Origin of the sequence: Flavobacterium beibuense F44-8 (genome assembly GCF_000769915.1) — a bacterium.
Classification (GTDB): Bacteria; Bacteroidota; Bacteroidia; order Flavobacteriales; family Flavobacteriaceae; genus Flavobacterium; species Flavobacterium beibuense.
This window is the reverse complement of sequence record NZ_JRLV01000004.1, coordinates 230686-288356: the sequence shown is the minus strand read 5'-3', so window position 1 is coordinate 288356 and position 57671 is coordinate 230686. Positions and strand designations below refer to the sequence as shown.

The following is a 57671-nucleotide window of genomic DNA, read 5'->3' as shown; positions in this document are numbered from 1 at the left end:
AGTTAATATCCGGGTTAGCTACGTCATTATCCTGGTTAGGATCGATATCCTGATATACACCATAAATAGCATTAAGGATAGGGAATCCTGTATTTGGAATTGTTTGGTTAAATGAATAAGGACAGTATCCTTCAGCATCAGTTGTGTCGAAAGAGACTACACCGTTAGAACCAACAATAACTTCAGAATAGATTTCCCCAAAGAAACAGAATTCAAAAGGAAGTTCTACTACAGGAGACCATACATCATCTGTACCAACTGATACCGGAGTACCTCCTGTGAACGGGAATGGCGGAGCATAATCAATAGACTCTATTTCATAAGAAGTAGTCTCACCAGTAAGCATATAATTAGCGCTTAATGGCACACAGTTGTCTTCATCAGGACAAACTATATACTCTGAACCCGGTAAAATAATATCCTGCTCAGGATCAAATACCTCAACATTAGCACATCCCGGCGGATTGAATATTGAGAATAGTTGCGGACCAGACCATAAACTGGAATCACCTTCTCCACAAATAGCTCTTACATAGAACTCATAGTATTCTCCCGAAACTATATCGTTAGCTATGTATGAAGGATCATCAGTAACAATTACAGATGTAGTAGGTTCATCACCAGGAGTACCAGATCCCATAGCCTGAATTACAACTTCCCATTGTGTTTCAGAACCTGTAGGTGTCCATGAAAGATTGATATATGAAGCTCCCTGTACTGCTTCAGCTATCAAATCTACTGGCTGAGGACAGGTTACAACTTTAAATAGTACATTATCAATAGCAGCCGGTGGCTGTACTTCGGTAAATGTATTGTTTCTCCATTCAAACACTAATCTAACTGTTTGCCCTGCATAAGCAGTCGCATTAAAGATTTGTGTTTCAGTAGTCCATTCAGTATTCTGACTGTATTCACCACCTATTTGCTGTCCATCAGCATTTGTTATCTGAGTACCCGGTTGAGGAGTAAAGGCAACTGGTACTAACCATACTCTGAAATAATCCCCTTCAAAATCATCTCCAGCAGATTTCCAGTCAAATGAAAGTTGAGCATCTGCTATAGTTGCAGGAACATCAATATCTCTAAATGCATGTACTGTAGAACCTTCGCTGGCAGTATAGGCATTTGTTACACCCCCATCATTTGTAATATACAGTGATTTATCAGGACTGTTACTTACAGCCGTTCCAACAGTCCAAACATTAGGCTGCTCCATGTTTAGAAGAGTCCAGTTTGTTTCATTAGCATCAAAGTCATCTTCAAGGTCCATTTGTGCAGGTATTTGTGGTAATACAAATACTGCTGGCCCTATCCATAAACTTGTATCTCCTGCTCCACAGTTACTTCTTACCCATACATAGTGTACCGCACCAGGAGTAAGGTTGCTTACTGTTGCATTTGTGTCAGGCACATTGTCCGTTGGGGTTGTATCATCATCAGGAGCTACATCAGATGTACTAACATAGTAATCATATGAAGACGGAGTTGTTATAGGTGCTTCCCACGCAATGTCTGCCGTTGTTTGCGTTAAATTATCTACAATTAAATTATCAGGAGCCGGACATGTAATAAGAGAAAGGTTAACATTATCTACAGCTGCCGGAGGGTTGTCTCCAAAAAAACCATCGTTTCTCCACTCAAACACCAGTCGGATGGTTGTTCCTTCATAATCTGTAGCTGGTACAACAAAAGCTTCAGACATCCATGAAGTATTCTGATTATAATTGCCGCCTATCTGATCTCCATTACCACCGTTAATCTGAGTACCTGTTACCGGATTAAAAGTAACCGGAACAATCCATACTCTCATATAATCATAAGTACTCTCTCCTTGTCCTTTCCAATCAAACGTAAGATATAAGTCTTCTGCACCTGCAGGAATTTCAATATCTCTGTATGCATGAACAATTGATTCTTCATCATTAGTGTAGGCGTTTGTCACACCTCCGTCATTGGTAATATAAAGAGAGCTTCCCGAACCATTACTTGTAGCAGTACCCACTATCCATTGGTTAGGTTGTGTACCGTTATTTAATGTCCAGTTTATTGTTCCTTCAAAATCATCACTAAAATCAAGCTGCGCCGGAATTTGCAACGTATTTATTATTACAGGTCCAACCCATAAACTTGTACTTCCGCTACCACAGTTACTTCTTACCCAGAAGTGATACATTGTAGACGGAGTTAAATTGTTTAAGGTTACATCTTCGGCAGATACGTTACCTGTAGGAGTTGTAGTATCGGCAGGAGCTGTATTATCTTCACTTATATAGTAGTCAAACGTAGGAGTTGAAGATGTTGGTCCGTCCCAGTCAAAAGTAGCACCGTTTAAAGTTTCACTACCAGCTGTTAGATTTGTTGGAATTGGACAATCAACAAACTCAAAATTAACGTTATCTATAGCAGCAGGTGGATTTTCACCTCCACCGCCATCGTTTCTCCACTCAAATACAAGTCTCATTACCTGACCTGCGTAAGCAGAAGCATTAATATAATACTCTTCGGTAGTAAAGGTAGCATTCTGATTATGGTTACCCCCTATTTGTACACCGTTAGTATTATTAATTAAAGTACCCTGTACAGGATTGAATGTAGCAGGTACTAACCATACTCTTAAGTAATCGAAAGTACTTTCACCATCTGCTCTCCAGTCAAAAGATAATGTTAATGCATCTATCGCTGCCGGCATTTGAATATCTCTATAGGCGTGAACAACCGTATTAGTTGAATTTGTATAGGCGTTAGAAACTCCGTCATCATTAGTGATATAAAGTGATTGAGTACCACCATTGTTTACAGCGTTACCTATAATCCATTTATTAACTGAGGTACCATTGCTTAATGTCCAGCCTGATACTGTTTCAAAATCATCACTATAATCCAGGTTACCCGGTATTTGTGTAGTTGTAAAAGCAAAAGGTCCTGCCCAGGCACTAAAAGTACCATCGTTACAATCTGCTCTTACATAGTATTCATAGTTAGTTGAAGGAGCAAACGGAGTACCGTCTGTTTTTGCAGTAGCATCAAAGTTAACGTTTGTAGCTACTGTAGTACCGGCACCAGCAGGAATGCCTGCACCGTTGTCCTGAATTACCATTTCCCATGATGTAGCACCATTTGCATCCCATGAAAGATCTGCAGATGCATCATCAACATTTGTTGCCGTTAAGTTTGTAGGCGGCGCACAGTTAACAACCTGTACTGTTAAAGTATACGGTGTTGACTGAGGAGATGCCCATGTAGATATTACAATATAGTATGTAATACCTGCTGTAACGTTTACTATTGGCATAGAGATAGGGTTTGTACCGTTACCAGTTCCACCGTTAATACAGTTAACACCTATATCGTCACAGCTTTGATAAACAAAAACTCCTGCAAAGCTCCCTAAATCAGTTGCATCAATACTAATTACACCGTCTGTTGGTGCTGTATATGCATAAACAACATCGTCACCGTTAAGGTAAAAATTAGTTGTTCCACAGCCTGAAGCACCGGGAGAACCACTGTAGTCATCTCCATAGCCCGCTGTATTATCTGTAGTAGAGTACGGTAAAGAAGTAATCTCTATAGGTGCAGCACAGGTTGCTCCAAGTGCCACGGTACTAAAGTTAAGCGGATTGGTCCAGTCACTTACATTACCGTCAGTATCACAAACCGAACGCACATAAACTTTGTAAACAGTACTTGATTCAAGTCCTGTTGCCTGATATGGCAATGTACCTGTATATGGTACACCAACACCTGTAGGCGCTTCATCTATAGGAACTATCTCTATTTCCCATGCTGTAGCACCATTAGCATCCCAGTTAAGATCTACACTGTCTAACCCAGGGTTAGTAAATGTTAGGTTAGTAGGAGCCAAACATTGCTGTACAACACTTACGTTGTCTACCAGCCAGTGATCACCTCCACCGCTGTTTCCTCCAGATCTTACAAAGGCAACATAAACATCCTCTCCTACTGCATCAGCTGGCAGGTTTACAGTTGTAAGTTGATAAGCACTAGCACTGATTTCGTCATCATTCCACTCTTCAAGCAAAGTATAATCTGCCAAAGTTGACGGATCTGATGAAGTAGAAATCATCACTTTTAAAACTGTTCCTTGCGATCCTGGCTGTACCGTTCTCGAATAAAAACGCAACTGCGGGTTAGCAGGTGCGGTAAACTGTGGTGTTACCAACCAGTCTTCAGGTGTACCCGAAGGTACGCTTTGCGCAGCGATGTAAGCGGCATAATCGCCTTCAAAAGGAGGCTGAATAGGACTTCCTAATGGGCTTTGTACCCAAGTGGTAGTCGTACCAGTACCTACACCGTTGTCATAAATTCCCCAATCTGTTGGGGGCCATGTCTCAAAACCTTCCATTGCCAATTGTCCAAAACTGGCAATAGAAAATAATGACATGAAAATCATGAAAGTAAATTTTCTCATAGAATTATGTTAGTTTTGGTAGAATTAAGGAATCAAAATTAAAAAAATATAACATTTTAGTAACTTTTTGTTTTCATTTAACGTTTTCATTAAATTATCCTCGATTTTTTTACAAAATCAACTTTCATATATTTTGTATTTTTGCACTCTTTAAATAACATTTATGCTGGAGAAAGAAGAAATTAAGTTTGAAAAAACTGTAATTGTTGGAATTATAACCCAAAATCAGACGGAAGAGAAGCTATCTGAGTACCTTGATGAGCTAGAATTTTTAACCTTTACAGCCGGAGGTGAGGTGATAAAGCGTTTTTCACAAAAAATGGAGAAACCTAACCCTAAAACCTTTTTGGGTACCGGAAAAATGGATGAAATTCATCATTTCATTAAAGAAAAAGATATTTCGACCGTGATTTTTGATGATGAATTATCGCCTGCTCAACAAAAAAATATAACAAAGATTTTTGGTGAATGTAAGGTGCTTGACAGAACAAATCTTATACTCGATATTTTTGCCCAAAGGGCACAAACCTCATATGCCCGTACACAGGTAGAGTTAGCACAATGCCAATACCTGTTACCAAGACTGTCAGGAATGTGGACACACCTTGAAAGACAAAGGGGTGGTATTGGTATGCGTGGTCCCGGTGAAACTGAAATTGAGACCGACCGTCGTATTGTTAGGGACAGGATTGCCCTTTTAAAAGACAAAATCAAAACCATTGACAAACAAATGTCTGTGCAGCGAAGCAATCGCGGGGCTTTAGTTAGGGTTGCTCTTGTAGGATATACCAACGTAGGTAAGTCTACCCTTATGAATACCATAAGTAAAAGTGAGGTGTTTGTAGAGAACAAGCTGTTTGCTACACTTGATACTACAGTAAGAAAGGTTGTAATTAAAAACCTTCCGTTCCTTTTATCAGACACTGTTGGTTTTATCAGAAAACTACCTACTCAGCTGGTTGAATCGTTTAAAAGTACACTGGACGAAGTTCGTGAAGCCGACCTGCTTTTACATGTTGTAGATATTTCGCATCCTGACTTTGAAGATCACATTGCATCGGTTAACCAAATCTTACAGGATATTGACAGTATTGACAAGCCTACTATAATGGTTTTCAATAAAATTGACGCTTATAAACCTCTTGTAATTGATGAAGATGATTTGATGACAGAAAGGACATCGAAGCATTATAGCCTGGAAGAGTGGAAAGCTACCTGGATGAGCAATGTTGGAGAGAAAAATGCACTTTTCATCTCGGCAACTAACAAAGAAAATTTCGAAGAATTTAGGGAAAAAGTCTATGAGGCTGTTAGAGAAATACACATAACACGTTTTCCTTATAACAATTTCCTTTATCCTGATTATAAGGAAAATCATTCTGAGGAAAAAGAATAAAGAAAATCCGGCCTTTACAGCGCCGGATTTTTGTTTTTATGTTATGCCTTTTCTAATTAAAATCCGTAATTAACGGCTACACCAAACACCTGACGTATCTGGAAACCTCTATAGGCATTATCGTCATAAATTGTTTGGAACGACAGGTTAGTGGTTAAGTAACGGTTTATTTTCATTACTATGTTAAGCTGATAGTCCAAATCGACATTTTGAGGATCTTCAAGGTAGTTGGAATACAGGTTAAGTATGTTTTCAAACGATACGTTTTCCCACACCTCAACCTTATAGTAAGCCGATGCATTGAAACCCAGCTCATAGCGCATTGACTTACCCTCGTCCACACCAAAATAAGCAGCATCGGGCAGGGTAAAGTTCTTATCTACAAAAGTAATTTTTGAAGTAGCAGGAGACAGGTTTATCTTAAAGTTATCGTCCTTTTTATACAACATACCCGGACCAAAAAGCAAGTAACCCGGAGACATAAAGTTAGTATATTCGTCTCTTATCTCTGCACCGTTTTCATCGGTTCCGTATTTGTATCCTTTTGCAAACTGGGTTTTAAAGTTTAAAAAGGCTGAATAGTACCATCTTTCGGTTGCCTGTTTACCTAATACCGAATTGATTTCTATCTTATCATCGGTTTTCTTGGTAAATGAGCTGTTTTTAGTTCTTACAAGACCGTAGGCACCAATAAACTTATTATCCCACGTCCACGGGCCTTTTTTGTAGTTTATATCGTAGTTTATACCTACACTCCCCGATATGTTGTTTTCACCACCGGCAATCCAGTTGTCAAAAGTTGACTGGTTAAACAATAAGGATGCGTTCCCTTTTTTCGTCCATGGGCCAATGGTATCGTTATCGGCCGCCACGGCATTCTGATCCTGTGCCTTAGCCGTTATAAAACCAAATAACGCTACTGCAAATAGTACTTTTTTCATAATAACTGTGTTGGGGTTTTACACAAATATATATAAATAGCAGTAAAACCGTACAGTTAACAAAAAGTTAAACCTTAGGCTTTTTGTATAAAGGTACTGATGAACAGGCCTCTCCAAACATAATGCTTCTGGCTACAGGCATTAATTTTTGCATGGCTAACATATAAGCCTCTTCGGGTACCGGCTTGTGTGAACATCCCTTAATGATTACAGGTTTTCCTTCATAAGAAGAATAGTCTAATCCGTTAAGGATATCGTTATATATCTTCACATCAAGCTGATGTAGTTCTCCCTGCATTACACTTTTAGCAAAAGGCTGTAAGTATGAAGTAATAAGCATATAGGCCCATGCGGGTACAATGGCATCTTCACTGCAGTATATTGCCACATACTTATCCTGATACTGTTCCCAGTTATGGTCTTTTAGCGCCTCACGAAAATCTTTTTCCTTAAGCACCAGTCCCTGCCAAAGCCATTGCGTAATATCTATAGCTATACGTTCTTCTTTCGGGTAATAATCTTCAAGGTCAAAAACCTGTAGGGCACTGTTTGCTACCCTGTTTACTATTTCTTCTTGTTCCATTATATATACATTAGAGGTTGTCATCCTGACAAAGGAAGGATCTCTAAATACAACCTGAGGTTCTTTATTTCGTTTCCCTTCATTCAGAATGACAAACTGTGCTCAATGCAACTGATGACTTAACACTTCTTTAAAGCATACCAAGCTCCAGCTTAGCCTCTTCGCTCATAAGGTCGCGTGTCCAGGGCGGATCAAAAGTAATCTCAACCTCAGCAGCTTTTACACCTTCAATTTTGGTAATTTTTTCTTCTACTTCCTGCGGAAGGCTTTCTGCCACAGGGCAGTTTGGTGATGTAAGGGTCATAAGGATTTTTACCTCATGATCTGTATTCACCATTACATCATATATCAGTCCCAGTTCGTAAATATCAACCGGAATTTCAGGGTCATAAATAGTTTTTAAAACCTTTACAATTTCTTCCCCCAGCTGTGCAGTATCAATTTGCTGTTCCATAGTATTTTAGTTTTTAGCCTGGAATGCCAGGGCATACATTTTAATCTGTTTAATCATAGAAACCAGTCCGTTTGCTCTGGTAGGCGATAAATGTTCTTTAAGTCCTATCTCATCGATAAAAGACATATTGGCCTCCAGTATATCGGCTGCTTTCTGGTTAGAGAATACCCTTATAAGTATTGCTATAATACCTTTGGTAAGTATAGCATCACTATCGGCAGTAAAAACAATATTATCGTCCTTTTGCTCGCCATGAAGCCAAACTTTGCTTTGGCATCCTTTTATGATATTCTCCTCGGTTTTATATTGCTCATCAATCAGCGGAAGCGAGTTACCTAAATCAATTACATACTGGTAACGCTCTTCCCAATCATCAAACATTGAAAATTCGTCTACTATCTCTTCCTGAATCTCTCTGATATCCATTTTGTTTTATTTCTTTTTAAAATCAGATGCTGCCATAATTTTTTCTACAACATCTTTTATTTCCTGTGGCGGATTACCATGATCAAAGCTTTTGCTCTGGTAGGTTTTATCTCCGCGTATTACTTTTAGGTTTGCTATTGGTGCTGCATCTACCTGATGCTTTACACTTGGTGCCTTAATTTCGTTAAGTCCTTCAAGGTTTACACCCTCAAGCGATTTTAAAAGGCTGTTCCACTCACCGTTTTTAAGTCCTGCTGTAACCACATCCTTCAGGTCTCTGTCTTTAATGGTAATAACCGTATCCTGCTTTACAATTACCTTTTTGTAACTGCCCCTGGTTATGGCTTCATATTCAAACGAAATCTTGTCGCTTTCCTTTTTAAGTGCCGATGCACACCCTACGGCAAAAAGTGCCAATAGTACAATTGCTGCAAACTTTTTCATACAATACTTTTTACGGTAAAAGTAGGTATTTTAAAATTTAACCCAACATTGTTTGCGCTTTCTTAACAGCAGTAACAAGAGCGTCTATTTCTTCTTTGGTATTGTAAAAAGCAAACGAAGCCCTTACGGTTCCCGGTATTTTAAAGAAATCCATAACCGGTTGTGTACAATGGTGACCCGTTCTCACGGCAATACCCATTTTATCTACAATAGCACCAATATCATACGGGTGAATGTTACCCACATTAAACGATATTACCGATGTTTTTTCGTTAGCCGTACCAATAATTTTAAGACCTTCAATTTCCAGTAGCTTTTCGGTGCCATAAACCAGTAGTTCATGCTCATAAGCAGCTATATTATCAAGCCCTATTGAGTTAAGGTAATCTATAGCCGTACCAAGTACAATACCACCTTCAATATTTGGCGTACCTGCTTCAAATTTATGAGGTAAATCGGCATAGGTAGTTTTTTCAAAGCTTACCTCTTTTATCATTTCACCACCACCCTGATAAGGAGGTAGTTTATTAAGCCATTCCTCTTTACCATACAGTATACCGCTACCTGTTGGACCACATGCTTTATGTCCTGATAAGGCATAAAAATCGCAATTAAGCTCCTGTACGTCAATTTTTAAGTGTGGAGCTGCCTGAGCTCCGTCAATAAGTATCGCTGCGCCTACAGCATGTGCCTTATCAATAATATGTTTTACCGGGTTAATGGTTCCCAGTGAGTTACTAATGTGGTTAACGGCAACCAGTTTGGTTTTATCGGAAAGGCGTTTTTCAAACTCCTCAATGATAAGCTCACCATTTTCATTCATAGGAATAACAACAAGCTTACCACCTACTCTTTCACAAAGCATTTGCCACGGCACTATATTGCTATGATGTTCCATTGCCGAAACCATTACCTCATCGCCTGCCTTTACAAATGCCGCAAAACCGTTTGCCACAAGGTTAATACCATGAGTGGTACCTGCTGTAAACAGCACTTCGTAGCTGTGCTTGGCATTAATGTGCTTTTGGATTTTTTGCCTTGAAATCTCGTAGGCATCGGTTGCCAACTGGCTAAGGGTATGTACACCCCTGTGTATGTTGGAGTTTATCTCTCCATAGTATTTTGAAATTGCATCTATAACCACCTGTGGTTTTTGTGATGTTGCCGCATTATCAAAATATACCAGCGGTTTACCGTTTACGGTTTGGTTAAGTATCGGGAAATCAGCCCTTACAGCTTTTATATCAAACATTTTTCTTCTCCTCTATTTTTTGCCAACTAATGGCTTTACAACAAATTGGGTACAAATTTACGTCTTGTTTCTGTAATAACAGAATAAATGGCACAGTTTTAAAATATCACTTAATAGATTTTAGCTATCAAACTGCGCCTTAAGTAAACTTCCCGTGAAGCTATTTTATTTTAACGTTCTTATTTTTTTTCATTCTAAATAAAAATAATACATTTGCGTTAATTTAGATTCATTAAAAACAATATCATTATCCAAATGAAAAAAATAAGCCTTCTAACCTTACTTACAATCGCTTTATTTACAGTTATTTCATGTAAAAAAGAAACCACTAATAACAACGAAACGACAACAGAACAGGAAGCTGTGGCTCCTGTAGAAGGACAACGCATCGTATCGCTAAACGGAGCCGTAACCGAAATAATAGCTGCCCTGGGTCATGAAAGTGAACTGGTTGGTGTAGATGTTACCAGTGCCTATCCCGAATCGGTTAAAACTACTGCTAAGGATTTAGGACATGTTAGAAGCCTTTCGGTAGAAACCATAATGGAACTTCAACCTACCCTGATACTGGGAACTAGTACAGACATAGGCCCGGAACTGGCAGAAAAGCTAAAAACTGCCGGTATAGAAACCCAAATTTACACTCAGGAAATAAGCCCGGCAGGCACTAAGAAACTAATTGAAGAAGTAGCAAACACACTTAACAATGACAACTACAAATCCCTACAGGATAAAATAGATACAGATCTTGCTAAAGTGCAAAACTTAGAAACCAAACCTAAGGTATTATTTATTTATGCCCGTGGGGCAAATATGCTAATGGTAAGCGGAACTAATACACCTGTAGATAAAGTAATTACACTTGCCGGTGCTACTAATGCGGTTACCGGATTTGAAGAGTACAAGCCCCTAACGCCTGAAGCCCTTTTACAGGGTAATCCTGATATTATACTAATGTTTGACTCGGGTGTTGGAAGCCTTGGAGGTCCACAGGGTGTGTTTAAATTACCGGGTATGGACAAAACCAATGCCGGTAAAAACAAAAAGATAATCATCATGGACGGTGCTCTTTTAAGTGGTTTCGGGCCACGTCTTGGAGAAGCTGCAGTACAATTAAACAGTCAGCTGGCCGAAAATGCAAAATAAGCTCTCGTTATATATTACCTCCGGAATACTACTGCTGGTTACACTGGCAGTAGTTTCCCTTTATATGGGAGTATATGCATTTGAAAAACACTCGGTGGCAGAGTTATTTTCGGGCATACTGTCGGGAGACAGTTCAATATCACAAAGTGACCGCTTTGTACTTTTAAACCTTCGTTTGCCACGCATTACAATGGCAGTGCTTATAGGCAGTGCTTTGGCAGTATCGGGCACGTGCCTGCAGGGTATGTTTAAAAATCCCCTTGCCACACCCGATCTTATCGGGATAACATCGGGTGCATCATTGTTTGCCGCACTTACCATCGTTTTGGGAAGTTCGTTTAAGCAATACATCCCCGAAGTTTTCCATTTCTCATTGCTTAGTATAATGGCCTTTATCGGGGCGTTGCTAACCATGATACTGGTATACCGTATTTCTACATCAAACGGTAAAACTAACGTGGTTGTCATGTTGCTTTGCGGTGTGGCTTTTACAGCACTTGGTTTTGCCATAACCGGTTTTCTTATCTACATCTCTAAAGAGGAGCAGCTAAGGGATCTTACCTTTTGGAACCTGGGCAGCCTTGCAGGAGCAACCTGGACCAAAAACCTCATTTTAGCCGTAATCGTACTGGTTTCCTATGTATTCCTTATCAATAAAGGAAAAGCGCTTAATGCTATGATGCTTGGAGAGCGCGATGCACAGCATTTGGGAATTCCGGTAGAAAAAATAAAAAAGCAAATAGTGTTGTTAACAGCGCTGATGGTAGGTACCTCTGTAGCCTTTGCCGGAACCATAGGCTTTGTAGGCCTTATAGTTCCTTACATTTTAAGGCTACTCTTTAAATCCAACTATAATATAATATTGCCTCTGTCTGCCGTAATGGGCGGAATACTCCTCCTTACGGCAGATACCATCAGCCGAACCATAGCACAGCCTTCAGAAGTGCCTATAGGCATACTTACTGCCTTTATGGGTGCCCCTATTTTTATTGTAATACTTATAAGAAACCGAAAATCGATGTAATATGCTGGAAGCCTACAAAATATCCTATTCGCATAAAAAGCATGCTATACTACACAACATAGATATATCGGTGAACTATGGTGAACTCTTAGTAATAGTAGGACCTAACGGCGCCGGGAAGTCTACATTGCTAAGTTTATTAGCAAACGAAACCGGAAAGAATGAAGAGCCTATTTTCTTTAAGAAAAAAACTTTTGAAGAGTGGGAACAAATGGAGCTGGCATACAACAAAGCTAAGTTTTCGCAAAATAACAGCCATGACATTCCGCTATCATGCAAAGATGTTGTGATGATGGGACGTTACCCTTATTTTAACGCCAACCCGAATCAAAAAGACCATGAAGCGGTACTCAAAGCCATGGAAGAGACTGATGTCGCTCATCTTGAAAACCGTGATTACAATTTGCTTTCAGGCGGAGAAAAACAGCGTGTACATCTGGCCCGTGTGCTTACCCAGCTTGATAACGAGGTATTAAATAAACTTGTTTTTTTAGACGAGCCTCTTAATAACCTTGATGTACTACACCAACACAGAATACTGCACACTATTAAAAACTTTACTAAAAAAGGCAATACCGCAGTAATGGTATTGCATGACCTTAATCTTGCCGCTCAGTTTGCCGACAGGATAATGCTTTTGAAAAAAGGACAGGTAGTGGCACACAACACCCCAGAGAAAGTGTTTACACCCGAGATAATAAGCAAAGTGTACAATTTTCCCTGTACCGTTTGCCCTAACCCTGTTAATAATAACCCGTTAATAATTTTTGGAACATAATAATAAATACCCGAATTATGGATACTATAACCAATAACCTTAAATCGCAGTGGGATGCCCTTAAGGCCGAAAACCCACATTTAAGAATACGTAATGCTGCCGAAAAACTTGGTGTAAGCGAAGCTGAGCTTTTAGCCACGCAAACCGGAGATACGGTAACCCGACTTAAGCCTGAATTTGCTGCCATACTTACAGAAATTGAAAAGCTTGGTAAAGTAATGGCACTTACGCGCAATGACGAGTGTGTACACGAAAGAAAAGGTGTTTACCTTAACCCTGATTTCAACAGTCCGTTTGCCGGACTTTTTGTAGGTGAGGATATCGATCTACGTATCTTCCTTGCGCATTGGGACAAGGCATTTGCCGTAAGCGAAAAATCAGAGCACGGAGATCGTAAAAGTCTGCAGTTTTTTGGTAAAGACGGTTTAGCTATCCATAAAATATACCTTACCAAAGACAGCAACGAAGCTGCTTTTGACGAACTCGTTGCAAAATATACATCAGACAACCAAGGTACAGATGAAACTACAGTGGATGTTGCATTAAACATTGATGAGAAACCGGATACTGAAATAGATGTAAAAGGCTTTCAGGAAGCATGGGAGAACCTAAAAGACACCCATGCGTTCTTCGGTATGCTTAAAAAGTTTGGCGTTACCAGAACACAGGCATTGCGTTTAGCTCCAAATGAAAACTTTGCTAAGAAGATTGAAAAAGAAGCTGTAGTAAAAATGCTGGAAGGCGCTGCGGAAACAAAGACTCCTATTATGTGCTTTGTAGGTAACAGAGGGAATATCCAGATACACACCGGACTGGTAAGAAAAACCATGTGGCATAACAACTGGTTTAACGTTATGGACCCTGATTTTAACCTGCATCTTGATATGGATAAAATTGCCCAAACCTGGATTGTTAGAAAACCAACCGAAGACGGTATGGTGACTGCCATTGAGGTATACAACGAACTGGGAGAGATTATCGTTCAGTTCTTTGGAAAAAGAAAACCGGGCATACCTGAACTTGAAGAGTGGCGAGAACTTGTCGCTTCGTTATAATTCGTGTTATCTTTAAATTGTGAACCCCGCATCAGCGGGGTTTTTTATTTGTCAATATTTACCTTATAAACAAAAAAATCCCGACCGGTAACTATGAAATCCGGTCGGGATGCATTAAAAACAAAAACTAACTTAACTACTGCTTTTTACAGCTATGAATATTAAAATGATTCTATTGTAATTGTTCATACTCAAACACCGGATAGCCACGCTCTCCGGCATCATTTTTAAGAGCCCTGAACAATAATTTAAAAAGATTACCCGAAGCATCCTTAACCACAAAGAAACGGTCTGTTTGTACTGTCATTGTAGTGTTTGGACCAGCTTCTGTTCTCCAGCTTACAAACCTGTGATCTTCGGCAGAAGCTTCAAACAGTCCGTAATCCACATCAGCAAATGTAAAAGCATTGTATGCTGCTTCACCTCCGTCGGCTTCCTCTGTAACAACTTCATAGGCTCTTGTACCGCCCAGTATGTTAAGTACGGCATAATCAGCAAACGGATAAAGTACATCTACCCCCTGATACGGGTAATAGTTAGTAAATGTGGTGAAATTAATATCCCACTCCCCTTTTTTAGGCTCAACCATTACCTCATTATTGTTAACCATACTAAAGAAAGTAAAGTTATATTCGTCATTTTTAGAAATAGTAACCTCTTGGTGTGTAGTAGCATCAATAGGAGCATATTGTAACACATAGTTATCTCCGTTTCTCAATACACGTATTTTCATCCAGCCACGTTGATCACCATCAACATTAACACTACCTATAGCAGGCTCTGTAGTTGAAAGTCCGTACCCCATATTTACCAGGTAAACAAAGTTCTCGCTGTCTGTTGCAGAAACTTCAGCAATAGCAGTACCTTCCCCGTTACCATCTCCAGTAAGGATTCCGGTTGGGTTATCAACATAACCCAAAGATGCAAGAGTAGCAAAGCTTACTGTAACAGAAGCGTTTGGCTCCTGTACCTCATCAATATTGGTAGTCTCCAGTTTTTTGGCAGCCATTTTAAGCGAACCGTTAAGGATTACCCTAAAATCAGACCCTGAATAGAATCCAAGATCCCAAGCTGTACGCTCCACAACGGCAGACTGAGGTCCGTTCAAACCGATATACACCTGATTCGGTTCATTCGGCCCTCCTATTTCAGGTTGAATATAGGCTGTTTCTTCTATAGGATTCGTGCCTGGATCTATAACACCACCATTATTGTTGTTATCACTATCGTCACTAGAGCATGAGGCTAATAAACCTACTGCCGCCAGAATTAAAATGCTTTTTTTCATATGATTATATTGAAATAATTAGAAATTAAGGTTATACATAAGTTTTATATAATAAGATCTGCCATAAGCCAGCATCACACTATTAGATGCCGCATGGCTACCGGTTTGCGTACTGCCGGTGCGGGTTATATTTGTTACATCAAGCAGGTTTCTTGCTCCAAGGGTAAGGTTTACTCTGTTATCCAAAAATGATTTGATTACAGATGCGTCAAGCCAGTTTGTAGCAGGCACAGTGGTAAGCACATACTCTTCCTCATCGGCGGTATATTGCTGTGTTTTGCCATTGTATTTGTAGTAGGCCGAAAATGTGGTATTCCATTTAGGCACTCTGTATGAAACACTACTGTTTAGATTAAGGGTATAGAGGTATTTGTCATCACTCTTAAAATCCCCATTATTGAGTTCCTGTGAGACTCCTGCCAGTGTTGCCCCAAAGGATACCGACAGGTTTTCATATTGCAGTTGATTAGTTGTAGATACATTCCACATGTTGTATTTACTAACATTAATAGACTCATACATAGGTACATTATCATCTGTATAACCTGTGAAAGCGGTAGTGATCCTGTCTTCCACATCCATAAAACTTACAATCAGGTTATTGGTAAGCATTAAGCCCGAATCAAAATAACTGTTCTTTTTCAGGCTCACTTCATAAGAAGTACTGGTTTCGGGAATAAGGTTTTCATTACCGGTAAAGTAATGTCCTGAAAATATCATTTTAGTATACAGTTCCTCAAAAGTTGGTGTTCGGAAAGACTTCCCTATCGCTCCCCTTAACTGATAATCGTTTTTGAACAGTTTTCTAAAGCCAAGTGATGCAGCATACTGGTTATCAAAACGCGACTGGAATGAATACCTAAAACCGGGACGCAAGGAAAAACCTTCAATAACATTCACTTCGGAAGAAGCAAACACATCATAATTTTCCAGTCGTTCCCTTAAGCCTACAAAAACATTATCAGCTTCCTGAACTACCGAAAAACCGTTGTTATTAACCAACTCATAGCCCAATTGCAGTTTGACCACATCACTCTCAAAGAAATTACTAAAAGTCCCTGTAGAGTATAAAACCTCCATGGACTGATCGGTTTCTGTAATATTGTTTACTTCCTGATCCTGAGTTATGCGGTATAAGAAGCTTTCAACGTCTCTCTGCTGCTTTTGATGAGAAACTGATACATTGTAAGCCAACTTTGAAAAAAGCTTTCCTGTAGCGTTTAAATGATGGTAAAACCTGTCGGTAAAATAACGCTTATCCTGAGATGCCTTATATGAGCCTAATTCGGTATTAAACAAGGTTTCAACCTGACTGTTGTAATAGTCAATATTCTCGTCCATCATTTCAAAACGGTAAAAGAACCTAAAGTCATTACGCCTGTAGCTTAACAGCGCATTAGTCATAAACTGTTCCTTAGGTAACCAGTTATAACCTCTGGTATCATCATTAACGGTATAATCCTGTCCGTTTTTATCTCCAAGGTAACCCTGAAAATCGTTTCTGTTTGCATTTAATGAAATAAACCAGTTATCTGTAAGGGTATGTGATACCTGTAGTCCCTGTATATGCCTTCCTTCATCAAACATGGCATATTCATCACCAATAGTTTCCTCCTGCAGGGTTGCAGAGATTTCCCATTTATTCTTAGATGATTTTTTAGTGATTATATTCAGTATACCGCTAACGGCATTAGCACCATGGGTAACCCCCATTGAACCTTCAATAATCTCAATCCTTTCAACATCGTTAAGATTAATTTGGGAAAGGTCTATGTTATTACCAAGTCCGGCTTCGTTAACAAGTGGTACGTTATCAATGAGTATTTTGAAGTAGAGTCCGTCCAAGCCAAACATACTCACGGTAGATCGGCCGTCGGTACCGCTGGGACGTACCGTTATGTTTACATACTGATTTAAAACATCACCAAGGTTGTTTGCTCCAAGCTGGTTTATATCAGTACGGGTAATAACGCGCACATTTTGAACCGACTTTTTAAGGGATTGTGGCTCAAACTGACCGGTTACAACCACCTCATCAAGGCTTGAATTGATATTAACGGAATCCCTTTTTTGCTCTTGTGCAGTAAGGGTTATGTGTATAAAAAAGAAAAGTATTGCGATTTTGCCCGATTGCATTCTAAATTAAATTAGATTGATTCTAAATTGCAAATCTACTTAGGTGTTATCACATATCCAAATTATTTTTATTAATTCTAAATAAAAGAAAAAGCAGCGCTGTTGGCGCTGCTTTTTTATACTATAAAATTGATGGTAGTTACAGGTCAAAGCCCATGTTTACCCCTAATTTTGTTGCTATAATTTTATTGATTCTGTTTTTAAGCTCAGTAATTCTGATACTATCAATAACCTCATTAGAGAATGCGTACATCAATAAAGCTTTGGCTTCCTTTTGAGGAATACCTCTTGACTGCATGTAGAACATCGCATCTTCGTCAAGCTGACCAATAGTACATCCGTGAGAACATTTTACGTCGTCAGCAAAAATCTCAAGCTGTGGTTTAGCATTAATAGTAGCCTTATCACTTAACAGTACGTTGTTATTCTGTTGGAAAGCATCAGTTTTCTGAGCAATTTTCTCAACATAAATCTTACCGTTAAATACTCCTGTAGAACTTCCGTCAAAAATACCTTTGTAGTTTTGGTGACTCTCACAGTTTGGCTGAGCGTGGTTTACAAGCGTGTAATGGTCTACGTGCTGCTTGCCGCTAATAATTGTGATACCCTTAAGTGTGCTGTCTATATTCTCTCCTTCATGATAGAAATTAAGGTTGTTACGTGTTATGTTACCTCCAAACGAGAAGGTATGAACACTCACGTTACTGTCACGCTTTTGTGAAATATAAGTATTATCTATAAGATTAGCCGTTAAAACGTCATTTTGGATTTTATAATAGTCCACATTAGCATTTTCATGAGCATAAATCTCGGTAACAGCGTTAGTAAGCACCGGATTGCTGTTAAGGCTTTGGTGTCTTTCTATAATCTGTACCTGTGCGTTTTTACCAACAACAACTAAATTCCTTGGCTGTACCATAAGGGCTGCCTCATTGCCTGTAGAGAAACTGATAATCTCAATAGGTTTATCGGCTATCTTATTTTTTGGGATATTGATAAAAGCACCTTCATGAGCAAATGCTGTGTTTAATGAAGTCAGGCTTTCATCCTTATTGGCAATCTTATTAAAATAAGTATCTATTACTTCCTTATACTTAGGCTTTGTTAATGCCGATGACATCAGGCAAACGTCAAGACCTTCGTGTGTAGTGGAAGAAAGGAAAGAACTGAATATACCATCTATAAAAACAACTTTATATGTGTCTATTTCATGCAGAAAGTATTTTTTAACCTCAGCATAACTTAATGCATTTTCCTGTTTTGGGAATACGCTAAAGTCATTTTTAAGCACTGCATTAAGCGAAGTATATTTCCACGCTTCTTCCTTTTTGGTAGGAAACCCTTTATTTTCAAAATTCTTTATAGCCTCTGTGCGTATGTTATGTAAATCGGCGTTTACATCCACACGCTCTTCAAAAGCCATGAAAGAAGATAATAATTTCTCTTTTAAATCCATTTAAGTCAAAAGTTTATAAAGTTGAAAGTCATAAAGACCTCTCCTTTGTACTTTATTTATTCAGATATTTTATAAAGCCGCTAAGCAGCTTGGATATTTCTCCTATTTCGACAAGTAATTCTGTAAACACCTGCCTGTCTATATACTCCAGATCAAAAGCTAAGTACAACTGTGACCTAACCTCTCCTGCAGAACCTTTCGCTACATATAAAAAATGAATGAATTCTTTATCTGTATTTCGCTCAAAGCCTTCTGCAATGTTTGATGAAACGGAAACCGAAGCCCTTCTTATTTGTCTGGCAAGGTCAAAATCATTTTTAAAAGCTCTTGTTTCGGTAACTTCATAAATCCTTTTGTTGAAAACCCTGGCTTTTTGCCATGAATTAATTTCCTCAAAAGAACTGAACTTAGCCATTAAACAACCTTTTGACTTTTAGACTTTAGACCTCAGACCGAATTAATTCTCTGATTTAATCCAGTCGTAACCTTTTTCCTCAAGCTCGTAAGCAAGCTCTTTACCTCCTGATTTTACAATCTTACCGTTATAAAGTACGTGAACATAATCAGGAACAATATAGTCAAGCAGCCTTTGGTAGTGAGTAATTACAATTACAGCGTTGTCTTTACTGCGCAATTTGTTCACACCATTTGCTACGATACGAAGTGCATCGATATCAAGACCAGAGTCGGTTTCGTCAAGAATAGCCAGCTTTGGTTCAAGCATAGCCATCTGGAATATCTCATTACGTTTTTTCTCACCACCCGAGAAACCTTCGTTTAACGAACGTGATAAAAACTTCCTGTCTATTTCTAATAATTCTGATTTCTCGCGGATTAACTTCAGCATTTCGTTAGCCGGCATCTCCTCTAAACCTTTAGCTTTACGGCTCTCGTTGATTGCCGTTTTCATAAAGTTAGTTACAGAAACTCCCGGAATCTCTACCGGATACTGGAAAGAAAGGAAAACACCTTTGTGTGCTCTCTCTTCAGGTGCCAACTCTCCTATATCTTCTCCTTCAAGAACAATTTCCCCATCGGTTACCTCATAGTCCTCTTTACCTGCGATAACAGAAGAAAGCGTACTTTTACCAGAACCGTTAGGCCCCATTATAGCATGAACCTCTCCTGCTTTAACTTCAAGGTTTATACCTTTTAAAATCTCTTTATCTTCAACACTTGCGTGTAAATTCTTTATTGATAACATAAAAATATATAATGGTGTATTTTTTAATAATTGATTAACCTACAGAACCTTCAAGACTGATTTCCAGAAGTTTTTGAGCTTCTACAGCAAACTCCATAGGCAGCTTGTTTAAAACTTCCTTACTAAATCCGTTTACAATAAGTGCAATAGCTTTCTCTGTAGGGATTCCCCTTTGGTTACAGTAAAACACCTGATCTTCACCAATTTTACTTGTTGTAGCCTCGTGCTCTATTTGTGCACTGGTGTTTTTAGATTCGATATACGGGAATGTATGTGCACCACAGCTGTTACCCATAAGTAATGAGTCACACTGAGAGAAGTTCCTTGCGTTTTCTGCTCTCGAAGCTATTTGTACTAAACCACGGTAACTGTTTTGTGATTTACCAGCCGAAATACCTTTAGATATAATAGTACTCTTAGTGTTTTTCCCTAAGTGAATCATTTTAGTACCTGTATCGGCCTGCTGATAGTTATTTGTAACGGCAATAGAGTAAAACTCCCCTACCGAGTTATCACCTTTAAGCACACAACTTGGGTATTTCCATGTAACTGCAGATCCTGTTTCAACCTGTGTCCATGAAATTTTAGCGTTCCTCTCACAAAGTCCGCGTTTAGTTACAAAGTTGTAAACCCCACCTTTACCGGTTTTATCACCAGGGAACCAGTTTTGTACAGTAGAATATTTAATCTCGGCATCATCAAGAGCAATAAGCTCTACTACAGCAGCGTGCAGCTGATTTTCATCGCGCGATGGTGCTGTACATCCTTCAAGGTAACTTACATAACTTCCTTCGTCTGCCACAACAAGTGTACGCTCAAACTGACCGGTACCGGCCTGATTAATCCTGAAGTAAGTAGAAAGTTCCATAGGGCATCTTACCCCTTTTGGTATATAACAAAAAGAACCGTCTGAGAATACGGCAGAGTTAAGCGCTGCATAGAAATTGTCTTTTTGCGGCACTACAGTACCAAGATATTTCTTAACCAACTCAGGGTGCTCCTTAATCGCCTCAGATATAGAGCAGAAAATAATACCTTTCTCAGCAAGTGTTTGCTTAAAGGTAGTAGCAACAGATACCGAGTCCATCACGATATCGACCGCAACACCTGCCAGCTTTTTTTGCTCATCTAATGAGATTCCCAGTTTCTTGAACGTATCCAAAAGTTCAGGATCTACCTCATCAAGACTGTTATATTTCGGCTTTTTCATTGGTGCCGAATAGTATGATATATCCTGGAATTTAGGTTTCTCATAGTGTACGTTAGCCCATTCCGGCTCAATCATCTGTTCCCATGCTCTAAAAGCTTCAAGTCGCCATTCGGTCATCCATTCCGGCTCTTCCTTTTTTAAGGAAATAGCACGAACAATGTCCTCGTTTAGCCCGTTAGGGAACGTATCTGATTCTATATCCGTATAAAAACCGTACTCATACTCCTTGTTCTCGAGTTCGATTTTTAATTCTTCTTCTGTGTACTTACTCATCGTTTGTTTCGTTTCAGGTGGAAAGTTACCGGTACATAGTATACCGAAACATTACTGAAATACCTATATATTCTAAATTCGTTTACGTTGTCATTTTTCAGGATTCAATGTGTAACCTGAAACCTGAAACATAATAATTAAAGCGAAAAACTTTCCCCGCAACCGCAGGTTCTGCTTGCATTTGGATTATTAAATACAAATCCTTTACCGTTTAATCCTCCCGAATATTCCAGGATTGTACCTGCTAAATACAGGAAACTTTTTTTATCTACGGCAATTTTTATATTGTTATCCTCAAACACTTTGTCATTCTCTCCAAGCTCTTTGTCAAACTTTAAATCGTATGAAAGCCCAGAGCATCCGCCACTTTTAACGCCTACCCTCACATAATCGGTAGCAGCATCAAATCCCTCGTCTTCCATAAGGCTTGCGACTTTCTTTCTTGCTGTGTCAGAAACTTTTATCATAATTCAACAATTTACATTTAATCTAAATTTAGTGCAAAGATACCACCATTTTTACAGATTGCAATAGCAGATAACCTTTTTCTCCTTATTGCATTATAAGCAATACTTATAATGATATGTGGGCTTAAATTAGTAATTTGGCACCTCTAAACTCAATACAATGAAATTATACCCAATAGAAAGTGGCAATTTTAAGCTTGACGGAGGGGCTATGTTTGGCGTTGTTCCTAAAACGATATGGAACAGGACAAACCCGGCAGATGCCAACAATCTTATTGATATTGCTGCAAGATGCCTTTTAATTGAAGACGGCAACAGGCTGATTTTGATAGATACAGGGATGGGAAATAAGCAAAACGAAAAGTTTTTTGGCTACTACTCGCTTTGGGGAGATCACAGCATAGACAAGTCCCTTGCAAAATATGGCTTTCACAGAGATGACATTACCGATGTGTTTATGACACACCTTCATTTTGACCATTGTGGCGGAAGCGTACAGTGGAATAAGGAACGTACCGGATATGAGGTTGCCTTTAAAAATGCTAACTTCTGGACAAACGACAATCACTGGGAATGGGCTACAAAACCTAATGCCCGTGAAAAGGCTTCTTTCCTTAAAGAAAATATTATCCCTATGCAGGAAAGCGGACAGCTTAAGTTTATTAACCGCCCTAAAGGTGACTATTTAGACCAATGTGAGCTGGGCTTTGGTATCTTTTTTGCAGACGGACATACCGAAAAACAAATGATTCCGCATATAAACTATAACGGCAAAACCATTGTTTTCATGGCCGATTTGCTTCCTACTGCGGGTCATATACCGTTACCGTATGTTATGGGTTATGATACCCGCCCGCTATTAACGCTGGACGAAAAGTCTAAATTTATGAATGCCGCTGCCGATAACGGTTATTATTTATTTTTAGAGCACGATGCTCACAATGAAATAATTACAGTACAGCATACTGAAAAAGGTGTGCGCCTGAAAGATGTATACAAGTGTAGTGATATACTAATTTAATGTTAATCGGGATTTTTGTGTAACAAAATCAGGATACATTAGACCTATTTAAAAAATTAAATAAAACGAATTATGAAGTTCAAGTCAATTTACCTGTCAGCTGCCCTGGCTTTATTTCTGGCAAGCTGTGGTTCATCTAAAAAAATTACGGCAACTCCACTTGCCATCAACACTACTATCACAGCTAAGAAAGCTGACCTTACTGATACACAAGAAGAACGTTGGAGTCATTTAGACCTGTTTACCGATACCATTCCGGGAATGAGTGTAGACAGAGCTTACAGTACTCTTTTACAAGGGAGAAAAGCTACCAAAATTATTGTTGGTGTAGTAGATTCTGGTGTAGATATTGAGCACCCTGACTTACAAGGGGTTATATGGACCAACCCTAAAGAAATTGCCGGAAACGGTATTGATGACGATAACAACGGATACATTGACGATATTCACGGATGGAACTTTTTAGGTGACATTAACCATGAAAACATGGAGTTCATCAGGATCCTTAAAAAAGGTGACGATGGTTCTGAAACTTACAAAAGAGCAAAAGCTAAATATGATGAAGAATACAACCAGGCACTTGCAGGCAAAATGCAAATGGACTTCATCCTGAAAGCCGATAAAAAATTCCAGGAACTTACAGGTAAGGAAAACTATACAGCCGAAGACCTTAAAGCGCTTGACTTAAAAGACCCTAGCCTAACCAGTGTTAGAAGTCAGTTTGTAATGATTCTGGCTCAGATTTCAAGAGAAGAACTTGCTAAAGAAGTTAACTCTGGTGTAGAGCACTACACAAATGAAATTGAATACCACCTTAACCTAAAATACAACGCTCGTGAAATTCTGGGCGACAATCCTGACGATTTCAATTCAAGAGGCTACGGTAATAACAATGTAATTGGCCCTGATAAAGACGGTGCTAAACACGGTACACACGTTTCGGGTATCATCGCTCAGGTAAGAAACAACGGTATTGGTGGTGACGGTGTTGCCAGCGATGTTGTAGAAATTATGGCTGTAAGAGCCGTGCCGGATGGTGATGAGTATGATAAAGATGTTGCACTTGCTATTCGTTATGCTGTAGACAATGGTGCTAAAGTAATCAACGGTAGTTTTGGTAAATACTTCTCTACACACAGTGAGTGGGTATATGATGCAATTAAATATGCAGGAGAAAAAGATGTTCTTATTGTTTGTGCTGCAGGTAACGAAGGTGCTTACCTTGACAAAAACGGAGGTGTAGAGCGTTACCCTAACGATAACATGGTTACAGGACCTGAGTTTTCAGATAACTTTATCTGTATTGGTGCCCTTAACAACAAACTTACAGAAAAAGGTTTAGTAGCTCCTTTCTCCAACTACGGTAAAAATAACGTAGACGTATTTAGCCCGGGTATGAGAATTTATGCAACAACTCCGGATAATCATTATGAATTCCTACAGGGTACATCAATGGCATCTCCAAATGCTGCCGGTGTAGCTGCACTTATACGTGCTTACTACCCTAAACTTTCTGCTTCACAGGTTAAGCACATCCTTATGGATTCTGGTTTAGCTCCAAATATGCAGGTACAGGTAGGTGAAGGTGAAGATCAAAAAGTAATCATGTTCAGTGAGGCTTCAAAATCAGGTAAAATTGTAAATGCTTACAACGCCCTGATAATGGCCGATCAGATTTCAAGAGGAAAATAATTTTCATATAAATCAGATAAATGGAAGGGAAATTCCCTTCCATTTTTTATTTTAAGCCCATGAAAAAATCAGTATTATTTGCACTTTTTGCCGTTTCGGGTTTATTTGCCCAAAACAACAACCCTAACCCGGGTTACTGGCAACAGCACGTAGATTACAAAATGGACGTTTCCATGGACGTAAAAACCTACCGCTATACCGGAACACAGGAACTTGTTTATACTAACAACTCTCCCGATACGCTTCGCCGCGTATTTTATCATTTATACAACAATGCTTTCCAGCCGGGAAGTGAAATGGATGCCAGGCTGCAAACTATTGCCGACCCTGACGGAAGGATGGTAAAAAGCTTTAAAAGAGGTGAAGAAACCATTAAGGAAAGTCGTATTAGCATCCTAACCCCAGATCAGATAGGTTTCCTAAACATATCTAATTTCAAGCAGGATGGTTTAGATGCTAAAACTATTGTTGCGGGTACTGTACTGGAAGTAGATTTAGCGACTCCTATACTACCCGGAAAATCAACCACTTTTAATTTGAGTTTTGAAGGACAGGTGCCCGAACAGGTACGCCGTTCAGGAAGAAATTCAACCGAAGGTGTAGCCCTTTCCATGACACAATGGTATCCAAAAATTGCCGAATACGATTTTGAAGGATGGCATGCAGATCCATACATTGGTCGTGAGTTTCACGGTGTTTGGGGTGATTTTGACGTAAAAATTACTATTGACAAAGACTACACCATTGGCGGAACAGGCTACCTGCAAAACAAAAATGAAATTGGTAAAGGTTATGAAGATGAAGGTGTAAAAGTTAAACACCCAAGAAAAACCAAAACCCTTACCTGGCATTTTGTAGCACCAATGGTACACGATTTTGCATGGGGTGCCGATAAAGATTACATACACGACAAAATTATAGGACCAAACGGTGTAGAACTGCATTTCTTCTACAAAGACAACCCGGAGTACAACGAAAACTGGAAAAAGCTTCAGCCTAAAACAGCCGAGCTTCTGGCGTTTTATAACGAAAACATAGGTCCTTATCCGTACAAACAATACTCTGTTGTTCAGGGTGGCGACGGTGGTATGGAATATGCCATGTGTACACTGATTACAGGTAACCGCAGCTACGGTAGCCTTGTAGGTGTAACGGCTCATGAATTTGCTCACTCATGGTTCCAGCATATTTTAGCCTCTAACGAGTCTAAGCACGAATGGATGGATGAAGGCTTTACTTCTTTCATTAGTGATCTTGCTATGGAAACCGTGTTGCCTAACGACAAAAAAGAAAAACAGTCTCATCCCTGGACTGATGCCTACAGCAACTATTTCTATATGGTTTCTACAGGTAAAGAACAGCCTTTAACTACACATGCCGACAGGTATTCACTTAATATGCTTTACGGTATATCGGCTTATAGTAAAGGGACTATTTTCCTTACGCAGCTTATAGATGTTATAGGTCAGGAAAACCTAATGAAAACCATTAAGCGTTACTACTATGATTATAAGTTTACCCACCCTACTCCGCTGGATATTATCCGTACGGCAGAGAAAGTATCGGGGGCTGAACTGGACTGGTATTTAACCGACTGGTGCCAAACCACAAATACTATTGATTACAGTATTAAAGATATTAGTGACAGTACTAATTCTACAACAGTTACACTGGAGCGCATAGGTATGATGCCAATGCCACTGGACCTTATTGTAGTTTATGAAGACGGTACTCAGGAAACGTACTATGTACCGCTTAGCTTAATGCATTACCAAAAAGACAATCCGTACGCTAATTTAAAGCGCACAGTGCTTGCAAACTGGGACTGGGCACATACAACCTACCAATTCACCATAAACAAGCCTAAATCGGCTATAAAGGTGATTATGATAGACCCTATGGAGCTCATGGCCGACATAAATAAGGAAAACAACATTTATGTAAAGCAATAATATAAGAAAGCCCTGCATTTGCAGGGCTTTTTCATGATAACAAAAAAACCTCCGGAGAAATTAAGCCCGGAGGTTTTTTGAAACAGATAAAATAGAATCAAAAAACACTGCTTCTGTATAAATATATATAGGCACTAAAAACCAATTAACCAAAAGTGTGTTACGGTTTTATGGTTTTTAGCTGGTTAAGCCATTTTAAATTCTGGTTTCAGTAAGTGTTGCAATACCTCTCGGTATTACTATTTTAAAAACAAGTATAATGCCTTAATCCTTAAATCAGGAAAAAAATATAAAACCTACTGTTTTACAGTGATTTAAGCAAAAAACATTTAAACCCCAAATAAAAAAATATTGGGGAAAAACGGGTAAAAATGTAGAAGGAAGGTGTGGATTTTTTGTAGGATATTAGTTCATGGCATTCATCCTGATAGAAGCCTTAACCAAAGCCAATGCCCTGATTTTTGAAAGCTCAACTTCTTTTTCCTGATGGTGCCTGTTTTCGCTAACCAGTTTTACCATACCCGGTTCCTGAGAGCGTTGTATATATTTCACGGTAATGTACTCTTCACCGTCCATATCAATACTTATCAGGTACATTTCGCCCCAAAAAATACCGTTAACCATATCATTAACTTCCTTGTATAAAACAATATCTCCGCTTTTAAGCAGTGGGTACATACTGTCTCCGGTAACATAAATTGCTCCGTCACACTTAGGGAGGTGGGGTATGGAAATATGGTCGGCCGGCGTTAATGCCTTATTGTTGCTGAATAACGGAACAAGACCCGCAACAGCCTCAAGATCATACAATGGTATTTGCTGCGATTCAATATTCCTGTCGGTTTTAAGTCGGTACGTTTTTACGGTATCCGGTGTTACAACCTCAACATCATTATTAAACATATCTCCTTCACCCGTTAATAACCACGACGGATTAAGATCAGGATATACTGAAAGAATTTTTTCAAGTACGTTAGAGCCAATACTCTTGGAGTCCTTTACTGCTTTGGAAATACTCCCGCGGCTCACATCTATACTATTTTCAAAGGCATAGTAACTAACTCCCTTAGCTTCTATGTACTGTTTTAATCGATCAGAAACCATAATAATGTATTTTTTTCTGTTACAATATTAAGAAAATTTTCTTAATTACAGATAAACTGAAGCTGTTTTAAAAAAATGTACCTTTGCCCCACTTATGGAAAAAGGGAAGTTTACATATCCTAGAGAGGAAAAATTAAAAAGCAGGAACACGATAGACCTGATGTTTGCAGAGGGGCGTTCGGTTTCAAAATACCCTTTACGCTTAGTTTATGTACCCCTTCCCGAAAATGAACCCGGGCCAATAAAAATTGGCGTTTCGGTTTCAAAAAGGCATTTTAAAAAGGCTGTAGACAGAAATTATTTTAAACGCTTACTTCGCGAAACTTACCGCCACAATAAACAACTGTTGCTTGAAAATCAGCCACAACCTTATGCCTATATGCTGATGTACCAAACTAAAGACCGTTTATCTTTTGAGGAAATAAACACCAAAACGGTACAGCTGTTTGAAAAATTCATAGCTCAGATTACGGCGCAATAAACTGTTTTTTAACATTTTGTAATATTCGTAAAGGTTTTTGCGTTTTTAACAAAAAACACCTTTACTTATGAAAAAATTTCTTTTTGCTTTTAGTCTTGTCGCCTTACTTATTTCATGTAAAAAATCTGTTGAAGGCGTAGACAATATGATATTATATGATGATGCTATTGCGGTGGAAGAAACTTCTCCGGCTTATGAAATCAAATATAAGTCTATAGAGGGAGATGAAGCCAGAACCGTTGAAACTGAAGCGAAAATCATTAAAACCGCTACCCTTCGTTTTGAAACACAAAACCTTGAAACTACTGCCGGCAATATAAAACAGGCTATTGGTAAATTTAATGGACAGGTACAGAGTGATGAAGAAAGAAATGAATACAACACGGTAAGCCGCAACCTTACCATAAGAGTACCTAACGAATCGTTTGACAATTTTATAGACGAAATCAGTAAAGGGGTATCTTACTTTGACAGAAAAGAAATTTCATCCCGCGACGTTACCGAAGAGTATATTGATACTCAATCCCGCATAAAAACTAAAAAAGCGCTGGAAGAACGCTATTTGGAGCTGCTTAAAAAAGCCAATAAAGTTTCGGAAATGTTGGAAATAGAAAAGGAACTCTCTGAAATACGTGAGGAAATCGAATCAAAACAGGCCCGTTTACAGTATTTGGAAAACCAGGTTTCATACAGTACAATTTACATTCAGTTTTACAAAACAGTTGCCGAAAAGCAGGGTGCCACGGTATCATATGGCACAAAACTGGGCAATGCACTAAAATCGGGATTTAACTCACTTTCAAGTTTCTTTATCGGTTTAATCCAAATTTGGCCTTTTATCCTTATTTTCGTAATTGTGTTTATTTTAATCAGAAGACGAATCAAAAGAAAAAAACAATAATATCATGCTATCCAAACTAAAAAGAAAATATGTTATCCCGGTAGTTGCAGTTGCTTTTCTGTTTGTTGGGGCAAGCTTTAAAAACGATTTCTTTGAAATCGCAAAGCAAATAGAAATATTTACCACCCTGTTTAAAACGGTTAACGTTAACTATGTAGACGAGACCAACCCCGGCGAACTTATGGATATTGCCATAAAAAACATGCTGGCAGACCTTGACCCATACACCGTTTATTTTAACGAACAGGATGTGGCCAAATTTAAAATAAATAACACTGGTGAATATACCGGTATTGGTGCACTTATTACACGTAAAGAGGGAAGACTTATAATAAAAGAACCTTACAAGGACTACCCTGCCGATAAAGCCGGACTTAAAGCGGGAGATGAAATTATCCAGATTGGCGATGTAAACCTTGTTGATTTTAAAGAAGATGCCGGAGAACTTTTAAAAGGAACAAAAAATACAAGCATAGATATTAAATACCTGCGTCAGGGTAAAACATTAAGCACAAAACTGATACTTACTGAAGTAGACCTTAATGCTGTGCCTTACTATGCAATGGTAAATGCTACAACCGGATATATTGTACTTTCTCAGTTTAATGCAAAAGCATCGTCGGAAACTAAAGAGGCACTACTTGATCTTAAAAAACAGGGAGCCACAAAAATCATTCTTGACCTTAGGGGTAACCCGGGGGGATTATTAGGCGAAGCAGTAAACATTTGTAACCTGTTCCTTCCTAAAGATGAAACTATTGTAACCACTAAGTCTAAAAACGAAAAATACAATAACGTATACAAAACGCAGCGTACTCCTATTGATACCGAGATTCCGCTTGTGGTTATAGTAAACGGTAAAAGTGCCTCGGCTTCAGAAATTGTTTCGGGAGCTCTTCAGGATCTGGACCGTGCTGTTGTTGTAGGTAGCAGGAGTTTTGGTAAAGGTTTGGTTCAGCGTCCGCTTGAACTTACTTACGGGACTCAGGTAAAGGTTACCATTTCACGTTACTATACGCCATCAGGTCGTGGTATACAGGCGCTTGATTACACCCATAAAGATGCCGATGGTAAGGCCATAAGAATAGACCAAAAAGATTACAATGCCTTTAAAACACGCAATGGGCGTACGGTTTATGATGGTGGCGGTATATTACCTGATGTAGTTATGGAAGAAAGCAAACAAAGCTCTATTGCCGATGCCCTGCAACGTAATGATGCTATTTTTAATTATGTAACTGATTATTACTACAAGCACCCTAATCAGGGTACTGCAATACCAACATTTAGTGATGCCGACTATAACGGATTCAAACAGTTTTTAAAAACAACTAATTTTGATTTTGATACCGAAACCGAAAAATCACTAAAAGCAACACTGGAAATAGCTAAAAAAGAAAAGGTAGACGAGACTATCGCTGCCGAATACAACCAGTTACTTGCCGCTCTTAAAAAGAGTGAAGAAAAGGAACTTGACCAGAACAAGGAAGAGATCAAAAAGCTAATTATAGACGATATTATAACAAGATATCAATACAAAGAAGGTCTTTATAAATACTACACCACGAGCAATCCGGAGATTAAAAAAGCTACTGATTTACTCAATAATTCAGCCGAGTATAATAAAATTCTTTCCAAATAAAAGCTTGAAAATCCTCATACTTAACCGTATGGGGATTTTTTTTAGGTTAAATATCCCACATACCTTTATCGATTTTTATAAAAACGTATACCTTTGCGGTTTTAATTTATTGTTATCGTGAGCAGTAGTCACAAACATTTAAACAAAGTAACCTTAGGCGGACTAATAGTTACTTTAGGTATTATTTACGGAGATATAGGTACGTCACCCCTGTATGTAATGAAAGCCATAATGGGCGAACTGCCTATACAGGAAGACGTGGTGCTTGGGGCCTTATCCTGTATATTCTGGACACTTACACTGCAAACCACGGTAAAATATGTTATACTTACCCTACAGGCAGATAACAAAGGGGAAGGTGGGATTTTCTCATTATACACACTTGTAAAACGATTAAAGAAACGCGGGCTTATTGTACCGGCCATCATTGGGGGTAGTGCCCTGCTTGCCGATGGTATTATCACACCTCCCATCTCGGTTTCTTCAGCCATTGAAGGACTTCGCATTTACAATCCGGACATCGATACAGTACCTATCGTTATAGGTATTCTTTTTATATTATTTGCTATTCAGCGCTTTGGAACCAAACTGGTTGGTAAATTCTTTGGTCCAATGATGCTAATATGGTTTGGTATGCTGGGTATACTGGGTATAATCCCACTGGTATCTAACATCGCGGTACTAAAAGCATTAAACCCTTACTATGCCATACACCTGCTAAGTATACACCATGAAGGCTTTTATGTGCTGGGCTTTGTTTTCCTTTGTACCACAGGAGCCGAAGCACTCTACAGTGACATGGGGCACTGCGGACGCAGTAACATCAGGATAAGCTGGGGCTTTGTAAAAAGTATGCTGGTTTTAAATTATTTCGGGCAGGGAGCTTACCTAATATCACATTCGGGTAAAACACTTTCTCAGTTAAGTCATAATTCCAACCCTGGTAACCCGTTCTATTTACTAATGCCAGACTGGTTTGTACCTGTTGGTATCGCTATTGCCACATCGGCTGCGGTTATCGCGTCTCAGGCATTAATTAGCGGATCGTTTACGCTTATAAGTGAGGCTATGCGCCTAAACTTCTGGCCTAAAGTATCGGTTAAATTCCCTACAGAACTAAGAGGGCAACTATATATACCATCGGTAAACTGGTTGTTGTTTTTGGGCTGTGTGTTTGTGGTACTGCACTTTAGGGAGTCGGGCAATATGGAAGCTGCATATGGTTTGGCCATTGTACTTTGTATGATAATGACTACTACCCTATTAGGTTACTATATGGTAATGAAACGTTACAACCCTTTACTGATACTGTTTACCGTAATGGTATATTTTTCAATAGAAATTTCGTTTTTTATTGCTAATATCAGTAAGTTTACACACGGAGGTTACGTATCACTCATAATTGCCGGACTGCTTTCCACTATAATGGCAGTTTGGTTTACCGCTAAAAAGATACGTAGTGAATACACAGAATTCACGAAAATTGATAATTACAAAAGCGTATTGGCTGACCTGAGTAATGACAAGTCCATACCAAAATATGCAACCCACCTGGTATACTTAACCAATGCTCAGTTTAGCGATGAGATTGAATCGAAAATTATTTATTCGATATTACAAAAACGCCCTAAACGCGCCGATATTTACTGGTTTGTTCACGTAAACGTGGTAGACGAACCTTACCGTATGGATTATCGTGTTAGGGAAATAATGAAGGACGATGTGATAAGGGTTGACTTTTATCTTGGTTTCCGTGTGGCGCCAAGGGTTAACCTTATGTTTAAGAACGTTGTAAAAGACATGGTGAAAAACGGAGAGGTAGATATTACCAGCCGTTATGAGTCCCTTAACCGTAACAATGTAATTGGTGATTTTAAGTTTGTGATTATCGAGAAGTTCCTGTCTTATGACAACGATTTGCCTTGGTATGAAAGAATTATTCTTGACATATACTTTATCCTTAAAAAGGTGAGCCTTACAGAAGGGCGTGCTTTCGGGCTGGACAACAGTTCGGTAAAAGTAGAGCAGTTCCCTATTGTAATTCACCCGCCTGAGGATTTGCATCTGACAAGAGTTGATGATCCTAACTAAAATTTACAAATGAAACCTTTTATCTGCATCTTACTATTACTATTATTACCCAAAACATCATTTTCACAGGAAGAGCTTGTGCATTCAGTTTACTTTGAATTTGATAAGTTTAACCTCGATGAAAAGCAGGCCAACGATGTGGTTAGCTTTATTACAGCATTAGATACTACACGTGTGGAAAGCATCCAGATTTTTGGGTACTGTGACGACCGTGGTAAAGACGAATACAACTACAAATTGTCTAACAACCGTGCTAACACTATTAAAGACAAACTCGTTTCAAAAGGCATAAAAAACAAGATTATCGTTACCATTGAAGGTCGCGGTAGGATTTTACTTGAAGAGGATATAGATAACGTATCGGAAGCGCGTTCTAAAAACAGACGTGTGGATGTACTGGTAAACTTTAAACCGTTACCCCCTCCTCCGTTAGATCCCGGAGTTTATGACGCTATTAAACCGGAAATGGTTGTGGGAGACAGGATAATTTTACGCAACATTCTTTTTGATCGTGGTAGTAGCAAACTTAAACTTTCCACCCGTAAAGAGCTGGACAAAATAGCACGCATACTGCACAAATACAAAAACCTTCAGTTTGAAATACAGGGACATGTTTGCTGTACACCAACTTTCCAAAAGGAAGCTATAGATAAAGATACCAAAAAAAGGGAATTGTCTAAAAACCGTGCCTATGCGGTTTACAAATATCTTGTGTCTAAAAAAATTCCGGCAAGGAGAATGACCTATAAAGGTTATGGAAACACTAAATCTTTAGGTAAAGGATCAGAATTTGACCGCCGTGTGGAATTCCTTATCACAAAGGTATAAACCTAAACAAAAGATAAATTCATCTCAATATGGGGAATGCCGTCTTCAAGATAGCCTTCCCCCTGTTGTATAAACCCGTGCGATTCATAAAACTTTTTAAGGTATAGCTGTGCAGAGATAGTTACCCCTTTTGCATTATAGTGTGTTTTTATGGCCTGTAATGATTCTTTTATCAAATCATGACCCCATTTACGGTCGCGGTATTTTTCGCTTATTACAACCCTTCCTATTGAGGCATTTTCAAAATAATCACCTGGTGCAAACAAACGGGCATAAGCCACAACAGTATTATCAAACATACCTAAAACATGAATTGCCTTTGTGTCTTTACCATCTACATCCTGATATACGCAGTTTTGTTCCACTACAAACACTTCGCTACGCAATTGCAGGGATTCGTATAGTTCAGAAAGAGAAAGCTCGTTAAATCGCTTTATTTTGAATATTGGCTTCATAGAAATTCGGCAGACCTGATTATAGACTCCAGTTCCACAATCAAATCCCTTTTTGGAGTAGACGGGCTATATACAAACCCTTCGATTATAAAATAATCATTTTTAACATTATCCCTAACGGCATAGTTTATAAACGGACCCGACATAAATTCGTTTTCCATTTCCCAGTTACCGCGGGTTTCAAACAGCATTCTGTTTTTGTAGCTTGTAGTAAAAAAGTAAGGGGAATAAGCCTCTTCTGTAATCATGTAGGTATTCTTTTCCAAACCATGAATATACTTCCTGCCTATAGAATCCCTCATTTGGATAATATTATTCAAAATGGTTTTGTCGTGCTCTATAACAGTAGCGGGTACCCTGTATATTAAAATACTGGTATTCCCGCCGGGAGTATCTTTTTTTAGCCAAAGAAAATCATGCCTGTTCATGGCAAAATTATAGCTTGTGGGAACATTAATACATATCCCGAATTTTTCAAAAACACCGTGGTTTACCAATCCTGTTTTGGCATTCCTTTTTTGGTTTTCATTAATTTCGGTTTCCCTTATTTTCCTAACAATCTCATCAGTATGAATCTCTATTAGGAAAAGTAATTCTTCGGCAGTTTGCCCTTTTATGGTAAATATGTTTTGAGGAGAACAGTACCTGTTTGTTTTGAACTTAAAGGAATTTATACTGTCTCTATCAATTACAATAATATTACGCCCCTTGGTAAGTCCTCCGTCAAAAATATTTTCATTGTACTGATTAAGGGTAAACAGAGGTTCTTCCTGTGTAAGGCCTTCAACGGGAGCAGCCAGTTTTTTTCGCAGGCTGTCGCCTACATCACCGTTCCACAGTTTATCGTCAATGATAATGGAAATTTCATTAATATCTCCTGAAGAACTGCTGCCATCACTGCTACTATCGCTATTACAGCTAATAATACACAGGATAAAAACAAAATTCAGTATTTGTTTTATTCCCGACATGAAATGCGTTTAATTTATACTGCTTACCTTAAGCTTCATTCCAGGCTTAATATGTTCGCCGCTAAGCTTATTCCAGTCTTTTAGATTTTCTACTGTTACACCTGGGTGTTTTTTTGCAATACTGAACAGTGAATCCCCTTTTTGTACAATGTATAAACGGGCTTCCTCATAAGCTGTTTTAGATTTTTTAATCTCTTTAACCGCTACTTTAGTTTCAGATGCTTCAAAAGCCTCCTGAACTTTTTCATCAGCATCAGCAACCATTACTTTCTCGTCATCTCCTTCAGTTGGAGAAGCTTTAGTTTCTTCTGCTTTTTTAACCTCCGGCTTAGTTTCTGCCTTTTTAGGTTTGCTTGTTTTTGCAGCTACGGCAGTTTCTTCCTTAGGCAGGTTAACAATAATGGTTTTGTGTATTTTAAGTTTTTGTCCGGCGTAAATGGTGTTACCTTTTACCCTGTTCCATTTTTTAAGATCGGATACCGAAACACCATATTTATTTGCTATGGACCCAAGTACATCACCCCTGCGAACAGTGTGATATTTAGTACTAACCTTAGTGGTTTTACCTATACTGGCCAATGCTTCCTTATCCTGTTCATCAATAAAATAAGGTCTTTCCCTTTTCAGGTCTTCATAGTCTATATAGGCATAAATTGCTTTTTCGTTTGAAGTGAATAACCCAACCTTGTCCTTAGGAAGCCTTAAATAATGAGGTTCATCGGCAACATATGGGATAACGTCCAGTTTGTATATAGGATTAAGAAATTCCAGTTCTGCCACCGGTACATCAAGTAAGTCTGCCACCTGCTTAAAAGTCATTTTGCGTTTTACCATAATGGTATCTGTCTCAAAATAAGTTACCGGAGCTTCGTTTGAGGTAATACCGTGCTCTTTACCATATTCATAAATGTACATGGTAGCTAAGAAAGCAGGTACATAACCTTGTGTTTCCCTTGGCAGGTTTTTACGAATGTTCCAGTAATTTTTTTGACCGTTAGAACGGCGTATCGCTTTGGTTACGTTACCCGGTCCTGCATTATAGGAAGCTAGCACCAAATCCCAGTCGCCAAATATGTTGTACAGGCTTGATAGGTACTGGCAAGCCGCCTCGGTAGCCTTTAACGGATCACAACGCTCATCAACATATGAGTTTACCTCAAGGTTGTACTGCTTACCGGTAGGATACATAAATTGCCATAGCCCGGTAGCCCCTACCCTTGATTTTGCCCTCGGATTAAGTGCCGACTCAATTACAGCCAGGTACTTAATCTCGATAGGCACATCATATTTTGCCAGGTGCTCTTCAAACATCGGGAAATAGTACTGTGAAATAGCCATAAGTCGCGAAAAGCTTTTTGGCCTGTTTTTTAAGTACGATTTAATAATATTTTCCAGCCCCTTGCTGTATTCAATGTTAAACGGCGATTTAGCATCAAGTTCCTTAAGCCTTTGCTGTAAAAGCTCTGTAGATAACTCAAAAGCCACATCGTCATCAGGATTCACCATCTCAATATCATCCTGCATGTCATCAAACAACTCAGTGTTTGTTAACTCCTTCATCCATAGGCTGTCAATACATCTCAATTCGTCATGACGCACAAATCCTGATTTAATGGAATCCAAAAACGACATTTTGGTTACCGGTTTCAGTTGTACATCGGCCTCTGCACTTTCCTGTGCAAAAGCCCCGATTGAGAATGCTGCTAACAGCAGAGACAATGTTCTTTTACTCATAATTTACTTGTTAAACCGTTATATTACAAATTGTTATAAAAATAACAACTCATGCTATAACTTTAATTTTGTAATATTCGTATAAATTTTAACAGTGCTATTCTAAAATAGCTGCAATACCCGGAAGGGTTTTACCTTCAAGCATCTCCAGCATGGCACCGCCACCTGTAGATACATAACTCATTTTAGGCTCAAGCCCAAACTGCTTAACAGCCGCAACAGAGTCACCTCCACCAACAAGTGAAAAGGCTCCGCTTTCAGTAGCTTCGGCAATATAATTACCTAATGCAATTGTACCTTTAGCAAAGTTTTCCATTTCAAAAACACCCAGTGGGCCATTCCATAAAATGGTTTTGGATTCTAATATTACTTTTCTGAAATTTTCAAGTGATTTTGGTCCGGCATCAAGTCCCTGCCAGCCATCAGGTATCTCAGTTACGTTAGTAACCTGAGTATTTGCATCATTCTTAAATCCATCGGCAGCAATAACATCTACAGGAATATGTACCTGTACGTTTTTCTCTTTTGCCTTGGCTAGAATATCAAGGGCAAGGTCAAGTTTATCGTCCTCACAAATAGAATCACCTATTTTACCGCCCTGTGCTTTGATAAAAGTAAATGTCATCCCTCCTCCAATTATCATATGGTCTACTTTATCCAGTATGTTTTCTATAACAGTAATTTTAGAAGAAACCTTAGATCCTCCTAAAACAGCCGTTACCGGCTTTTTGCTATCATTCAGTACTTTGTTAAGACTTTCTATTTCTTTAGCAAGAAGTGAGCCAAAACACTTGTTTTCAGGGAAAAACTTTGCAATTATGGTTGTAGATGCATGCGCACGGTGTGCTGTACCAAAGGCATCATTAACATAAATATCACCTAAATTGGCAAGTTGTTTTGCAAAACCTTCGTCTCCGGCTTCCTCTTCGCTGTAAAAACGCAGGTTCTCTAAAAGTAATACTTCACCCGGCTGTAAAGCCGCAGCGGCAGCTTCAACATCAGCCCCCACACAGTCTTCAACAAATTTTACGGTAACACCAAGTACTTCAGATACTTTGGCAACAATATGCTTAAGGGAATATTTCTCTTCTTTCCCTTTTGGTCTTCCAAGGTGCGACATCAAAATGGCACTTCCCCCGTCATTTAAGATTTTATCTATTGTGGGCTTCGCAGCTACAATCCTTGTATCATCAGTTACATTAAAATTCTCATCAAGAGGTACGTTAAAGTCTACTCTTATAACTGCTTTCTTGCCTTTAAAGTCAAAATCATTAAGGGTCTTCATACTGTATTTTAAGTTGTTTAAATTTGATTAAAGGCAAATATAGTTTTTTCCGTTAAAAAAATTATAATAAAATAAGGGGCTCCCCATTATTTAACATATATGTCTCATTGCTTTACAGTTAGGAGATTAACCACTAAAACGTAATAGTTTATTATGGCAATCATCCCATAAATTCTTCTATATTTGCCCTATGCTTTTTTCAGATATATTAGGCCAGGAACATATTAAAAGCCATTTGACAAAAAGTGCCGATTCCGGCAGGATTCCGCACGCACAGCTTTTTGTAGGTCCCGAAGGATCAGGCAAGTTGGCCATGGCAATTGCCTATGCCCAGTATATTTTGTGCTCCAACACTAATAGCGAAAACAACAGCGGTAATGCTGCCTGTAACCTAAAGTTCCAGAATTTTTCACATCCCGATTTACATTTTGTTTTTCCGGTTGCTACCAACAGTGAAGTGAAAAGCCACCCTGTTAGTGCTAACTTTTTAAAATACTGGAGAGAGTTTATTTCCGAAAATCCTTATGCCGGGCTTTTTGACTGGTACAAGAAAATTGATATCCAGAACAAACAGGGACAAATAGGGGTAGATGAAGCACACGAGATTGTAAAATCACTTTCGTTAAAAGCATACGAAGGCGGTTATAAAGTGATGATTATATGGATGGCCGACAGGATGAACGTGGCAACAGCCAACAAATTACTGAAACTACTGGAAGAGCCGCCGCAAAAAACAATATTCCTGCTGATTGCCGAAAGTGATGACGATATACTGCAAACCATACTTTCACGCTGCCAGGTGTTACATTTTGGCGGACTTAGTGAGCAGGCTATTGCCGATGCTCTTATTTCCCAAAAAGGACTTGACAATAATGAAGCCCTGAAAATTGCTCACCAGGCACAGGGAAATTTCAATAAGGCGTTACAGATTTTAAACAAAGACAATAACGGTTTCCCTTTTGAAGAGTGGTTTGTGCAATGGGTACGCGCTGCCTTTAGAGCAAAAGGAAACGCCGCTGCCATACAGGACCTTATTGCCTGGAGTGAACAAATTGCGGGTATTGGCCGTGAAGCACAAAAACAGTTTATTCATTTTTGTATCGATATGTTCCGCCAAGCATTACTGCTTAACTATCAAGCAAAAGAACTGGTTTTTATGGAGCCTACTGTCGATAAATTTAAACTTGAAAATTTTGCTCCGTTTGTAAACGGAAATAATATTAATGATATTTTTAAAGAACTGTCGGACGCGCTTTACCACATTGAAAGAAACGGTAATGCCAAGATTATATTAACCGACCTTTCCATAAAACTAACGCGATTAATTCATAAAAAGTAAAGATTATGACACCAGCTATCATTATTATCCTGATTTTTTTAGCCATAACTTTTATCCAATCAGGCTACGATAAAGTTGCCGACTGGAAAGGAAATGTAGAATGGCTTAAAGGTCATTTTTCACAAACTATAATTAAAAACCAGGTTCCGGCCGCACTGCTTTTAGTACTTGTACTTGAGGTGGTTGCAGGTGCTTTCTCGGTTATTGGAATCATTCAGATTTTTATGAATGATGATACCGAATTTGCCGGTTATGCCGCAATAGTTTCGAGCGCTACGCTGCTTTTACTGCTATTGGGTCAGCGTCTTGCCAAAGATTATGACGGTGCAAGGACTATTGTTATCTATTTTATTCCTACCGTTTTGTTATTAAACTGGTTATATTAATTAACCAAACAAAAAATATAAAGCCCCTTGTTGAGGGGCTTTTTTATTCATCATCGTTAAGGCTGGCTCTGTATAATCGTAGCTCACCCCAGGTAAAGGCTTCACCATGTTTTTCTTTAAGGTTGGTAAGCGATTCACCATCAAAATCTTCAAAAGCTTTGGCAAGCTCGGCAATCTTATCTTCAGGAAGTACTTCTTCAATTTGAATTTTACCTCGCTGAACCAGTCCGGCAATATGACTAAGTACCGTAGTTTCGGTAAGTTTCCTCACTCTGGCAATATCTTCAATACTCATTTTTTCCTTCCACAAATCAAACGTCTCCTCAAGCGTAGATTTTTTAGGCTGTTTCTTTTTTGTCGGATAGTTATCAATTTCATATTCCTCGGTTTCTTCCTGTAATAAGGTAACCGGGTTATCTTTCAGGTTTTTGCGAATGGCTTCCAGTTTCTTTATTCGGTACGAGTGTATTTCGGGTGTAATAAGATTCTCTTTTATAATCTCTTCCTCATTAAGCACCGCAAGCATTAGTCTTTTAGCTTTCATCAGTCTGATAACCGTATAGGTTTGAAGTTCTTCCAGTTCCGAGAGTTCCTCATAAAAACCTTTTGCTTTTCTGAGTCTTTTTATCTCTTCCATTTTTTGAAGCAAACCTGTTACAAGACTGTCCATAGCCGGAAAGAAATAATTGTATGCCGCTTCTACCCTCTCCTGTACAAACTTCATATCGGGCTGTTCCACGGAAAACAATTTAGCCAGCTGACTAATAAACTTATGCCCCGGAGTATGCATTTTTTTTATCTTATCTTCAGATAGGTTTGCCCATTCCCTGTGTTTGGATTTCAGTGATCTTGGTCCTTCCTGCAGATAAGTCAGTTTATGTCGTTGCCAAACATCAGTAAGTTCGTCCCAGTCAAAACTGTTTTTCAAATAATTGAATATAAAACGAAGCGTATCTTTTTGCAAAAACAGTTCCATTTGCTCTTCCTTAACTTTAGATGAGGCATAGCCCATTACATCCATGTCGTTAGTAAGACCATTCATTTGCAGCGGAGAAAGCAAAATAAGCCCATTTAACGAACGCAAACGCGAAAGCGCTACATAGGCTTGTCCCGGCAGGAAAACGCCCGATACATCGAGCGCTGCTTTATCAAAAGTCAATCCCTGGCTTTTATGTACCGTTATAGCCCAAGCCAGTTTAAGCGGATAGTGTACAAACGTACCTAAAACCTCTTCTTCTATTTCTTTGGTATTTTCGTTTACGTGGTATTTTACGTTTTTCCATTCGTACTTGTCGGCCTCAATGGTAAGATCCTCTTCCGGAAAATGTACCAGTATTTCTTCATCTGATACTGATTTGATTATACCGATTTTACCGTTGAAATAATTCTTTTCGGGAGAAAGGTCGTTTTTAATAAACATTACCTGAGCCCCCTTTTTCAGTTTAAGCTCCTCCTCTACCGGATAGATTTTCTCTGGGAAATCGCCCACAATTTCCGGATGGAAAACAAATTCCTTTTCATCGAGCTCATCCAGTGCCTTGGCGTTTATATTATCGGCTTTCGCATTATGGGTAGTAAGTGTAATAAACCCCGGATTTTTTTTCAAATCAAAATCAGGTTGGGCATAGTTGTTTAAAACCGCTACATCATTTGGGGTTATTACATTGTTCCTCAGATTATTAAGTATTGATATAAAGGCATCATCGGTTTGCCTGTATATTTTAGAAAGCTCTATATACAGGGGTGGATTATTACTAACTACCTGAGAGTGAAAGAAATATTTTCCTCTGTAATACTGACTCAATACATCCCACTCTTCATTTTTTACAACCGGAGGTAGCTGTAACAGGTCGCCAATAAACAACACCTGAACACCCCCAAACGGAATATCCTTATGGCGTACATTTCGTAACATAAAATCCATAGCATCAAGCAAGTCGGCTCGCAACATACTCACCTCGTCAATAACAAGCAGTTCCATGTTTTTGATTACTGCCTGTTTATCCCCTCTCATTTTGAAATGCCTGCGCAGACTGTCTTTATTTTCAAAGCGTACAGTATCAGTCACCTGTGGTGTTACATTATCGGGGATAAAACCTGCAAAAGGCAACTGGAACATGGAGTGTATGGTTACACCACCTGCATTAAGCGCCGCAATACCCGTAGGGGCTACCACAACTACATTTTTATGCGTGGTACGAATAATTTCCTTAAGCAAAGTAGTCTTTCCTGTACCGGCTTTACCAGTAAGAAAAATAGATCTATTTGTTTGATTTATAAAACGTAAGGTATATTCGGCAGCTGTAGATAAACTTTGCATGAGGCGTATAATTATTGAAATCCCGAAATTAAGTATAAAAATTTATGGCAACAAAAAAGCTCCCTTTTGGGAGCTTAATTTAATATTATAAGACTGAAATTATTTTGCAGCTTCTTCTTTTTCAGTAGTTTCTGCTTTCACTTCAGTAGCTTTCTCTTCTGTTTTTACAGCGTCAGGATTCTCACCTTTAAATTTAGCGTTTACTGCAGTAATGATTTCTTCGGTAATCTCATAGCTGTCTTTAGCATAAAGCACATTGGCAGAATCACCGGTACCATAAATATAATCGTAACCGTTTTTCTTACCGTAATCTTTGATGTATGCACGCATCTCTTCAACAATACTGTCTCTTTGCGGAGCAAACTCTTCCTGAAGCTGTCTCATCATACCATCCTGCATCATAGAAAGTTTTTGTTCTCTTTCCTGGAATTCCTGAGCTTTAGCCTGAACCCATTGCGCTCCTCTTCTTGGTGCTTCATCCTGAGCTTTTGCATAATCAAGTCTTAACTTTTGGTACTCATCGTTAAGTTCCCTTTTAAGTTCTTCACCTTTAACGTTGCTTCTTGAGTTAAGATCCTTTAAAGCTTCAGAATCGTCCATTAACTTTTGCGTGTCAACATAAGCCGTTTTGAATTCAGTTGCACCACCTTCATTTTTGTTACATGAAAAAAGTGTAACGGCAAGACCAAGTATCAATAAAGATTTTTTCATTTGCGTTTTTCGATTTTTAAAAAAATTTCGGTAAAAGTAATAATTCGCATCAAAGATGCAAAAACAAGTTTTTATTAAAATTTACGGAAAAAAATTAACCATAAATAAATTTTATGAAAACAAATCTATGCTATAAACAATGTAAATCAAATTCGGGCTTCATAAATCGTTTTTAAGAGTGTTTTTAAAAACGTCAGGGTATTTCCTTATTACAGACGGCAAACGTTTATTTATGAAGTTTTATTTAATTTTTACCGTGTTCTATAACATAAATAAGCGACGAATACTCCATATTTCCGGCTGCTTTTAAATTTGAGCGTAATCCGGTTAAAAATCCTTTCACAAAATTCATTTTTCCGGTTTTGTATTTTTCAGAAAGAAGACTCACATAAAAACTGTCAAATTTCATTGGCAGGATTTTTATTAAATCCATACCCTGTTTTGAAAAAAGCAGCTTAATCGAATTTTTAGAAAAATGCCAAAGGTGTCTTGGCACATCATAAGCAGCCCAAAACTTTCCATAGTGCTTAGCATCATAACTGTTATAATTGGGTACCGCTATGATTATGAGTCCGTTTGGCTTTAAAATTCGCTTTAATTCGGCTATATGTTGCTGAATATCAGGAACATGTTCTAAAACATGCCACATAGTGACCACATCAAAAGAGCTATTTTCAAGTTCGTTTATATCATTTTTGAATGAAATTCCTTTTGAAACTGCAATTTTTTTTGCTTTTTCGCTTGGTTCTATACCAAAACTATCCCAACCGTCATTTTTTGCTGTTACCAGGAAATCTCCCGTCCCTGCACCAATGTCCAGAAGTTTACCTTTTTCAGGATGGTATTTTTTTATGATAGATAATTTATCTCTTAATGCTTTTTGTTTTACAACATGGTATAATTTTTCAAAAAGCGAACGTTTACCGTCAGTATGCGAAATGTAATCATCACTTTCGTAATAGCTTCCTAAATTTTCGGGTGCGGGTTGCGGATGAGTTTTTAATAATCCCAAATCAGTATCGAGTAATAACTGAAACTCTTCTCCCGAAACCGAATGATCTTTTACGGTAATATAAACGTTATTTTCTGAAAAATTCATTATAAATTATTGTATTCGTCCTTTAAGTCTTTTAGATAATCAATCACAATATTTTTAAACAATGAAGAAGTAGCAAGGCAATCTTCATTATATTCATTTACCACAGAAATTGCCAGGAATTTTACTTTAGACCCCACTACTGATGAATCAGGTACTGCATTTGAAGCCACAAAATCAGTCGTGTCAAAATATTTGTTCAGTTCATCGTTTTCATAAAAAAACACCTTAAACTTCATTCCTTCTAAAGTAACCCAATATTCAATATCAGTAAACTTCATTAAATTATACTTATTGCCTAAAAATTGTGCAAAAGTCATTTTTGTTGGGTTGTTTTGAAAAACAAAAGCAGTAAGCCCTTCCTCTTTACCGTAAATCTGTTTTCCGTTCTCCAGTAAAATATATTCAGACACATCTACAGCCTGTCTTGGCGAAACACACGATTGTAAAACCCCAACCAGCAAAAACAGAAAAAACCCTCTTTGAAAAAGGGTTTTTATATTACGTTCCACGTGAAACATTGTTAGTTTATTCATATTATCTTCCCATATGAATTAAAAGCACCGAAACATCACTAGGCGACACACCGCTAATGCGGGAAGCCTGAGAAATAGTTACGGGTCTTATTTTTTTCATTTTTTCTCTTCCTTCGTAAGAAAGTGATTTAATTTTATCGTAATCAAAATTTTGAGGAATTTTTACATCCTCTAAACGATTAAGCTTATCAGCATTGTTTTTTTCCTTTTCAATGTAACCGGAATACTTAACCTGAATTTCGGCCTGCTCAACAACTTCTTTATCTAAATTATGTTCGTTAATGTATTCCTGAACTTTTTCGAATCTTAGAATATCATCAAGCTCAATTTGCGGTCTTGAAAACACTTTAAACATTTTATCAGGCTGACTCATTAACGAAGATCCTTTTTCTTCAAGTATCGGGTTAGCTACTTCGGGTTTAACACTTGTTTCTTTGAAAAAGTTTACGAAAGCATGAGACTGCTCTCTTTTACTTTCCATTCTTTTTAGTCGGTCTTCATTAGCTAAACCTATTTCATAAGAAAGAGGTGTTAACCTAAAATCGGCGTTATCCTGACGAAGTAAGGTTCTGTACTCAGCACGCGAGGTAAACATCCTATATGGTTCTTCAGTACCTTTAGTAATTAAATCATCAATAAGCACTCCTATGTAAGCTTCATTACGTTTTAATATAAACGGATCTTTATCGTGTACTTTCAGGTGAGCATTTATACCAGCCATCAGTCCTTGTGAAGCTGCTTCCTCATAACCGGTAGTACCGTTTATTTGTCCGGCAAAATATAAATTTTCCACCAGTTTAGTTTCAAGCGTATGCTTTAACTGTGTAGGCGGAAAATAATCGTATTCTATAGCATAACCCGGACGGAAGAATTTTACATTCTCAAAACCGGCTACCGAACGCAGTGCTTTAAACTGAACATCCTCTGGTAATGAAGTAGAAAATCCGTTTACATAAACTTCTACAGTATTCCATCCTTCAGGTTCAACAAAAAGCTGATGACGGTCTTTATCTGCAAATCGGTTAATTTTATCTTCAATAGACGGACAGTAACGAGGCCCTAAACTTTTGATTCTACCATTAAACATTGGTGAACGGTCAAATCCTTCACGAAGTACATCATGAACTAATTCTGACGTATAGGTCATGTGACACGAACGTTGATGAACCAGTGGCTTTGTTATATCCAAATATGAAAACTTATCTGGGTTTTCATCTCCAGGCTGTTCTATCATTTTTGAGTAATCAAGAGAACGACCATCAACACGTGGTGGTGTACCTGTTTTCATACGTCCGGCTTCAAAACCAGCTTTAACTAAATCTTCAGTTATTCCGTATGAAGCACCCTCTCCTGCTCTACCCCCTCCAAACTGTTTTTCCCCAATATGGATTAAACCATTCAGAAAAGTTCCGTTTGTCAAGACCACCGACTTTGATTTAATTTCAATTCCAAGAGATGTTTTTATACCGGCTACTTTACCATTCTCGATAAGTAATCCGGAAACCATTTCCTGATAGAAATCCAAATTAGGAGTTTGTTCCAACATCAATCTCCACTCTTCAGCAAAACGCATACGGTCACTTTGCACCCTCGGACTCCACATAGCAGGCCCTTTTGATTTGTTGAGCATTTTGAACTGGATTGCTGTCTTATCAGACACAATTCCAGAGTACCCTCCCAACGCATCAATCTCACGGACAATTTGACCTTTTGCAATACCACCCATTGCTGGGTTGCACGACATTTGGGCAATGTTTTGCAAACTCATTGTAACCAAAAGCGTTTTTGAACCCATATTAGCAGCAGCAGCAGCAGCCTCACTTCCGGCATGACCTGCACCCACTACAATTATATCATATACTTCTTGAAACATTTTAATTTCTCCTATCTTGTTCCACGTGGAACGCTAAAAAATTTTCTTCTCACTCAAACGTTCCACGTGGAACGTTTTAAAATTTACCCCCATTTTGTTTTTTTTGTTCCACGTGGAACAAAAAAAACAAAAAAGATTTTTAAACTACTGTTCCACGTGAAACATTAACGAATCACTTTTCCAGTAACTATAGCACCATCATTTAAAAAAATGCGGTACAAAATTAGACTATTATTTGGTAATGTACAGCTATAAACATCAGAATTAACAACAACCTGTAATGTATAATATAAATTAGAACATCACTATTTTTTCGTTTTCTTTAGATCGCATTAAAGCAGAATCTTCTTCGGTTTTATCTTTATAACCACAATAGTGAAGTATACCATGAGCCATAACACGTTTTAATTCTTCAACAAAATCTACATTAAAATCAGCAGCATTATCTTTCACCCTTTCAACAGAAATAAAAATATCACCACTAATTAGGTTCCCCATAGTGTAATCAAAACTAATAATATCCGTTAAAGTATCGTGATTAAGGAACTCTATATTCTTTTGCAAAAGGTATTCATCATCACAAAAAATGTAATTAATTTCTCCTTCTGTTTTATCTTCAGAGTCTATAATTTTAGAAACCCATTCCTCATAGAGGGTTTCATTTTCTAATTCAAAATCGGTTTCGTAATTAAAGTTAATCATTGTTCTTAAAATAGGTTTGTACCCTTTGGTTATAATTTGGGCGCAAAGGTAGACTTTGTCTGTTTAAAATCTCTATGCTGTTTAAATATTCTTTAAGCTCATCAGGTACATTGGTAGAGTTGTTCTTATAATCTTTAATATTGGTTTGCGACTGACGTTTATTCTCCTCACCCTGTTGTTGTATAGCTTTATCTAACTTTAAAAGTTCATATTTAAGATTAAGCATTTTATTAAGTGTTTCGTTCTTGAAACCTTTATTTAAAAGTTGCTTTTCAATATCCTTCATTTGTTGTAGAGCACGCTGACCATTACCTCCCATACCCTCTTTTTCAAGAGCCTTTTCAAAAGCTTCACGTAACTGTTGTTGTTCTTTATAAATCTCTAAAAGATCTCCGGCTTCACCTTCACCACTGGTTCCACCCTCTCCCGTTTCACCTGGTTTCTTTCCACTTTTACTATCGCCGGGTTTATCACCTTCATTCTGTCCTTTCTGCATTCCTTTCTTCATCTGTTCTGAAAGACCCTGCTGTTTCTGGATAATATCTTTAAGTTGCATACCACCCTGCCCCTGACCTTTACCGGGCTTGGACTGCCCCTGACCAGAACCTTGCATTTGCATCTGCATGTTGTTTAAAAGATCACTTAAAAAATCGGCCAGTTTATTAGCAGATGTTACTGCATATTGCTGGTTAGAAACACCTCGAGGTACTATGTTTTCAGCTAAATCATTTAAGGCTTTATCAATGTAATAATGAACATTTCCTACCTCCTGTGTAATCTCTTCCGTGATTTTAGGGTTACGTAAAGACATAGAAAAAAGGCTGTCGTCAACATGACGGAACTGTTGTTTTAAATCCTGTTGTTTAATAAGGTACTTACTGAAACTTGGTGACCCTGAACTGGTATTCTTAAACTGGTTCATTACATCTTCCTGAGAGAAGGAATACGCTAAAAGATTATCCAAAATCTGACGTAACATTTTTACATCTTCCTCTAACATATCCATACCTCCGCTCATCATGGACTGCATCATTTGCCCACCCATTTGTTTCATTTTCTCACCTGCCGATTTTTGTTTTGGTGAAGCTCCCTGCTTATTGTCCTGCTGCAACTCATCGGTTGCCTTTTGCATATCTTCTTCTATATTCTCCTCTTCATTTTTATCAGTAGGAATATCCATAGGCTTTTTAAGTTCGTCGTTTGCCTTTTCAAGCTCACGCATTTCTTCCTGAAGCTTATCAAATTCCTTATTAATTTCTTCCTGCTTCTCTGCAGAATTTTCTTTATCTTCTGATAACTGCTCTTGTTTTTCACCAAGTTTTTGAAGTTCATCAGCTATTTGTTCGGCTTTCTTTTCTACATAATAACGCTTGGTAAGTTCAACCAGCTGCTCTAAACTTTTAGTCTGGCTTTTAGATGTTTGTTTGAATTTCTCCATTTTGTCAAACAGTTCTTCCTTCTCCATTTTCTCGGTTAGCTTCTCAAGTTCTGATAAAAGCTTTGCATTTTTCTCGGCCTCTTTCTCCTGTTTTTCCAAACGCTTCATTAGTTCCTCTTTATTTTCATCCTTCTTATCCGGGTTGAATTCCTCAAGGTTATCGTTAAGCTTTTTGGAAAATTCTTTCATTTGCTCTTCGAGCATTTTCTGTCTGTTTATAAAATCTTCAACCTTTTTAAGGTCTTTATATTCTAAGGCAGATTTTTCCTTATTCAGTTTTTGAAGTTTATCAAGATCACTAAGCTGCTTATCCTGATTTTTAATTGATTTTTCAAGACTGTTTATGTTACTGTTCTGCTCCTGTAAAGCCTTATTTTGTTTTTCATCATCGGTTAATTCTCTGTGAGAAAAAACTGAAGACTTACTACTTTTGTAATTGTGTATTGCATCGTTATCAAATACTTCAAAATAGTATTCATAACTAACACCCTGCTTCACATCAAGTCCCTGCGGGAAGCTATAGAAAAATCGGTCGAAGGTTTCTTTCTTAACAGGCAATACCATTTTCTTAGCGTTGTCTGGATTACCCTGCGGATAATATACAACCTGTAATTTTGTTAATCCATAATCATCGGAAACCTGACCCAGAATCACTTCATTTTTTAAATTCAAACTATCGGGGGCTGTACCTACTTCGATAGTTGGGTATTGGTCTTTAATAGTAGTAATAGCATACTGTAATTTTTCATGATGCTGAACCTTATGATTAGAAGTTAGTATCTGATAATCCATGTTACCCAGTATACTTTTACTTAATGTGAAAACATTATCAGTAGTATTAAAAAGTAAGCTTTCATTCTTACCAATCCATTCAATTTTATTGGTAGCCAAAGCACTTACTTTCCAGGTTACTTTAGTTCCTTCCGGTACTACAGCATTTCCTGTTCCACGAATAACTTCAGCTTTTTTATGAAGGTATGACGGAAAATTAAGCTGCATTTCAAAATTTGATATCGTTGGTACAGCTACAACAGTCAGTTGATACTCCTGAGAACTAACATTATTAGCAACTAACTGAAAATCAATATTTTTAAGTGGTTTTTCAAATGTATATTCAAAAACTCCGGTTCCAGTATTCTCTAAATAGTAATTTTCATCACCAATAGTGATCATAGTATTCTCAGGTACTATATTACCAACAGTTTTAACCCTTAAAGTAAAATCTGTTCCCTGTTGTGCCGTAAGTGAATTGTTTACAATAACAAATTCAAAAGGTGCAGGTGGCGTATAATGCTTGTCATAATGCACTACCCTATCAAAACTTTGTGTAAATATGGAAGAATTTCCGCTAAGTGTAAATACTAAAATTAATAAAACCGGTATCGCTGCATAAGGCAGGTATTTTAAATTCTTTTTAAAATTAACCGCATTAGCAAAAGGTACAGGCTGTAAATTTTTTGCTTTCTGTTCTATAGAAGCCAATAACAATTCTGACTGATGGGAGGACTTTGATAACTGAAGAAAATTGGTAAGCTTATCACTTACTTCAGAAAAATGATTACCGATAATAGATGAAGCCTCATTGTAATCTATACCCTTCTGTAGTTTGAATAATTTGAAAACAGGAAAGAGTATGAACCGAAATAACAAAAATATTTCGACAGCTATAAACATCCAGAAAAGCATAGTTCGCCAACTGGTAGACAGCCATAAAAAATATTCTACAAGTAAAGTGAATATAAAATACAGCAGCCCCAGCCCTATAAAAAAGATACTTCCTTTTATTAACTCGTTAGTATAGTACTTCTTAATAAAGCCTTCAAGCTTGTTGAAAATAATGTTTTTTGCTTCCAAAATTACAGTCGATTGTTAATAACTGATAAAAATACAATTTCTGCCGGATAATTAAACGTATAATCCTACTTTCTGTGATTTCATTTTTTCAAGTTTAACATTTGATAATTAAGTATTTACATGTAATAATTAAATATGTCGCTTATTTGGGTGTTTTTGAAAATATCATAATTGTATCTTTGCAGCTAAAATTTATTAACAATGTCCAAACAAGTTCGTGTACGTTTTGCACCAAGCCCAACAGGGCCATTACACATTGGAGGGGTAAGAACAGCCCTTTTTAATTACTTATTTGCTAAAAAAAATAACGGTGTTTTTTACCTGAGGATAGAAGATACCGATCAAAACCGTTTTGTACCGGGAGCAGAAGAATATATAATTGAAGCCCTTAACTGGTTAGGTATACCATTTGACGAAGGTATTGGGAAAGAAGGTAAATATGGTCCGTACCGCCAAAGCGAACGTAAGGAAATGTACAGGCAATATGCCGAACAGCTAATTAATACTGGCTGGGCATACTATGCTTTTGATACAGCAGAAGATCTTGATGCTTTAAGAAAACAGGAAGAAGCAGAAGGAAAAACATTTATATACAATCATACCAACAGAGATAAACTGGATAACTCTTTGAGAATTAGTAAAGAGGAAACAGAAAAAAGAATCGCTGCAGGTGAAGAATATGTTATCCGTTTTAAAATACCGGTAGGAGAAACTTTATTCCTAAAGGATATTATACGTGGTGATGTGAAGTTTGAAACCAATCTTTTAGATGATAAAGTGTTATTTAAAAGCGATGGTATGCCTACCTATCACCTTGCTAATATAGTAGATGACCACCTAATGGAAACCAGCCATGTTATACGTGGTGAAGAGTGGTTACCATCACTACCCCTACACTCATTACTTTACAGAGCCTTTAATTGGGAAGCTCCGGAGTTTGCACACTTACCGTTAATACTTAAACCGGTAGGTAATGGTAAACTTTCAAAAAGAGATGGTGATAAAATGGGATTCCCTGTATTTCCGCTTGAATGGACTAATGCTGACGGAAGTAAATCATCTGGTTACAGAGAAGAAGGATTTTTACCGGAAGCTGTTGTTAACTTCCTGTCATTGTTAGGATGGAACCCGGGTAATGATCAGGAACTGTTCACACTGGAAGAACTGATACAGTCTTTCGATTTAGAAAGAGTACATAAAGCTGGTGCTAAGTTTGACCCTGAGAAAAACAAATGGTTTAACCACCAGTATTTCATTAGACAGGATAATAGTACACTGGCTTCTCAATTTAACCATACATTACTTGAAAAAGGTATAAACAAACCTGTTGATTATGTAGAACAGGTTGTTGGACTGGTTAAAGAACGTGCTACTTTCACAAGTGAGTTATGGGATTTAAGTGACTTTTTCTTTATTTCCCCAACAGAATATGATGAGAAAGCCAAAAAAAACTGGAAAGAAGATACAGGAGCACTTTTAAGCGATTTAAGCGATGTTATTAACAATACTATGGATTTCTCTTCACAAAACTTAGAAACGGTTATAAAAGCCTGGATAAACGAAAAAGAAGTAGGAATGGGTAAAGTTATGCAACCGCTTCGTTTAAGCCTTGTAGGCTCATTAAAAGGGCCTCATTTGTTTGATATAATGGCATTAATTGGAAAAGAAGACACTGTGAACAGGATTAAAAAAGCTGTTGAAGCATTATAAATAAAAAAGCTCCTAATTTAGGAGCTTTTTTTATCACTGAAATTTATCTACAATATTTTATAATAAAGTGTAAAGCTAACAGAACTTAACTTACCCTTAAAATCAGGACCGGTATAAAGATTATATTGGTCTCTTTCATTATTTTCAACACCAGACAAAGCATTTGTTAAACCAAGATTATATTTAAGCGAAGCTCTAAAATCATTAAATCCACCAACAATACCAAAAGAAGTGCTTAAATTAAAGTCAGGTACACCTTGAAAACTATTCTGAGTTAATCCATATTCATAAGTTTGATTTGTTGTACTGGCACCTTTAGCCGGAGTCCATTCACCATTGGTTATTCCAACTGTTAAACCTGCCTGAGGACCAAAAAACATTTTATTATACTCAGGTTGAATGACATAGTAATTAAACATAAAATTCATATCAATAGTATCTACATTATATTTTTGATTACCTGAATCTGTAAAATCAGGAGATACCCCCGATACATAAGGTAAAGACAAAACATTACGCGAGTAAAGTATACCGAACTCGTAGTTAAAATTAAGATTGTAACCAAAGTTAATAGCAGCACCCAGATGATATCCTATAGATCCGTCTGCTGTTAATTGGTCTGAATTCAATGAAGCCTGATTAATACCACCTGCAAGAAAAACGCCTTTTGGCGCTTGAGCATTTGCATAAAAACAAATGAATAATAAGAAAAGAAAATAGTTCTTTTTCATGATAAAGTATGGTTAAAAATTAAATTAGTTTTTACAGTCAAAATAAACCGGATGAATGAAAAAATCTGTAATAAGCTCATGACTAACGGAATATTCATCCAGTCTTTTTACTAATTCAGTACAATCATTAAAGTGATTTTTAATCATTTTTACAGCTTCATTTCTCTTTTCATTATTTTCATCATTTAGTCTCTCAGTAAAAGTAGATTCTAAAATGGTATTGTCATTTTCATCTAAAATCAAATAGGTAACATAATCAATACTAGATAATTTTTTTACTACTGTCTTAACAATACAAACAAGATTCTTATTCTTAGATTCTGCCAGTACATAATATGCAGATGGCTTTTTATTACCATCAATGTAAAATGTTTTAAATAAGTATTCACCCAGTACAAAGTATTTAAAGTCTTTAAATCTGGCATATTTTTGCCAGTCTATACCAGGTAATCTATAACCTACTCTTTTATCAATTAAATAGATATAAAAGCTATTATCATCAATAATAATCTTTTCATCTTTTTGCGTAATCAAATATGAATTTTGTCCATAGGTCATAAAACCAAAAAGTAATAGGAAAAACATGTAAAACTTTTTCATAATAAATTTTAAGAATATTCCTGCAAATATAAAATATATTATAAAATTTGAAAGGCTCTGTAACAAGAGGCTTTTTTATTATACTAATAGTCGTATCTTAACAAAAATAAATCAACTAATCATGGGAAACGTTTTTTTGTATGTATTACTGTTTATAGTATTCATATTATTTCTATCATCATTCTTTACCGTTAAACAGCAAACAGCTGCTATTATAGAGCGATTTGGTAAATTCGGGAGTATACGTCATGCCGGACTTCACTGGAAAGTGCCTCTAATAGACAAGATTTCGGGAAGAATAAACCTTAAAATTCAACAGCTTGACGTAATTATTGAAACCAAAACCAAAGAAAATGTATTCGTAAAAATGAAGGTTTCGGTACAGTTCAAGGTTATTCAGGAAAAAGTATATGAGGCTTTTTATAAGTTGGAATATCCACACGATCAGATTACATCATACGTATTTGACGTAGTTCGTGCAGAGGTACCAAAACTAAAACTAGATGATGTTTTTGAGCGTAAGGATGATATTGCAATTGCAGTTAAAAGAGAACTTAACGATGCAATGACCACTTATGGTTATGACATTATCAATACCCTTATTACCGATATTGATCCGGATATTCAGGTTAAAAATGCGATGAACCGTATTAATGCTGCCGACAGGGAAAAATCGGCTGCAGAATATGAAGCGGAAGCACAAAGAATTCGTATTGTAGCTAAAGCTAAAGCTGAGGCCGAAAGTAAAAGATTACAGGGTCAGGGTATTGCTGACCAGAGACGTGAAATTGCAAGAGGTCTTGTAGAAAGTGTTGACGTACTTAACAAAGTAGGTATCAATTCTCAGGAAGCATCGGCACTTATTGTAGTAACACAACACTATGATACACTGCAGTCCATAGGTAGCGATACTAACTCTAACCTTATTCTTTTACCTAACTCACCACAGGCAGGTAGTGATATGCTAAACAATATGGTAGCATCATTTACAGCTTCAAACCAGGTTGGTGAGGCTATGAAAAATGCTTCAAAAAAGAAGAAAGATGACGATTCTAACAGATACATAGAACCGGAAACTGACTTTGATAACGACGAAGATTAAAAATAAAAAGAGCGGCTTATTTAGCCGCTCTTTTTATTTAAATATCTTTTTAAACAACATGGTAAGTGCCAGGCTTTTTAACGGTCCGGCAAACAAACCAAGTATGCTTAATATCCGTTTTGGTGTATCCCCTATTATATTTTTAAGCTGAAGGCTTTCTTTAGTTTCTTCAACTTCCTTAATTAACTTATGGTACGCAAGATCTTTTTCAACCTTTAGTATCCTAAGGTCTTTATTTATCTCTTCGTAACTATGGTAAATTTTTGATTTCATGGCTAATCGTAATCTTTAAAAAATATTCGTGAAAAATTAGCCAGTAAAGGTCCCTCGGTAATCTTATCCTGATAATAGTATACTATAATGGCCAGTATTAAATAAATACCGCCTACTATAAGGAATCCGTAGGCCATATTATCAAGGGCATAACCAATACCGATTGCCGCGGCTATCGAGAAAAATAAAACAACAAGTAACAACATTATGCCTAAAAGTATAACCTTAAGCATCATAGATGTTGATTTCATGAAGATTTTAAAACCCCATAGCTTGTAGTACTGCATATTTGCATCCAGTAACTCCTTAGCCTGGTTTTTTAAATCCTCAGCATTTTCTTTTATTTCCTCAAATGCCATATAACTAATTATTTGTTTGCAGCAGCTTTTGCCGTTCCTTTAAGCTCTTCTAATTTTTTCTCAAGTGTAGCAATGATATCTTCTTTCTTTTGCTCTACTGTTTCAACCAAATGGTCAAGCCCTGACTGAAGGTCTGCCTGAGAATGTCCGAACTTACTTTTTACCTGCTCAGAAATTTCATGAAGCTTATCTTTAATTTCATCTCTTTTATGATCATAACCATCTTTAATTTTCTTTCTGGTTTTTGATCCTTCATCCGGAGCAAATAAAATTCCTACACAGGCACCTATTGCAGCTCCTACTAGTACAGCTACTGCTGTTTCTGTTTTACCAGCCATAATTTATTGAATTTTTAGGTTAATAATTATAAAGGTAAAGACTTTAACATTTGTAGGATGTTAATGTGTAGTTAATTGAAGGCTAAATAAATCAAAAATTTAAATTAATGAGATATAAAGCGGTTTTACATGTATTACCTTACAATCACCTTTCCTACAAAAAATAATGTGTTACAATCAATTTATGAAGGTCAGTTTTAATAGTAAGTATTTATATATATTATAAAAACAATAGTATTTACATATAATAAAAAACTCCGGATAATATCCGGAGTTTAAATAGAAAATATTTATATGTATTATTCTTTACTTTCTAATTTGGCCCAAGTGTCTCTCAAACCAACTGTTTTGTTGAAAACAATTTTTTCGGCTGTAGAATCTCTGTCAACACAAAAATATCCTAAACGTTGAAACTGGAATCGGTCACCATCTTTAGCTTCACTTAAACTTGGTTCCAAATATCCTTTAATAACATCAAGCGAATTAGGATTTAAGTAACTCTTAAAGTCAATTTCCTTATCACCATCAGGATTTTCGTGGGTAAATAACCTGTCATAAATCCTGATTTCTGCTTCAAGAGCATGCTGAATTGATACCCAGTGAATAGTACCTTTTATCTTTCTAAGGCTGGCTTCAGTACCACTTCCACTCCTACTGTCAGTATCATAAGTACAGTGAATTTCGGTAATATTACCATCAGCATCTTTTACAACACTTTCACCTTTAATGATATAAGCATTTTTAAGACGTACTTCTTTACCAAGCGTTAAACGGAAATACTTTCTGTTTGCCTCTTCCATAAAATCTTCTCTTTCAATATATAATTCTCTTGAAAAAGGAACTTTTCTGAAACCTGCACTCTCATCTTCAGGATTATTTTCAGCATCAAGCCACTCTTCCTGTCCTTCAGGATAGTTAGTAATAACCAGTTTAACCGGATCTAATACAGCCATAACCCTTGGTGCAGTTTTATTAAGGTCTTCCCTTACACAAAACTCCAGCACAGAAACATCTACAAGGTTAGTACGCTTTGCAATGCCAATAGTATCGGCAAAGTTCCTGATAGCCATAGGAGTATACCCTCTTCTTCTCATCCCTGATATGGTAGACATTCTTGGATCATCCCATCCGGTAACATGACCTTCCTGTACCAGTTGTAATAACTTACGCTTACTAACTACAGTATGGCTTAGGTTTCTACGGGCAAACTCACGCTGTTTAGGTCGCATGGATTTGTTATCATAAATCTGATCCAGGAACCAGTCGTATAACTCCCTGTGCATAAGGAATTCAAGGGTACAAAGAGAATGAGAAATAGATTCTACATAATCACTTTGCCCATGAGCCCAGTCGTACATAGGGTATATTTTCCAGTCACTTCCTGTACGGTGGTGATGCTTGTGCAGTATCCTGTACATAATAGGATCACGCATAAGCATGTTTGAAGAAGCCATGTTTATTTTAGCTCTTAAAACATGAGTACCTTCCGGGAATTCACCATTTTTCATTTGCTCAAAAAGCTCCAGGTTTTCCTCTACAGATCGGTTTCTGTATGGACTTTCACTACCCGGTTGAGACGGTGTTCCTTTTTGTTTTGCCATCTCTTCAGACGACTGACTGTCAACATAAGCCAAACCTTTTTTAATAAGTTCAACGGCCCAATCATATAATTGCTGGAAATAATCAGATGCATAACGCTCTTCGGCCCATTGGTATCCAAGCCATTCCACATCTTTCTTAATAGCGTCTACATACTCCTGCTCTTCTTTGGCAGGGTTAGTATCGTCAAAACGAAGGTTAACCGGTGCATTATAGCGCAATCCCAATCCGAAGTTTAGGCATATAGAGCTGGCATGCCCTACGTGCAAATATCCGTTTGGTTCCGGCGGAAAACGAAAACGCAGGGATTCCCTGTTCATTCCGTTTGCCAAATCTTCCTCAATTATTTCCTCAATAAAATTTAATGATCTTTCTCTGGTCGACATATCCTGTTAATAATAAGATTGCAAAGGTATTAAAAAAGACGGTTTTTTTAGAATATTTAAAACACTATAAAAGGCTAAGAAATTGTATTTTTACAGCAATATTTTATACTTGCAATGGGAATTATTAAACTTACCAATATACGTACCTTTTCTTACCACGGTTGTTTGGTGGAAGAAGGCAAAATAGGTTCTGACT

General features: G+C 37.7%; 50 protein-coding genes (2 of these 50 only partly in view). 18 read left to right on the top strand and 32 right to left on the bottom strand.

Annotated elements, in window-relative coordinates; genetic code table 11:
• On the bottom strand, positions 1 to 4432 hold part of the coding region annotated (locus Q763_RS04950; RefSeq protein ID WP_157499318.1) for a fibronectin type III domain-containing protein (this coding region is incomplete at its 3' end). 1478 nt of the annotated region lie to the left of the window's left edge; 4432 of 5910 annotated nt are visible.
• A gap of 163 nt (positions 4433 to 4595) precedes the next feature.
• On the opposite strand from Q763_RS04950, the gene hflX reads away from it, so the two are divergent.
• The gene (gene hflX / locus Q763_RS04945; protein WP_035131792.1) at positions 4596 to 5828 is read left to right on the top strand and encodes a GTPase HflX; all 1233 of its coding nucleotides are present in this window, start codon (positions 4596 to 4598) and stop codon (positions 5826 to 5828) included.
• Positions 5829 to 5884: 56 nt separating this feature from the next.
• On the opposite strand, the gene Q763_RS04940 is transcribed toward hflX, so the two are convergent.
• From Q763_RS04940 to Q763_RS04915, 6 genes are all read right to left on the bottom strand, one after another.
• The gene (locus Q763_RS04940; RefSeq protein WP_035131790.1) at positions 5885 to 6769 is read right to left on the bottom strand and encodes a DUF3078 domain-containing protein; all 885 of its coding nucleotides are present in this window, start codon (positions 6767 to 6769) and stop codon (positions 5885 to 5887) included.
• A 67-nt stretch (positions 6770 to 6836) separates the two neighbouring features.
• Positions 6837 to 7352: a DUF2480 family protein gene (locus Q763_RS04935; RefSeq protein WP_035131834.1), complete on the bottom strand. Its 516-nt coding sequence runs from the start codon at positions 7350 to 7352 to the stop codon at positions 6837 to 6839.
• 130 nt (positions 7353 to 7482) lie between these two features.
• Positions 7483 to 7806, bottom strand: a complete 324-nt coding sequence (locus tag Q763_RS04930; protein WP_035131788.1) for an SUF system Fe-S cluster assembly protein — start codon at positions 7804 to 7806, stop codon at positions 7483 to 7485.
• Positions 7807 to 7812: 6 nt separating this feature from the next.
• On the bottom strand, positions 7813 to 8232 hold the full coding sequence (locus Q763_RS04925; protein WP_035131786.1) for a SufE family protein: 420 nt from the start codon (positions 8230 to 8232) through the stop codon (positions 7813 to 7815).
• 6 nt (positions 8233 to 8238) lie between these two features.
• Complete coding sequence (locus Q763_RS04920; RefSeq protein ID WP_035131784.1) at positions 8239 to 8676, bottom strand: hypothetical protein; 438 nt, start codon at positions 8674 to 8676, stop codon at positions 8239 to 8241.
• A gap of 37 nt (positions 8677 to 8713) precedes the next feature.
• The gene (locus Q763_RS04915) at positions 8714 to 9928 is read right to left on the bottom strand and encodes an aminotransferase class V-fold PLP-dependent enzyme (RefSeq protein ID WP_035131783.1); all 1215 of its coding nucleotides are present in this window, start codon (positions 9926 to 9928) and stop codon (positions 8714 to 8716) included.
• A gap of 255 nt (positions 9929 to 10183) precedes the next feature.
• On the opposite strand from Q763_RS04915, the gene Q763_RS04910 reads away from it, so the two are divergent.
• From Q763_RS04910 to Q763_RS04895, 4 genes are read left to right on the top strand one after another with little or no spacing between them, the layout of a single operon-like run.
• Positions 10184 to 11074, top strand: coding sequence for a heme/hemin ABC transporter substrate-binding protein (locus Q763_RS04910; RefSeq protein ID WP_035131781.1), 891 nt, complete (start codon positions 10184 to 10186; stop codon positions 11072 to 11074).
• Entirely contained in the window at positions 11064 to 12098 is a 1035-nt protein-coding gene (locus Q763_RS04905; RefSeq protein ID WP_035131779.1) for a FecCD family ABC transporter permease, read from the top strand. Before Q763_RS04910 ends, Q763_RS04905 begins: the two co-directional genes overlap by 11 nt.
• Before the next feature lies 1 nt (position 12099).
• Positions 12100 to 12876 (top strand): heme ABC transporter ATP-binding protein, encoded by a 777-nt coding sequence (locus Q763_RS04900; RefSeq protein ID WP_035131777.1) that lies wholly within the window; start codon positions 12100 to 12102, stop codon positions 12874 to 12876.
• Between the two features lie 17 nt (positions 12877 to 12893).
• A complete protein-coding gene (locus tag Q763_RS04895) occupies positions 12894 to 13931 on the top strand; it encodes a hemin-degrading factor (RefSeq protein ID WP_035131775.1) in 1038 nt (345 codons plus the stop codon).
• Between the two features lie 172 nt (positions 13932 to 14103).
• Here the strand turns inward: Q763_RS04895 and Q763_RS04890 are convergent, their stop codons facing one another.
• From Q763_RS04890 to Q763_RS04860, 7 genes are all read right to left on the bottom strand, one after another.
• Positions 14104 to 15219 (bottom strand): HmuY family protein, encoded by a 1116-nt coding sequence (locus Q763_RS04890; RefSeq protein ID WP_035131773.1) that lies wholly within the window; start codon positions 15217 to 15219, stop codon positions 14104 to 14106.
• Positions 15220 to 15237: 18 nt separating this feature from the next.
• On the bottom strand, positions 15238 to 17355 hold the full coding sequence (locus Q763_RS04885; RefSeq protein ID WP_035131771.1) for a TonB-dependent receptor plug domain-containing protein: 2118 nt from the start codon (positions 17353 to 17355) through the stop codon (positions 15238 to 15240).
• 139 nt (positions 17356 to 17494) lie between these two features.
• A complete protein-coding gene (gene sufD, locus Q763_RS04880; protein ID WP_035131769.1) occupies positions 17495 to 18811 on the bottom strand; it encodes a Fe-S cluster assembly protein SufD in 1317 nt (438 codons plus the stop codon).
• Between the two features lie 52 nt (positions 18812 to 18863).
• Entirely contained in the window at positions 18864 to 19226 is a 363-nt protein-coding gene (locus tag Q763_RS04875; protein WP_035131767.1) for a four helix bundle protein, read from the bottom strand.
• 42 nt (positions 19227 to 19268) lie between these two features.
• Complete coding sequence (gene sufC / locus Q763_RS04870) at positions 19269 to 20015, bottom strand: Fe-S cluster assembly ATPase SufC (protein WP_035131764.1); 747 nt, start codon at positions 20013 to 20015, stop codon at positions 19269 to 19271.
• Between the two features lie 34 nt (positions 20016 to 20049).
• Positions 20050 to 21498 carry a Fe-S cluster assembly protein SufB gene (sufB, locus tag Q763_RS04865; protein ID WP_035131762.1) on the bottom strand — a complete coding sequence of 483 codons (1449 nt, stop codon included), beginning with the start codon at positions 21496 to 21498 and terminating at the stop codon, positions 20050 to 20052.
• Between the two features lie 137 nt (positions 21499 to 21635).
• Positions 21636 to 21965: a HesB/IscA family protein gene (locus Q763_RS04860; protein ID WP_035131760.1), complete on the bottom strand. Its 330-nt coding sequence runs from the start codon at positions 21963 to 21965 to the stop codon at positions 21636 to 21638.
• A 160-nt stretch (positions 21966 to 22125) separates the two neighbouring features.
• Here Q763_RS04860 and Q763_RS04855 point away from each other — a divergent pair, with 160 nt between their 5' ends.
• From Q763_RS04855 to Q763_RS04845, 3 genes are all read left to right on the top strand, one after another.
• Positions 22126 to 22986 carry an MBL fold metallo-hydrolase gene (locus Q763_RS04855; protein WP_035131758.1) on the top strand — a complete coding sequence of 287 codons (861 nt, stop codon included), beginning with the start codon at positions 22126 to 22128 and terminating at the stop codon, positions 22984 to 22986.
• A 72-nt stretch (positions 22987 to 23058) separates the two neighbouring features.
• On the top strand, positions 23059 to 24678 hold the full coding sequence (locus Q763_RS04850) for a S8 family peptidase (RefSeq protein ID WP_035131757.1): 1620 nt from the start codon (positions 23059 to 23061) through the stop codon (positions 24676 to 24678).
• A 59-nt stretch (positions 24679 to 24737) separates the two neighbouring features.
• Positions 24738 to 26630 carry a M1 family metallopeptidase gene (locus Q763_RS04845; protein WP_035131832.1) on the top strand — a complete coding sequence of 631 codons (1893 nt, stop codon included), beginning with the start codon at positions 24738 to 24740 and terminating at the stop codon, positions 26628 to 26630.
• Between the two features lie 405 nt (positions 26631 to 27035).
• Here Q763_RS04845 and Q763_RS04840 read toward each other — a convergent pair whose 3' ends face one another.
• Positions 27036 to 27734, bottom strand: coding sequence for a S24 family peptidase (locus tag Q763_RS04840; RefSeq protein ID WP_035131755.1), 699 nt, complete (start codon positions 27732 to 27734; stop codon positions 27036 to 27038).
• 94 nt (positions 27735 to 27828) lie between these two features.
• Here Q763_RS04840 and rnpA point away from each other — a divergent pair, with 94 nt between their 5' ends.
• From rnpA to Q763_RS04815, 5 genes are all read left to right on the top strand, one after another.
• Positions 27829 to 28215 carry a ribonuclease P protein component gene (gene rnpA, locus Q763_RS04835; RefSeq protein WP_035131753.1) on the top strand — a complete coding sequence of 129 codons (387 nt, stop codon included), beginning with the start codon at positions 27829 to 27831 and terminating at the stop codon, positions 28213 to 28215.
• A 67-nt stretch (positions 28216 to 28282) separates the two neighbouring features.
• Positions 28283 to 29116 (top strand): DUF4349 domain-containing protein, encoded by an 834-nt coding sequence (locus Q763_RS04830; protein ID WP_035131752.1) that lies wholly within the window; start codon positions 28283 to 28285, stop codon positions 29114 to 29116.
• A gap of 4 nt (positions 29117 to 29120) precedes the next feature.
• A complete protein-coding gene (locus Q763_RS04825; protein WP_035131750.1) occupies positions 29121 to 30758 on the top strand; it encodes a S41 family peptidase in 1638 nt (545 codons plus the stop codon).
• Positions 30759 to 30875: 117 nt separating this feature from the next.
• The gene (locus tag Q763_RS04820; RefSeq protein WP_035131748.1) at positions 30876 to 32849 is read left to right on the top strand and encodes a KUP/HAK/KT family potassium transporter; all 1974 of its coding nucleotides are present in this window, start codon (positions 30876 to 30878) and stop codon (positions 32847 to 32849) included.
• A gap of 9 nt (positions 32850 to 32858) precedes the next feature.
• The gene (locus Q763_RS04815; RefSeq protein WP_035131747.1) at positions 32859 to 33677 is read left to right on the top strand and encodes an OmpA family protein; all 819 of its coding nucleotides are present in this window, start codon (positions 32859 to 32861) and stop codon (positions 33675 to 33677) included.
• 2 nt (positions 33678 to 33679) lie between these two features.
• Here the strand turns inward: Q763_RS04815 and Q763_RS04810 are convergent, their stop codons facing one another.
• The 4 genes from Q763_RS04810 to Q763_RS04795 all read right to left on the bottom strand — a co-directional run bounded on the left by Q763_RS04810 (position 33680) and on the right by Q763_RS04795 (position 38122).
• Entirely contained in the window at positions 33680 to 34132 is a 453-nt protein-coding gene (locus tag Q763_RS04810; RefSeq protein WP_035131745.1) for a GNAT family N-acetyltransferase, read from the bottom strand.
• Positions 34129 to 35103, bottom strand: coding sequence for a DUF4837 family protein (locus tag Q763_RS04805; RefSeq protein WP_035131743.1), 975 nt, complete (start codon positions 35101 to 35103; stop codon positions 34129 to 34131). The genes Q763_RS04810 and Q763_RS04805 overlap by 4 nt, the downstream gene beginning before the upstream one ends.
• Before the next feature lie 9 nt (positions 35104 to 35112).
• Positions 35113 to 36837, bottom strand: coding sequence for a lytic transglycosylase domain-containing protein (locus tag Q763_RS04800; protein ID WP_035131741.1), 1725 nt, complete (start codon positions 36835 to 36837; stop codon positions 35113 to 35115).
• A 97-nt stretch (positions 36838 to 36934) separates the two neighbouring features.
• Entirely contained in the window at positions 36935 to 38122 is a 1188-nt protein-coding gene (locus Q763_RS04795; protein ID WP_035131739.1) for a phosphoglycerate kinase, read from the bottom strand.
• A 190-nt stretch (positions 38123 to 38312) separates the two neighbouring features.
• On the opposite strand from Q763_RS04795, the gene Q763_RS04790 reads away from it, so the two are divergent.
• Together Q763_RS04790 and Q763_RS04785 are read left to right on the top strand one after the other, a co-directional pair.
• A complete protein-coding gene (locus Q763_RS04790; protein ID WP_035131737.1) occupies positions 38313 to 39461 on the top strand; it encodes a DNA polymerase III subunit in 1149 nt (382 codons plus the stop codon).
• A gap of 5 nt (positions 39462 to 39466) precedes the next feature.
• Positions 39467 to 39847 (top strand): DoxX family membrane protein, encoded by a 381-nt coding sequence (locus Q763_RS04785; RefSeq protein ID WP_035131735.1) that lies wholly within the window; start codon positions 39467 to 39469, stop codon positions 39845 to 39847.
• 43 nt (positions 39848 to 39890) lie between these two features.
• On the opposite strand, the gene Q763_RS04780 is transcribed toward Q763_RS04785, so the two are convergent.
• From Q763_RS04780 to Q763_RS04750, 7 genes are all read right to left on the bottom strand, one after another.
• Positions 39891 to 42167, bottom strand: coding sequence for a helix-turn-helix domain-containing protein (locus Q763_RS04780; RefSeq protein WP_035131734.1), 2277 nt, complete (start codon positions 42165 to 42167; stop codon positions 39891 to 39893).
• 99 nt (positions 42168 to 42266) lie between these two features.
• Positions 42267 to 42878 carry an OmpH family outer membrane protein gene (locus Q763_RS04775; protein WP_035131733.1) on the bottom strand — a complete coding sequence of 204 codons (612 nt, stop codon included), beginning with the start codon at positions 42876 to 42878 and terminating at the stop codon, positions 42267 to 42269.
• A 244-nt stretch (positions 42879 to 43122) separates the two neighbouring features.
• Positions 43123 to 43977, bottom strand: a complete 855-nt coding sequence (locus Q763_RS04770; RefSeq protein ID WP_035131732.1) for a class I SAM-dependent methyltransferase — start codon at positions 43975 to 43977, stop codon at positions 43123 to 43125.
• Positions 43977 to 44486: a hypothetical protein gene (locus tag Q763_RS04765; RefSeq protein ID WP_198133437.1), complete on the bottom strand. Its 510-nt coding sequence runs from the start codon at positions 44484 to 44486 to the stop codon at positions 43977 to 43979. Before Q763_RS04765 ends, Q763_RS04770 begins: the two co-directional genes overlap by 1 nt.
• A gap of 25 nt (positions 44487 to 44511) precedes the next feature.
• Positions 44512 to 46383, bottom strand: coding sequence for a tRNA uridine-5-carboxymethylaminomethyl(34) synthesis enzyme MnmG (gene mnmG, locus Q763_RS04760; protein WP_035131730.1), 1872 nt, complete (start codon positions 46381 to 46383; stop codon positions 44512 to 44514).
• A 294-nt stretch (positions 46384 to 46677) separates the two neighbouring features.
• Positions 46678 to 47085, bottom strand: a complete 408-nt coding sequence (gene ybeY, locus Q763_RS04755) for an rRNA maturation RNase YbeY (protein WP_035131729.1) — start codon at positions 47083 to 47085, stop codon at positions 46678 to 46680.
• Entirely contained in the window at positions 47078 to 50377 is a 3300-nt protein-coding gene (locus Q763_RS04750) for a DUF4175 family protein (RefSeq protein WP_035131728.1), read from the bottom strand. Before Q763_RS04750 ends, ybeY begins: the two co-directional genes overlap by 8 nt.
• A 201-nt stretch (positions 50378 to 50578) precedes the next feature.
• On the opposite strand from Q763_RS04750, the gene gltX reads away from it, so the two are divergent.
• Positions 50579 to 52087 carry a glutamate--tRNA ligase gene (gltX, locus tag Q763_RS04745; protein ID WP_035131727.1) on the top strand — a complete coding sequence of 503 codons (1509 nt, stop codon included), beginning with the start codon at positions 50579 to 50581 and terminating at the stop codon, positions 52085 to 52087.
• A gap of 47 nt (positions 52088 to 52134) precedes the next feature.
• Here the strand turns inward: gltX and Q763_RS04740 are convergent, their stop codons facing one another.
• The gene (locus Q763_RS04740; RefSeq protein WP_035131726.1) at positions 52135 to 52818 is read right to left on the bottom strand and encodes a porin family protein; all 684 of its coding nucleotides are present in this window, start codon (positions 52816 to 52818) and stop codon (positions 52135 to 52137) included.
• A gap of 24 nt (positions 52819 to 52842) precedes the next feature.
• Complete coding sequence (locus Q763_RS04735) at positions 52843 to 53418, bottom strand: hypothetical protein (RefSeq protein WP_035131725.1); 576 nt, start codon at positions 53416 to 53418, stop codon at positions 52843 to 52845.
• A 121-nt stretch (positions 53419 to 53539) separates the two neighbouring features.
• Between Q763_RS04735 and Q763_RS04730 the strand changes: the two genes are divergently transcribed.
• Positions 53540 to 54520, top strand: a complete 981-nt coding sequence (locus Q763_RS04730; protein ID WP_035131724.1) for an SPFH domain-containing protein — start codon at positions 53540 to 53542, stop codon at positions 54518 to 54520.
• Between the two features lie 33 nt (positions 54521 to 54553).
• Here Q763_RS04730 and Q763_RS04725 read toward each other — a convergent pair whose 3' ends face one another.
• The 4 genes from Q763_RS04725 to Q763_RS04710 all read right to left on the bottom strand — a co-directional run bounded on the left by Q763_RS04725 (position 54554) and on the right by Q763_RS04710 (position 57475).
• The gene (locus Q763_RS04725) at positions 54554 to 54793 is read right to left on the bottom strand and encodes a DUF6327 family protein (RefSeq protein WP_035131723.1); all 240 of its coding nucleotides are present in this window, start codon (positions 54791 to 54793) and stop codon (positions 54554 to 54556) included.
• Between the two features lie 2 nt (positions 54794 to 54795).
• The gene (locus Q763_RS04720; protein WP_035131721.1) at positions 54796 to 55152 is read right to left on the bottom strand and encodes a phage holin family protein; all 357 of its coding nucleotides are present in this window, start codon (positions 55150 to 55152) and stop codon (positions 54796 to 54798) included.
• Between the two features lie 8 nt (positions 55153 to 55160).
• Complete coding sequence (locus Q763_RS04715; protein WP_035131719.1) at positions 55161 to 55490, bottom strand: YtxH domain-containing protein; 330 nt, start codon at positions 55488 to 55490, stop codon at positions 55161 to 55163.
• Positions 55491 to 55789: 299 nt separating this feature from the next.
• Positions 55790 to 57475: a glutamine--tRNA ligase/YqeY domain fusion protein gene (locus Q763_RS04710; protein ID WP_035131717.1), complete on the bottom strand. Its 1686-nt coding sequence runs from the start codon at positions 57473 to 57475 to the stop codon at positions 55790 to 55792.
• Between the two features lie 114 nt (positions 57476 to 57589).
• On the opposite strand from Q763_RS04710, the gene folB reads away from it, so the two are divergent.
• A protein-coding gene (gene folB, locus Q763_RS04705; protein ID WP_035131715.1) for a dihydroneopterin aldolase crosses the window boundary here: on the top strand, positions 57590 to 57671 show its 5' portion. Its footprint extends 278 nt past the window's final position; the window shows 82 of its 360 coding nt (coding positions 1–82); it begins with the start codon at positions 57590 to 57592; its stop codon lies beyond the right edge, outside the window.

Coding starts and splice junctions, on each gene's coding strand:
- hflX (WP_035131792.1), top strand. CDS start 4,596: ATGCTGGAGAAAGAAGAAATTAAGTTTGAAAAAACTGTAATTGTTGGA.
- Q763_RS04940 (WP_035131790.1), bottom strand. CDS start 6,769: ATGAAAAAAGTACTATTTGCAGTAGCGTTATTTGGTTTTATAACGGCT.
- Q763_RS04935 (WP_035131834.1), bottom strand. CDS start 7,352: ATGGAACAAGAAGAAATAGTAAACAGGGTAGCAAACAGTGCCCTACAG.
- Q763_RS04930 (WP_035131788.1), bottom strand. CDS start 7,806: ATGGAACAGCAAATTGATACTGCACAGCTGGGGGAAGAAATTGTAAAG.
- Q763_RS04925 (WP_035131786.1), bottom strand. CDS start 8,232: ATGGATATCAGAGAGATTCAGGAAGAGATAGTAGACGAATTTTCAATG.
- Q763_RS04920 (WP_035131784.1), bottom strand. CDS start 8,676: ATGAAAAAGTTTGCAGCAATTGTACTATTGGCACTTTTTGCCGTAGGG.
- Q763_RS04915 (WP_035131783.1), bottom strand. CDS start 9,928: ATGTTTGATATAAAAGCTGTAAGGGCTGATTTCCCGATACTTAACCAA.
- Q763_RS04910 (WP_035131781.1), top strand. CDS start 10,184: ATGAAAAAAATAAGCCTTCTAACCTTACTTACAATCGCTTTATTTACA.
- Q763_RS04905 (WP_035131779.1), top strand. CDS start 11,064: ATGCAAAATAAGCTCTCGTTATATATTACCTCCGGAATACTACTGCTG.
- Q763_RS04900 (WP_035131777.1), top strand. CDS start 12,100: ATGCTGGAAGCCTACAAAATATCCTATTCGCATAAAAAGCATGCTATA.
- Q763_RS04895 (WP_035131775.1), top strand. CDS start 12,894: ATGGATACTATAACCAATAACCTTAAATCGCAGTGGGATGCCCTTAAG.
- Q763_RS04890 (WP_035131773.1), bottom strand. CDS start 15,219: ATGAAAAAAAGCATTTTAATTCTGGCGGCAGTAGGTTTATTAGCCTCA.
- Q763_RS04885 (WP_035131771.1), bottom strand. CDS start 17,355: ATGCAATCGGGCAAAATCGCAATACTTTTCTTTTTTATACACATAACC.
- sufD (WP_035131769.1), bottom strand. CDS start 18,811: ATGGATTTAAAAGAGAAATTATTATCTTCTTTCATGGCTTTTGAAGAG.
- Q763_RS04875 (WP_035131767.1), bottom strand. CDS start 19,226: ATGGCTAAGTTCAGTTCTTTTGAGGAAATTAATTCATGGCAAAAAGCC.
- sufC (WP_035131764.1), bottom strand. CDS start 20,015: ATGTTATCAATAAAGAATTTACACGCAAGTGTTGAAGATAAAGAGATT.
- sufB (WP_035131762.1), bottom strand. CDS start 21,498: ATGAGTAAGTACACAGAAGAAGAATTAAAAATCGAACTCGAGAACAAG.
- Q763_RS04860 (WP_035131760.1), bottom strand. CDS start 21,965: ATGATAAAAGTTTCTGACACAGCAAGAAAGAAAGTCGCAAGCCTTATG.
- Q763_RS04855 (WP_035131758.1), top strand. CDS start 22,126: ATGAAATTATACCCAATAGAAAGTGGCAATTTTAAGCTTGACGGAGGG.
- Q763_RS04850 (WP_035131757.1), top strand. CDS start 23,059: ATGAAGTTCAAGTCAATTTACCTGTCAGCTGCCCTGGCTTTATTTCTG.
- Q763_RS04845 (WP_035131832.1), top strand. CDS start 24,738: ATGAAAAAATCAGTATTATTTGCACTTTTTGCCGTTTCGGGTTTATTT.
- Q763_RS04840 (WP_035131755.1), bottom strand. CDS start 27,734: ATGGTTTCTGATCGATTAAAACAGTACATAGAAGCTAAGGGAGTTAGT.
- rnpA (WP_035131753.1), top strand. CDS start 27,829: ATGGAAAAAGGGAAGTTTACATATCCTAGAGAGGAAAAATTAAAAAGC.
- Q763_RS04830 (WP_035131752.1), top strand. CDS start 28,283: ATGAAAAAATTTCTTTTTGCTTTTAGTCTTGTCGCCTTACTTATTTCA.
- Q763_RS04825 (WP_035131750.1), top strand. CDS start 29,121: ATGCTATCCAAACTAAAAAGAAAATATGTTATCCCGGTAGTTGCAGTT.
- Q763_RS04815 (WP_035131747.1), top strand. CDS start 32,859: ATGAAACCTTTTATCTGCATCTTACTATTACTATTATTACCCAAAACA.
- Q763_RS04810 (WP_035131745.1), bottom strand. CDS start 34,132: ATGAAGCCAATATTCAAAATAAAGCGATTTAACGAGCTTTCTCTTTCT.
- Q763_RS04805 (WP_035131743.1), bottom strand. CDS start 35,103: ATGTCGGGAATAAAACAAATACTGAATTTTGTTTTTATCCTGTGTATT.
- Q763_RS04800 (WP_035131741.1), bottom strand. CDS start 36,837: ATGAGTAAAAGAACATTGTCTCTGCTGTTAGCAGCATTCTCAATCGGG.
- Q763_RS04795 (WP_035131739.1), bottom strand. CDS start 38,122: ATGAAGACCCTTAATGATTTTGACTTTAAAGGCAAGAAAGCAGTTATA.
- Q763_RS04790 (WP_035131737.1), top strand. CDS start 38,313: ATGCTTTTTTCAGATATATTAGGCCAGGAACATATTAAAAGCCATTTG.
- Q763_RS04785 (WP_035131735.1), top strand. CDS start 39,467: ATGACACCAGCTATCATTATTATCCTGATTTTTTTAGCCATAACTTTT.
- Q763_RS04780 (WP_035131734.1), bottom strand. CDS start 42,167: ATGCAAAGTTTATCTACAGCTGCCGAATATACCTTACGTTTTATAAAT.
- Q763_RS04775 (WP_035131733.1), bottom strand. CDS start 42,878: ATGAAAAAATCTTTATTGATACTTGGTCTTGCCGTTACACTTTTTTCA.
- Q763_RS04770 (WP_035131732.1), bottom strand. CDS start 43,977: ATGAATTTTTCAGAAAATAACGTTTATATTACCGTAAAAGATCATTCG.
- mnmG (WP_035131730.1), bottom strand. CDS start 46,383: ATGTTTCAAGAAGTATATGATATAATTGTAGTGGGTGCAGGTCATGCC.
- ybeY (WP_035131729.1), bottom strand. CDS start 47,085: ATGATTAACTTTAATTACGAAACCGATTTTGAATTAGAAAATGAAACC.
- gltX (WP_035131727.1), top strand. CDS start 50,579: ATGTCCAAACAAGTTCGTGTACGTTTTGCACCAAGCCCAACAGGGCCA.
- Q763_RS04740 (WP_035131726.1), bottom strand. CDS start 52,818: ATGAAAAAGAACTATTTTCTTTTCTTATTATTCATTTGTTTTTATGCA.
- Q763_RS04735 (WP_035131725.1), bottom strand. CDS start 53,418: ATGAAAAAGTTTTACATGTTTTTCCTATTACTTTTTGGTTTTATGACC.
- Q763_RS04730 (WP_035131724.1), top strand. CDS start 53,540: ATGGGAAACGTTTTTTTGTATGTATTACTGTTTATAGTATTCATATTA.
- Q763_RS04725 (WP_035131723.1), bottom strand. CDS start 54,793: ATGAAATCAAAAATTTACCATAGTTACGAAGAGATAAATAAAGACCTT.
- Q763_RS04720 (WP_035131721.1), bottom strand. CDS start 55,152: ATGGCATTTGAGGAAATAAAAGAAAATGCTGAGGATTTAAAAAACCAG.
- Q763_RS04715 (WP_035131719.1), bottom strand. CDS start 55,490: ATGGCTGGTAAAACAGAAACAGCAGTAGCTGTACTAGTAGGAGCTGCA.
- Q763_RS04710 (WP_035131717.1), bottom strand. CDS start 57,475: ATGTCGACCAGAGAAAGATCATTAAATTTTATTGAGGAAATAATTGAG.